This window comes from Priestia sp. P5 (assembly GCF_029522155.1).
In the GTDB taxonomy this organism is placed as follows: Bacteria; Bacillota; Bacilli; order Bacillales; family Bacillaceae_H; genus Priestia; species Priestia megaterium_E.
Genome location: NZ_JAKWFJ010000001.1, coordinates 3,032,019 through 3,089,689, shown reverse-complemented (window position 1 = coordinate 3,089,689; position 57,671 = coordinate 3,032,019). Strand labels below are relative to the sequence as shown.

The following is a 57,671-nucleotide window of genomic DNA, read 5'->3' as shown; positions in this document are numbered from 1 at the left end:
GGTTATTTAAAGGTTAATACGGATGATGCTCAGTCTGAAGAGATGGGGAAAGAATCGCTTGAAATTGAAAGAATTTATATAGGTAACAGCTTTCAAAAACAAGGGCTTGGTAAACATTTATTTAATAAAGCAGTAGAGATAGCAACGACATTTAATAAAAAGAAAATTTGGTTAGGCGTATGGGAAAAGAACAAAAATGCGATTGATTTTTATAGGAAACAAGGGTTTGTTCAAACTGGATCTCACTCTTTTTATATGGGAGACGAAAAACAAACAGATCTCATCATGGTTAAAACACTTTTATAGTTTTTTAAAGGTAAATAAAATACGATAAGGATTATTCGCTCATTTAGCTGACAGAGAATAATCCTTACGACAGAGATTTTATGAATTTTTTAAAGCTGATGCTCGCAGGGTAAGCACTAAGCTAAATAATACGACTACTGTGCCAGCACACAGGAGAATGAAATTAATACTAACGTTCATGCTAAGAAAAATGGAAACTAGCCCGTAAGATAGCGGAATAAGCCCGGTAGAGACCATTGTATTTATACTCCTTACTCTCGTTATAACGTTAGCTTTTTTCTTCTTGAAAATCACATTTGCACCTCAACTTTATTCGAAATGACGACAAACTAATTAGATGTATATCGAATTAGAAAGGTTAAAAAATGAACGTTTTTACGTTCATTTTAAAAAATAACGGGCCACATCTCTTTCGGATTTAACTCATATTCTCCATTTTGTCTATACATAAAATGCTGCATAATTAACTCTCTGCGAATAGTTGCATAATCTTCATGATATTTTTTTATATGTTCATTTAATTCTTTTTCTTGGTACGTTTTTCCGTGCTGTAAATCGCGTATTAAATAGGCTAATATTACGTTCTTTTTCTTTCTTTGACTTGGAATAATTTTTAAAGTACCGTCACTATTTATAAAGTTTTTAACAATCGATAATTTGTCTTTATCCTGTAAATGGTTTTCTTGATTTTCCATCGAATCCTCTCCAATACTTAAAATAGCCTTCGAGTTATATTCAAGTCTTTCAAGGTCTAGATAAAAATAAATAATGTTCCCTTGTCTTCTTTGATAAACAATTCCTACATCTCTTAGCTTTGAAATATGATGAGTAATAGTTGAAGGCTGTAACCCCAGTTTGTAAGCAATTGCTTGCCCGTGAAGAGGTCCTTTTTTTAATAGTGAAATAATTCTAATTCTCGTAGGATCACCAACGGCTTTATGGTAATTCACCAACTTATCTAATTGCATAGCTGAATACCTTCTCTCTTTAATTCGACATACATCTAATTAGATATTAATCGAATTAGATGTATATGTCAAAAAAGTGAAAATATTTAAAGTGATCATTTGTCACACTGCATATAAAAAATCGGCTCCGTCTAATCTTCAAAGTATAAAAAAGAGCCTGCTTTTCCATATAATTTAACCATTATTTTTACCTGTTCTTTTTATTAGTAAGAAAAAGTTACCATGTTTTCATCAAATAATACCGGGGAACATATTCAAAGAGATAAATGAATTATTAAAGATACATGTATGTAAATAATAAATAATAAATGAAAAAGGAATGAGTAAATCATGACAGGAAATTCAAAAATTTTAATGGTTGTTACAAATGGACATACAATGGAAAACGGAGAGCTTGCTGGTATTTGGCTTACTGAATTTTCTGAAGCATATTTAGAATTTAAAAAAGAAGGATACGAAGTAGTCGTAGCAAGTCCAAAAGGCGGAAAATCGCCTGTGGATCCTAACAGCTTAACAGATGATGTAACGGACGAAGACAAAGAAGCAGGAAAACTTTTAGAGAATACAAAATCATTAGCTGATATAAGTTCACAAGAATTTGCAGGTATGTTTGTACCTGGAGGGCACGGAACAATGTTTGACTTTCCAGACGATACGCACTTACATCGTTTGCTAACAGAATTTGCTGAAGACGACAAGCTAATTGCAGCGGTATGCCACGGACCGGCAGCTCTTGTAGGCGGAAAGCTTAAAAACGGTGAGCCGATTGTAAAAGGAAAACGTATTACAGCGTTTACTGATTCAGAAGAGAAAGATACAACGTTAGATAAATACATGCCCTTTCTTCTTGAAACAAAGCTACGTGAGCTAGGCGCTGAATTTATTGCAAAAGATAATTGGAGCGATCATATTGAAGTAGATGGAAAGCTTTTAACAGGACAAAATCCACAGTCTACAATCAGCCTAGCAAAAGAATTTGTGCGTGCTTTAAACGCGTAAAAGTATGTATAACCTTAATGGGGATGTCTCGTGAGTGTTTGAGACATCCCCATTTCTTTAGGATGAAATAAAATGAGAATTAAGGAAAACAAAAAGGGCGGCTATCTAAATAGCTGCCCTTTTATTTATTAGAAGATTTATTTCTGAAAATGTATGTAGTAATTCCTGTCACAATGATAACAGCCACAATACAAATGATCAGACGAACAATCTGTGTCACAAAAATATTATCTGCAATACTCATGTGTTTCGTTAGAATTAACGTTCCATAAGCAGCTAAAACAGATAAAAACATATTGACGATTCGTTGAGCCATGTTGTCGTTACTCCTTTCGTTCCACTACTTTACACTTTAACATATGTATTCACTGTAAAAAATATCGAATTACAAGTATGTCAGAAAATCAGCACTCTCGTAAAAGAATCTACTTGTAAGGAAGTAGCTGATATCATATAGTTATGACGACTAAACGCAGCTTAGAGAAGGAAATGAGCTTTCTTTAGTCGAATTTAACATGCTTATATTCTGTTTTTAGATAGGTGGGAAAAGCTTGTTTGATAAATTGAAAAAGCTATTTATGGATAAACAGGGTCAGGAAGCAGATGACAAATACATTTTAGTCCCTGAGAGTGAAATAAATGAGACTTTAAAAAGAGAGATAGTGAAGTTGGAAGAAGTGGGAGAGGCATACAGCGAAAGTCTTCAGCAAAAATATAGAAATAAATTTGAACATGATGGTAAGCAGAACTTAAAAATATGGGTGTGTCGAGATATTGACGGCGACCAACTGCCAAATCTAAGTTCGGAGCAGTGTCTAGAAAAAGAATATCGTTCCCAAGTTGCGATAAACTTTGAGGGGTTCACAGATGAAGAAGATGCATACATTTATTACATCCAGTTGTGGTATTACTTCGGTGGGTATTTTAAAGGGTCAGGCACTTTGTATGATTTGTCAAAAAATTATTTAGAAGCTGATATTGAAGAGAAAATAGAAGAAATACTGAAACAGCTATAACCTTTTAGCATAGAGATTATGTGTTAGTACACAGGGGGAAAGAAGATGAGGGGACGGCCAGCGCTGGAAATAGAAAGTGAAAAAGTTTATAAAACTAAAAAAATCCTAACGGAACATTTATAGCGCGAATTATTCAAGTGCCTAAGGAAGAAAATATGTTAGATTTTATGCTGAAATCAAACACTTAAGGAAAAAGGAACTTTCTTATAAAAATCTCTTAGTAACGACTGAAAACTGGTATGATTCTTTTCGTCTTGCTAGAGGAGATCTGAAATGGGTATCTTTGCATACAAGTAGCGGTGTGGGACTGGCTAGGACATAAATTAGTTGAGGTAGCGGCTCCAACCGGTAAGGAAAATTATCGTATTTCAGATGACCACTGTTCAGCTTACCGAGAAAAGTAATAATGACGATATAGTAAGGAGAAAACGAATGAAAAAGCATTGCTGCGATTATATGAATTATCATGCGAACTTTACGTGTGATATTCATAGTGATCCATTTGATTGTCCAGATAATCTTATCTTATTTGATAAAACAAATAAGGAATACGGTTTAATTATCCATGATGGTGGTTCATCCATTATTGGAATTTCATTTTGTCCATGGTGTGGTAAGAAGCTTTAACTTAAGTATGAAGGGGGATCCTCTTCATTTCTGGAATGGGGGATGGGGCTTGATTTTTCGTTATCTAGCTATGTTATCAGGATTAGGAATAGCTCTATTAAACCTTTTTGACCCTATACATCAAGGGATTACGCGCTGGTTGATGGTTATCTGCGGTTTATTCATCTTTAGTAGCCATTTAAAATTCATCTTAGATAAGAAATCGAAAACAACGGATAATCAAAAGCAGACCTACTAATAAGAATTTCTTTTGATGTTCTAATGGTGATAAACAGTATTATGTAAATGAAAAACCTATGGAATATGTAGGAGAGAAATAAAAAAGAAAATTATATGTTATAATAATCTTAAATACCCAAATAAAGGAATTTTGTGTTGTTATGAATCATAAATTTAATTCTCTATTTATAGTCTATCCTATCGTTTTCTTTGTAGTCCGTACTGTTTTTTCTTTTGTGAAAAATAGCGCTGCGGAATCTGTCTATGAGACGTTAGCTATACTTGCCATGTATTACTTTGCAGTTAGTGTTTTCTATTAGATTGACTTGTATATACAAAAGAAAAATAGTTAATAGATTAGAAAATGCTCAGAGTCATAGTAAAAACAAACGATATAAAGGAGTCTAACAGTGCGCATTAAGAATTATTTTTTGTTTATTTTTCCATTCGTTTTACTATTATTAGCAAGCTGTGATCCATCTTCCACGCCTAAAGAAAAATACTATTCAAGCACCAAAAGCACAAACCTTCAATTAGAAAACGTTAAATCAGTATCAATAGGAAGTGCTAAATATGACGTAGCAAGTTGTTTGAAGAAGAAACCAAAATTTATAGAGGTTACGGAGCAACCGCCGTATACTACCTACATTTACGGAGAAAGTACAGAAAAGTATGACGTTGAATTTAAAATTGTAGATAATAAAGTCAGCAGATATGACTTGCTTAGCAGCAAGTATGGTACGGAAAAGGGCATACATACTAGTGACAGCAAAAAAGATGTCATTAAGGCGTATGGAGAAAATTATTACGAAAGAGAAGATACCGGAGCAACAATAATAGGGTATTTTGATAAAAATCATAAACTCAATATTGAGTTTTCTTTAGATGACAAGGATAAAGTTGGAGGCATTTTGGTTCAAAAAATAAATAATTAAGATGAGTAATAATCATTTATTTGCAAAATGAAATATATTGACTAGTAAATTTCAAATAATAGTAATAGAGGAGAATATACTGATGCTTGGGGCACCATTTACACTATTAAGGCCTATTTATTACCTGATCGCAGCTTTTTCAGTATGCAATTTTATGTATGTAATTTTCTTGAGAAATAAAGTCAAAGCAAGTAGTTATGTAATCGTCAATTCCTTCTTCTTTTTAATAATTGCAGCAGTCTTATTGTTTCAAGAAGGCATCATTGTAGATGAATTTAATCTTTCAGGTGATTCCGTAACCTTTGATTTAACGATACTGTTAGGCGTTTTATTTGTAGCTAGTTTCATTTTTCAAAAGAAGAAGACAAGGAGTAAGAATTAAAAAAAATACATACAATCATTTACGCTGCACTAGCATCGTGCTTAATTATCGGTTTTACCATATGGCAATTATTTTTTAACCCGCGGCATTTACCTTCCGGTGACTATATCTCGCAGAGTACTTCCCAAAATGGAAAGTACACGGTGAAAGTATATCAGTCAAACGGAGGGGCGACGACGGACTTTGCTATAAGAGGAGAAGTTACATACAATAACGAAACCTTTAATAAAACTAAAAATATTTATTGGAATTATCCTCAGGAAAAAGCGTCGGTAAAGTGGATCAACCGTGATACGGTCAACATTAGTGGCCATGTATTAAATATCAAAAAAGACACATTTGATTTTAGATCGGAGAATGAATAAAAATTGTAAATAACCAAAAAAATACAAAAGTCTTTTTGAAGAGCTTTTATGCTTTTTATTATTGATAATAAAGATTCTGTCAGATCCAATGTATGTATTAGTTTAATAAACTCTAAAAAGGATCTTCCACTGAAGGTTCTTTTTTACTTTTATCTAACATCCCGGATGTTAAATAAAAGGTACCATCATATATAAAAATAGAACTAAGACGACCTTTAAGTTTTAATCCTTTAATTACTATTTTATCCATAATATGTTATAATATTTTAAAAATGGTGGTGTAGCAATGAAGGAAGATAAAGAAACACCTGAAAGAATAAGAGAGAGGTTAAAACAAGAAGAGTTAAAAAGAAACCCCGCAGGGAATATGAACGATGCATTTAACAGAAATGAAGCTGGAAATCTATCTGGTTTAGCAGGCAGCTTAGGATGGAAGGGTCTAGGCGTACTTATTGCTGTAATCATTATAGGTTTTATCGTTGCGTCACTCTTTTTAAAATAATACAGGTTTAAAAATTAAAAATACTGGAGGAGCTATCTTGAAAAATTATGCAGTGTTTATTGGTAGTTTTATAGTGTTACTGTTTGCTTTTCAAATTATTTCTGGGCTATTTCTTACACTTACATATGTACCTGAGACTTTACAGCATTTGAGTAGCTCAACGGTCAGTATTTTTTCTTTTAATTATCCATTTTTAAGTTCGATTATAGCGGCGACTTTTTCATTTATTATTTCAAAGAAAGTATTTAAAGTTAAGAAGAGCACCTATAAATAAGTAGGTGCTTTTTTTGTGCTGAGAACAGTGATTACTATTTTTAATAAATCCTTTTTTCCTTTTTATGGTATTATATATAAATACATATTTAATACTGCCGAAAGAGGGAGATACTTAATGTTGCAATCACTGATTTTTGATATGGATGGAACGCTGTTTCAAACAGATAAAATTTTAGAATTATCACTTGATGATACCTTTAACCATTTGCGTACACTCAATCAGTGGGATACTAGTACTCCTATTGATAAGTATCGTGAAATCATGGGTGTACCTTTACCCAAAGTATGGGAAGCTTTATTACCTAATCAATCAGATGAAATAAGAAAATATACAGATGACTATTTTTTAAAAAGCTTAGTGGAGAATATAAAAAAAGGGAAAGGTGCTTTATATCCCAATGTAAAAGAGGTCTTTAGCTATTTAAAAGAAAATAACTGCTCCATTTACATAGCAAGTAACGGTTTAAAAGAGTATTTAGAAGCAATTGTAGACCATTACGATTTGAATAAGTGGGTGACAGAAACATTTAGTATTCAACAAATCCAAACCCTCAATAAAGGCGATTTAGTCAAAAAGATTATAAAGAAATACGATATCAAACACGCTGCAGTAGTGGGAGACCGTCTATCCGATATCAATGCCGCAAAGGATAATGGTTTAATGGCAGTGGGGTGCAATTTTGATTTTGCTCAAGAAGCTGAGCTTGCACAGGCTGATGTGGTAATAGATGATTTAATAGAGTTAAAAACCATCATGTCTAACAGAAATAGTAGTTTGTCATTTTAAGCAATCCTTAAAATGGTATTTTAAAAAAGAAGATATTTATCGATTTTTAATATTTGGTAAATTAAAAAAAGGAGAATAAACTTATGTTGAACATCCGTATAGCCAATCCAAAAGATGCCGAAAAAATTATTGCCATAAAAAAAGATATCGTTATGACAAATGATGTTCTTCTTCGATTACCTGAGGACAAACAAGAAACAGTAGATGAATATAGAAAAAAGATGCAAAAGAAACAAGATAATGGTGGATTAACACTAATTATAGAACGCAAGGATGAAGTTATTGGGTTCCTTTCTTTTTCCAGATCTTCTTATAAGCGTTTGTATCATACTGGTTCGTTTGGTATTAGTGTGAAACCGGAGTGTTCGAACTTGGGTGCTGGAACTGAGTTACTATCTTATTTAATAAAATGGGCAAAGAAGCAAGAGGGGTTAGAAAAGATAAACTTGGATGTATTCTCAAACAATAAACCAGCTATCCACTTATATCAGAAATTAGGGTTTGAAGAAGAAGGGAAACAAGTAAACCAGATTAAATTAAAAGATGGTTCCTACGCTGATATACTCTTTATGTCGTTGTCTTTATAAATTTCTCGATAAAATTCTTCTTATCAACTGATTTTATACATGATACGCAAAAGGATAGACTTTTACAAAAGCTTTAAAGGTCTATCCTTTTGATTTACGTTACAATATTATTTTTATAATAAGGGTAATCCATTTGTTTTTGAATCTTCGCTGCAGTTTCTGCTCCGTCGATTAACTCACACACGTATAGACCTAAATCTACTGAAGTGGAAACTCCACCGCCCGTAATAATACCATCATCTTGAACAATTCGTTCTTTCTCTACTTTGTTTGTATATTGCTGTAATAAATCAAATGCATTTGGGTGAGTGGTAGCTTTTTTGTTTGTGAGAAAGCCAGCCGCTCCTAGTAAAAGTGAGCCTGTACACACGGATACTTTATACCTCACATCTTTTGCCCCTTGTAACCAATCAATAAATTCTGCATTATATTGTAAAGTCCTAGTCCCCATTCCGCCTGGCACAAAAATTAAATCGTATTCCGATAGGTGAGGTAAAACTTTATTTACTTTAAACGTAATGCCTCTGTCATCATGCACCTCCTCAGTTAGCGCGCATAAATCCCATGTTACATCATCTTTAAACCCCAGCTTTTTTAATCTTGTAATCCCATCGTAAAATCCGATAAAATCTAATGCTGTTAATTGATCAAAAAGAATAAAACCAATTTTCATCTTGCATGACACCTTCCTTGCTATAATCGTCTATGTAATTTATTTCTACATTAATTTTAAATTTTCCTTTTGGTTACAAGTCTTTGTTTGGTGTCAGGTTTTCTATTTAATGGTCTACCTTCAGAAAAATAATATGTTATTTTGAGAATGACTTTTGATGTAGTAATTAAAAATTAGGAACGCTAGAACTCTCTATGCTTTGAAAGCACAGCGGGTTCTTTTTTGTTTTGTAGGGGACACATTTAACGGTTCCCCTGCAATTTAAAATGTTTACATAATCTTTTCTTGTCATTAATAAATGGTTTACAATACTGAGCTATGCTTAGGTTAAGATTTCCAAAATAGTTTTATATTAAAAATAATTCTATGAGAAAGGAGATTTTTGATTATGACTTCGCATATGACTCGTAAATCTGATAGCGCTCACTTATATATTAGAGGATATAAGATAAAATTGACACTCAGCCAGTGGAAGCTTGTAAGCACTCGGAGATAATGGTTAACCCAACTATTAAAAGAGGAAAACCTCCACCTTAATTTAGGTGGGGTTTTTTGCATTTCTTTTATTAACCTTTTAATCGGTTAACTATTTAGACTTTATAATAAAAAAGACTAATAAAAGTTAAAAAATGGAATAAAAAAGAGGAATATTATTTAAGTGAAATTAAAATAAAGCACAACTAAATATGCATTTTTTTAATGTTTTACCACTTTTTATTGACCATAAAAATTTAAAAGAATTAAAATAAACATAAAGTAAGTGTTTACTTACATTTTAAAACTAGTTTGTAGGAGGATGAATATTTTTAATGTATAGTTTAAGTTTTCAAAAGGTGGACGAGGGGAACGAAAAAGTTGGAGCAAAAGCTTTAAACCTTATAAAAATGAAAAAAGAAAATTTACCCATTCCAGATGGATTTGTTATTCAAACAGAAGCTTTAAAGAGATATATCGAATGGAATGGGATTAATCGTCAAACGGATAATATACACGAGAGAATTTTGCACGGGGAAATTCCTATTGAAATTGAATCGGATCTTATAGAGGCATTTCGAAATCTAAAGTGCTCTTATACGTCGGTAGCTGTTCGTTCATCATCTAGCGCTGAAGATTTAGAAGGTGCATCTTTTGCTGGCCAGTATGAAACCTATCTTAATGTGAAAAGTACAGAGGATTTTTTGAGTAAAGTGAAAGCGTGCTGGGCCTCATTTTTCACTGAAAGAGTCGAACAATATACTCAAAATATGTATGCTAATTTTGATGAAGTTTCAATGGCAGTTGTTGTTCAGGGGTTAATTGAGTCCGAAACATCGGGAGTGATATTCAGTCAAAATCCTGTCACTCATAATACAAAAGAAATGATGATTAATGCCAGCTATGGATTAGGAGAAGCAATTGTATCGGGCTTAGTAACACCTGATGTTTACCTAGTTAATAAACAAACTTTTAAAATAGAGAAAGAAAAAGGGCTAAAGGAAGTAAAGATAATTCCACTTGCTGAAGGCGTTGAAGAAATCGAAACAACGGAAGATGAGCAGCAAAGGTTTTGTTTAACAGACGAGAAAATCATTGAATTGGCCGAAATAACAAAAGAAGTAGAAGCTCTTTACCAGCATCCCGTAGACATAGAGTTTGGGGTTCAAGACAATCAAGTATATCTATTACAGGCAAGAGCTATTACCACATTAACAGAGGCCAAAGAATTAACTCCTTTCCAAAAAGATATATCTTTAAGTTTCGACGATATGGAAGAGTTTTGGATTTTAAATGACACAAGTTTTTCTCATGCTGTTAGTCCTTTGTACGCTTCATTTATTATTCCGGCATTTTCTGAAGGAACAGCTGCTAGTTTTAAAAAACTAAAGTTTATGTTTAATAGACTTAATTTAAAACTTTATAAAGGACATATCTATACAAAAATGGAGCCTTTTAAAGGAGATTCTAATAAAAGATTCCAAGAAAATAAAGAATTGATGGAAAGTATTTATCCAATCCTAACAAAACGAATGAATCAAATGATTACGGAACAATTCTTGCCTTACTATAACAAATTAAATAGTTTTACCCATGAAAATCTAACCCTTCAGAGAGGAAAAGAGATTCTTCAAAGTTTAGCTGATTTTTATAAAGTGGCATATGATCTGCACTTTGATATTGTTATGCCTCAAATGTCTTTAAATACTATAGTTGAAGAGTACTATAAAAACCTTACAAATAAAAAATCCGGACATGATGTTTATGAGCTATTGACGGGGAAAATGAACAAATCGTTGGAAACTGATCAGGAGCTTTCTAGACTTGCTTTAGCAGTGAAAAGAGATAGTGAACTTACTGAAATCTTTCAAGAAGAATGTATAGAAACTTTAGTGAAAAAGTTAGAGGAAAGTGAAGCAGGAAAAAGCTTTATGGCTGAATTAAATACTTTTCTAAAACAGTATGGATATCGAAACGTTGTAAGTCACGATTTTGTAGGAGAAACTTGGCTAGAGAATCCTCTTCACGCATTATCAATTATTCAAGGGTATGTTAATGACAATTACAACTTTGATGAGAATTTCAAACAGACGGTCAAGAAACGTGAACAGAACTATAATGAATTTCTGGAACAGATAGCGGATAGCAAACACAAAGAAGAATTTAAAAAATATTATCAGTGGGCATTAGATGCGTCCGTTATAAGAGATGATCATCATTTTTATATCGATGCAATGTTGGATGCAAAAGCTCGTTTATTCCTACTTAAGCTAGGTAATTTACTAGTTAATCATCATGTTTTTCTAGTGAAAGAAGATATTTTCTTCTTATATCTTGATGAACTAGAGTCTCTTTTAGAAAATCCAGTAGACATGACCCAATTAATTGAGAAACGTAAAGAAGAACATGTAGAACATGAGCAAACGTCTAATTTACCTAGATACTTCGGAGTCCCTGAAGCAGCTCAGCTGAAAGAAGCTGAGAAATATATGGGAGCTATTGAGGAAGACGACGCGAACAGCGAACATTCTATTAAAGGATTAGCCTCTTCTTCAGGAATCTATACCGGAAAAGTAAAAGTTATTTCAAACACAAAGGAATTTTACAAGTTAGAAAAAGGGGACGTTTTAGTATGTAAGACCACTACTCCACTTTGGACTACTTTATTTCAAACTGCGGGGGCTGTTATCACCGACGCTGGAGGTATTCTTTCTCATTCCGCAATAATTGCACGTGAATATGAAATTCCTGCAGTAGTTGGTACGAAAATAAGTACGGATAAGCTAAAAGATGGCGATATGGTTATGGTCGATGGTACGAGTGGAATTGTGACGCTTTTAAATGAATAAATAATTCTCTTCGCTTCCATTTGACAACAGCTCTTTTTCCTTTATATACTGCCTAATGGAAAGTAAATACTTACATTCAGGAAGCATAAAGGATGATCAATATGAAAAAAGATGAAACAAAAAAGAAGATCACAAAAGCTACAATAGAGCTGCTTAAAGAAAAAGGCTATAAAGGTACTACCACTAGAGAAATTTCAGAACAAGCTGGCGTTAATGAATTGACGGTTTTTCGCCACTTTGGCAATAAAGAAGGCATTATTCAAGCTATTGTCAAAACAACAAGCTTTTCGCTTGAAATTTTTGATAAATCAATTGAATGGGAGCTTGAAAAAGATTTGACGAATTTCGGTTACCTGTTACTAAAAGACTTTGATAATAACCGAGACATGATTTCAATTGCTTTAAAAGACCCTTTAATTTTCTCACAAGCGCACGAAGAAATTATAAAAAAAATTAATGATACGAAAGAAATATTAAAAGAATACTTTGAAGAAATGCAAAAGAAAGGATATATCAAAGAATTAGATTGCTGTACACAAGCGGAGATTTTCCTAAGTACGTATTGGGGATATTTTATGTATAAACTAAATTTTGGAGACAAAGCCTTACATGCAGATTATCAAGATATGATAAAAAGCAGTATAAAAACGTTTATAAAAGGAATTTCTCTCCACTAAAAGGAGGCAATAATGTTTGGGCAAACATAAAGAGCTTATCTTGATTATTTCATTACTAATTGGGACATTTCTTGTACCAATAAATTCGACAATGATTGCTGTTGCTCTATCGACCATATCAGCTCATTTTAACGAACCACTTGCAAGTATTTCTTGGGTAGTAACTATTTATTTAATTGTAATGGCCGTTACTCAGCCTATCGCTGGAAAACTAGGAGATCTGTACGGAAACAGAAATATCTATTTATGGGGCGTGGTGTTCTTTCTAATAGCATCTTTAGGCTGTATATTTTCAACTAATCTCATTTCCCTTATTATCTTTCGATCACTGCAGGCAGTAGGAGGAGCTTTACTCACTCCAAACACTATAGCAATCATTAGATATGTTGTACCAAAAGAACGTCTCCCTAAAGTTTTGGGTATATTTGGAATGGGTATGGGTTTGGGTGCTGCAATCGGACCATTATTAGGATCTATACTGCTTGAAAACTTCAACTTGGAAGCTATATTCTGGGTGAACGTTCCTTTTCTTTTCTTAGCTTTGATCAGTGGTATAGTTATGATTCCTAAATTTAATGTTAAAAAGCAAACAAGCACTTTAGATATTCAAGGGTCCATTTATTTAGCAATTAGCATTTCTTTATTGATCTTGTTGACACACGGTATGGAATTTACTAAGGCTTTAATAATGGGAATAATATTTATTCTATCTACAATCTTGTTTATCAAAAGAGAAAATACGGCAGAAAACCCAATTATCGATTTTTCTTTATTTAAAAATTCCACCTTTACAAGCGCTAATTTATCTATTATGCTTAGCAACTTTGTTATGTATGTGATTTTATTAATTATGCCTCTGTTAATGAAGTCTCAATTTCATTTATCTACAGCGCAAACAGGGCTTGTTTTATCAGTTTTTTCGATTTCAATGTCTTTAAGCGGCTGGATAGGAGGATTATTAAACAATAAGTTTAGTTCTAAAAAAGTTATTGGATTTTCTTTTGCTATGATCATTTTCTCCAATATTCTTTTTCTATCCTTAGAGAACGTTGGATCTATTCTTTTTCTTATAGCGGCTTTAATTATTGGAGGTTTTTCTACGGGAGTAGGTTTAACAAGCATGCAGGTTGCCTCGCTTGATTCCGTAAGTAAAGAGCAATCTGGTACAGCCTCTGGCATATACTCGACGTTTCGCTATTTTGGGAGTATTATTTCGTCCACGCTTATCGCTCTTGTTACAAGCTATAACTACATCTTTATTATTTTGGGGATATCAGGGATAGTAGGTTTACTAGTAGCTAGGAGCATTAAGTCTAGTAGCCAAGATGTAATAAGCAGCAATAATTCCAGTGCAAAAGCATAGTTGTTTTTTGATAAAGCTTTTATATACACAAATTACTAATTCATCGATAAAAAATAAGTACTGCTTCTAAAATAGGAGCAGTACTTATTTTTTACTTAAAAATCTTAGAAAAAACAACAGATGAATTCATCTGTTCCCTTCAAAAATGACTTGTTTTAAATAAAAAAATTCTAATAATTCAATCTTGTTATTGACGAACTCGCATTTCAGATGTACACTTAAGTCACAAAGCTACTTAGTATACAAGTTACCTAAGTATACTAAATTATATGTTAATGGATATCATTTAGAAAACAGCAAGTCATAAATTAATGAGGTGACTAAAATGAAAGAAATTAGTATTGAAGAATTAAAAGAAAAAGCTATTCAATTAAGAAAAACAGCACTTACAATGATTTATGGAGCACAGTCTGGCCATCCAGGAGGTTCACTTTCTGCAGCTGATATTATGGCAGCGCTTTATTTCAAAGAAATGAATGTTGATCCGCACAACCCTAACTGGGAAGATCGTGATAGATTTGTACTTTCTAAAGGTCACGTTTGTCCCATTCAATATTCGGCTTTAGCTTTACGAGGATTCGTTCCCTATGAAACGATATACACGTTAAGAGAATACGGTTCTCCGTTTCAAGGACATCCAGATATGAAAAAGTGTAACGGTATTGATATTTCAACAGGCTCACTAGGACAAGGACTTTCGTGTGGCGTAGGTATGGCAATCGCAGGGAAACGAGATTTCAAAGACTATAGAGTTTTTTCTTTAGTAGGAGACGGAGAATGTCAAGAAGGACAAATTTGGGAAGCTGCTCAAACAGCAGTTAAGTACCAATTAGATAATTTAATTGTATTTGTAGATAATAACAGACTTCAAATCGATGGATTTTGTGATGAAATTATGCCACTGCAAGATTTAGAGAAAAAATTTGATGCGTTTGGTTTTGAAACAAAGCGAATTAATGGACACTCCATGGAAGAGATTGTAGAAACATTGGATGAAGTAAGAGTAGCGAAGAATGGAAGACCAAAATGTATCATCTGTGACACGGTAAAAGGTAAAGGAGTTTCATTCATGGAGGATGTGGCTGATTGGCACGGGATTGCTCCAAATGAAGAACAATATCATCAAGCAATGGAAGAAGTAGCAGGAGGGTTAAGATAATGAGCATACTAGAAAAAGATCTTACAGTAAAAAAAGCTACGAGAGAAGCCTTTGGAGATGAAATCGTAAAATTAGGGAAAGAAAATAAAAATATTTATGTCATTGATGTAGATATTGCAAAGTCGTGTAAAACAGTAAACTTTATCAAACAATTACCCGACCAGCATATTAATGTCGGTATTGCAGAGCAAAATGCAGCTGGGTTAGCAGCTGGACTTGCTACGACTGGTAAAATTCCTTTTGTAAGCACTTACGCGGTTTTTGGTTCGTTAAGAATGCTTGAACAAATTAGACAAGAAGTCTGCTACCCTAACTTAAATGTAAAGATTGCTTGTTCACACGGCGGTTTAACGCCAGCTAATGATGGCGGAAGTCATCAAGCTATAGAAGATATGGGTGTATTAAGATCGGTTCCAAATATGACCGTCATTATGGGAGCTGACTATTATTCTACTAGAAAGCTAGTAGAACAAGCTGCTAAAGTGTACGGACCTGTATATCTTCGTTTTACTCGCGATACGGTTCCCATGATTTACGATGAAAATGAAGAGTTTACAATTGGAAAAGTGAAAAAAATTAAAAATGGAAGCGATATCGCCATTATTGCCAACGGCGATACAGTACGACTCGCTTTAGAAGCAACGAAAGAATTAGAGAAACAAGGCATATCTGTGAAATTACTAGACATGCATACGATTAAGCCTTTAGATCGAGAAGCAGTGGTTGACTGCTTAAATATTGGAAAAATCATTACGGTTGAAGATCACAATATTCTAAATGGCCTTGGCAGTGCCGTATGTGAAGTAGTTGCGGAAGAAGGAAAAGGTATAGTTCGAAGAATTGGTGTACAGGATCAATTTGGACAATCTGCGCCTTATGAAAAACTATTAGAGTTAAATGGAATTACTGTAGAAAATATTATCAAAACAGCTAAAGAACTGATTTAAGACTAACTATATTAAATAGATAAAGCTAACAAGATGGGGGAAATATAATATGTTTGATTTAAAAGAGAGAGTAGCAATTATTACTGGTAGCGGTTCCAAAAAAGGGATTGGACGTACAATCGCCCTGACACTTGCAGAGCAAGGAGCGGCTGTTGTTATAGCAGATATTAATTTTGATGGTGTACAGGATACAGTCAACGAAATAAAAGAAGCTGGCGGCAAAGCCTTAGGAATAGAGCTAAATGTAACAAGTAAAGATTCTTGCGATGCGATGGTTAAACAAACACTTGAAGAATTCGGCAGAATTGATATTTTAATTAATAATGCAGGGATTTCTCAAAAGGTTACCGTTCAAGATATGACGCTTGAAGACATTACAAAAGTGTTTAACGTCAATATGTTTGGGTTGTTTCTATGTACGCAAGCAGTATTAGAAACAATGAAAGATCAAAAGTATGGTCGAATTATAAGCCTGTCTTCTGTTTCGGCTAAAAGAGGTGGAGGAGTTTTTGGAGGACCGCACTACTCGGCATCTAAGGCCGCAGTACTAGGTTTTTCAAAGAACTTAGCGCGCGAGGTAGCCTTAGATGGTATTACGGTTAACTGTGTAGCTCCTGGACTCGTTAATACAGAAATTTGGAAGTCTCTTCCTGAAGAAGATGCAAAGTCTGTGATTGATAGTATTCCTATGGGTAGACCGGGTGAAGTAAAAGAAATCGCAGCTACAATTGCCTTTTTAGCTTCAAAAGAAGCTTCTTATATTACAGGAGAAGAAATTGATATAAACGGTGGCTCACATATGGATTGATATTCAAGTTTGTTATACAGGCATGCCATTATGGTATGCCTGTAAAGCTGTTTATTGATAAAATTATTAGTAAAATGAGAAACTGACTACATAAGTAAGGATTTTTTTGCTAGAAGATGCTAGGCTTGTTGCCCCTAAAAATAGAACAGTATATAATAATTATGTCTACTTAATTATGAATAAAATGAGCTAATAATTATAGAGAGAAGTGATTTCCATTAGTTTTAATCCAGTTTCCAATAATAAATTATATATTCAAATTTATAATCAAATTCTTTCTGAAATTCAATCTGGAGCGTTCCAAGTAGGAGATAAACTCCCTGCTGAAAGGGAGCTGTGTGAACAATTTGGTGTAAGTCGAGTGCCTGTTAGACAAGCCCTTAGCGCCCTAGAATTGAACGGTTTTATTTATTCTCGTCAAGGAGAAGGTGTATACGTTAAAGAGTTTCAAACAGAAGCTGAAAATTCTCAATCCACATTTTTGATGGAATCTGCCTCCCCTGAAGACATTGTTGAAGCAAGAATGAACATAGAACCTCTTATTGTACGCTTTGCAGCTTTGAGAGCTACAGAAGAAGACATTAAGGACCTGCGTGCAACAATTGATAAGATGGAGGAAGAAACGAACGCAGGCGTGTATGTACCAGAAACAGATGAAGCCCTACATAATGGTATAGCAAAGGCTTCTCATAATGATTTATTTATTAGTATTATGGCAGCTATTAGCAATGCGATGAAACAGCAGGAAATGTGGAAGTTTATAAGAGATCGAACCGTCACGAGACCTGACTACCGAGAAGTTAATTTTAATGAGCATAAATTACTTATTAATGCAATTGAACAACATAACGAAGAAGAAGCTGTGAGAATTATGAATTTCCACATGCGAAACTTGTATGATCGCTATTGGAAAGCTTAATTCCAACTAATTTTTATAAAGACAATACCCAGTATAGAGTCAAAAGACAGCTAAAGTGTAGCTGTCTTTTTGCTGTTGAAAAGACAGCATAAAATGAGTAAGATACAGTGTTTTCTTTCCAAACAAACTATATATTTCTTTTATTCTTTAAGAAAATTAAGAAAATATTTAATCTAACAATTATATTGACAATTAGTAGGTATGTAAGTACACTGTTTATATAAGGTAACTTAGTATACAAGTAGCGAATCTATAAAACGGAGGTAATGTAAATCTTAAAATTCATTATTCTTTACAGCTCGATATTTTTTGAAGAGATTAGCAGAAAGGTTCAAAAATGTAAGCGTTTTTTATCGTTATCGTGCATTACAAATGTTTTGGATTATTAGGATAGAAATTAGAAAGTAGATTTATAGTGCTTTCATATCGTTAGTAAGGTTCTTGTATATAATATTTTCTAATAGTTCTTGCTTTTTTAAATGATAAATAATACAGGGGGATAATTCGCTTTTTCATTTTTATATTTCCATATGAAAGGGATTACAGAAGCAGGGACTAGATTTACTTAGACTTAGAAATAGATCAATCATCTTTTATGTAAACTTTTAATTCTTTCTGTCAATTAGCCTAGAGCAAACACTCAGGTCAAAGACCGAAGAGTATGAAGGATAGAAGGATGGTAACCCAGGGAGGAATTATTTTGGATCCAATTAACTTAGAACGTTCAACTACTAAAAAAGTAACGTTAAGGCTCATTCCATTTCTATTTTTATGTTTTACCATATCGATACTTGATCGAGTAAATATTGGGTTTGCTGCATTACAAATGAATGAAGATTTAGGTTTTTCTAATGCTGTTTTTGGATTAGGGGCAGGGATTTTCTTCCTTGGCTATTTCCTTTTAGAAGTACCTGGAAGTGCTATGATGACGAAAGTCGGAGCTAGAAGATGGATTAGTAGAATCATGATTACATGGGCAGTAATTGCTATTTTAATGGCTTTTATCCAAACGCCATGGCAGTTTTATACCGCAAGATTTCTTTTAGGAATTGCTGAAGCTAGCTTTTATCCTTGTATGGTCTTTTATCTAAGTGGTTTTTATCAAACAAAACATCATGCAAAAGCAATTGCTGGATTTATGATTGCAATCCCTGGTGCTAATGCAATAGGATCTCCTCTTTCTACTTATTTATTAGGTATTGACTGGTTAAACATGGCTGGATGGCAATGGCTTTTCATTTTGGAAGCGATTCCAGCTTTGATCTTAGGTGTGATATGCTTCTTCTATCTTGACGATAAGCTGGAGGACGTAAAATGGTTGACGAACGAGGAGAAGAAATGGTTAATCGACGTTACAACAAAAGAGAAGTTAGAAAAGCAGGAAGCCAAACACTATACATTTGCTCAGGCCTTAAAAGATCGTGACGTATTAACCTTATCTTTAGGATACTTTTTCTGGATGGTTGGCTACTATGGCATCGTCATGTTTTTACCGACAATTTCAGAAGGTTTATCTAAAACGACTTCTCTTAGTACACATGCGATGGGGTGGATTTTAGGGTTAATGTATGTTTGTGCAATGGCAACTATGATGTTGGTTAGTAACCACTCTGACAAGAAAAATGAAAGACGCTTTCACGTCGTTGCTTGTTTAGTAACAAGTGGCGTGGCATTAATTATCAGTAGCTACGTTGCAAATATGAACATTGTTTTATCATTTGTATTCTTAACGATCAGTCTTTGCGGAGCGTTCGGGGCATATTCTCCGTTTTGGGCAATTCCACCGTCTTTCTTAACGGAAGCTGCTGCTGCAGGTGCTATTGCTCTTATCAATAGTATTGGTAATCTAGGTGGTTTCTTCGGACCGTATATTGTGGGATACATTAAAGATCTAACAGGATCTTTTAATGCTAGTATGACATTTTTAGGTATTAGCATGTTCGTAGCGTCCTTTATCGTAGCCTTTTTATTAAAACAATCAGGAAGAGCTATTAAAAAAAATACAGTCGATCAATTAGAAAAAACTAGTTGATTCTTGTTTGAAAAAAATTTGTACTATTAGAAAGAGGCCGGCAATTAGTCTCTAGAAACTGTCGGCCAACTTTCTTACATGCATAAGAATAACAGGGGTGTATGGCAATGATGAAGCTCGGAGTTTTAACAAGTGGCGGAGACGCTCCAGGAATGAATGCTGCTATTAGAGCAGTAGTAAAAACAGCTGACTATCATAACATAGAGGTAATGGGAATCGAGGGTGGTTACCAAGGTTTAATAGAAGGTAAACTTCATAGATTAACCCCTACAGATGTAGATTACATTGCGGATAAAGGAGGAACATTTTTAAAAACCTCCCGATGCGCAGAATTTATGGAAGAGTCAGGGAGAATGAAGGCCTTAAAGATACTAAAGGATGATGGGATTAATCACTTAGTAGTAATCGGTGGTGAAGGATCTTTTAAAGGCGCTCAAAAATTACATGAGTTAGGTGTAAATGTCATTGCTATTCCCGCAACGATAGATAATGACTTATCTTACACAGATTATTCACTTGGATTTGATACTACATTAAATACGATATTAGAATGCCTCAGTAAAATTAAGGATACAGATTTATCTCATGAAAAGACAACAATTGTGGAAGTAATGGGAAGATATTGCGGCGATTTAGCCCTGTACTCTGCTTTAGCAGGCGCAGGAGAAATTATCTCCACACCTGAGAGGAAATTAAGTTTTGAAGAGATATGTTCCAAACTGAGCGAGAAAATGAAAAGGGGCAAAAAAGATAACCTAATTCTAATTACTGAAAAAATGTACGAGATTCAAGACCTGCAAAAATATGTTGAGGATCGCCTAGATATTAGCGTAAGGACAAGTATATTGGGTTTCATTCAAAGAGGAGGACAGCCGTCCGCATTTGATCGCATATTAGCAAGTAAAATGGGGATTACAGCAGTAGAATTATTACTCAAAGGGGATTCTGGCAGGGCCGTAGGAATTAAAGAAAATGACTTAATCAATGTAGATATTGAAAAAGTTCATTCGAAATTATCTAGTAATGATGACAAATACAGCTTACTGGATACCATTCTAGCTTAAGAATATCTTTTCTATCATACAATGATTGATCAAAATAGAGATAAAACGAATTTGTTTCTAAAGAAATGTATTTGAATACAAACGAATTTTTCTAATAAAAAGGAGGAAATAGACATGAATAAGCAGGTTAATGTAAAACAGGGAACTATCGTTTGTCAAGTATGTGGGAAAGTTATTGAGAATGTAGACAACTCTGAAGGGGTTAAAACATGGTACGGGAAGTGTTCTGAGGATTGTTCTAGGAAATAACGTAGGGGTAAAAAGAGACCCCAAAATCATTAGAATTTTAATTAAGACTATAGCTGAACAAGGAGAGTAATCTTATGAAAGTCATAATTGCTTCAGATCATGGTGGGATAAACATTCGTAAAGAGATTATAAATCTACTAGATGAAATGTCCATAATATATGAAGATCTAGGCTGTGAATGCAGTAGCTCAGTCGATTATCCAGACTATGCGATTCCAGCTGCCCAAAGAGTAGCAAATGGAGAAGCGGATTTTGGAATTTTAATCTGCGGTACGGGAATTGGCATGAGTATTGCCGCTAATAAAGTAAAAGGAATTCGTTGCGCACTCGTTCATGATGTTTTTTCAGCTAAAATGACGCGTGAACACAACGATACGAACATTTTAGCCATGGGGGAACGAGTAATTGGACCAGGTTTAGCCCGCGAAATTGCGGAGACTTGGTTAACAACCCAATTTGTTGGGGGCCGTCATGAAAATCGCATCTGTAAAATTACAGAATACGAAAATGTATCAGAACCTTCTCTTGAAAGAAAATAAAGACAAAAAAGGCAAGAATCAATTTGGTTCTTGCCTTTTCCTATTATTTCACTTACTGATATGATGATTATAGATCCTATCAGAATAGCAAAACTAACCACTCCAATTCCCATACCAGTTAACCTTCCGTAAAAGCAGCTTATTATGACAACACTGAGACTGATTATTTACAATTAAAATAGATGTAATAAAATATCCCTGATTTATTATTGGGAGTTAAAGAAGTTTGTTTGCTGATAAAGACATCTGTACGGTTAGTATCTATATATAGGAGGAAGCAAATATGCAGGGTAAAACGATGATAACAAAAGTTATGGCTTACATAACTAGGTTTAATGGTCATCATACAGAGTTACTAGTTTACAAACACAAAGATTATCCAGAAGCAGGAGTTCAAGTTCCAGCAGGTACTGTAGAAGAGGGAGAAACAATTGAAGAAGCTTTATATAGGGAGGTCAAAGAAGAATCTGGATTAATGGAGTTTTTATCGGTAACAAAATTAAAAACATATGTTTATCGTCATGAAGGTAAGAGCCAGTATCATGAACGACATGTTTTTCATTTAGAAGTTAAAGAAAAACATGCAGAACGGTGGGAATATAAGGTTAATTCTAAAGGGGAAGATGCAGGATTAATCTTTTCATACTATTGGGTTCCTATTCAAGCTATTCCCAAACTAGCTGTAAATCAAGATGATTGCATTAATCAGTTATTTTTATAGTTCTAGATTTATTAATAAGGGGAATATGTAGGTATCAAAGAGAATAAAAGTAATTTTTCTATTACATCAAACCGTCTAGATGTACAGCAACGTTTTTATTCATTTTCAATAAATTATTGATGTTGAAAATGGTGTTGCTAAGTCAAATGATCACCAAAATAAATGCAATGTTTTATTAAGTTGCAAAATGAAAATATCTATCTCCTGATATACTTATCTAAAACCCCTACTAAAAGGAGAATAGGAAACATGCTTAATCAATTAAAGCTGTGGGCTAAAAAGTTAAAAAAGCAGCTATTTATCTTATACTTAGCTCATAAAGATGAACGAGTATCTTGGTATATCAAATTATTTACTGCTTGTGTTGTTGCATATGCCTTCAGTCCAATCGATTTAATTCCTGATTTTATACCGGTTTTAGGCTATATTGACGATATAATCATTGTTCCTTTAGGAATTATGCTTGCTTTGAAGATGCTACCTATAAATGTTATAGAGGACTGCACATTAAAAGCAGAAGAGCTCATTCAAAATGAACGACCTAAAAATTGGGTTGTGGGTTCAATTATTATCGTAGTATGGCTACTTATTTTTATGTGGAGCTGTTTTACTGTTTTTAAATTATTAAATTGAATAAACTCTTATCAAGAAAAAATATAGTAGGTTTACTATCGATCGTTATGATACAAAATGGTAAATGATATATATAATTGAAAGGAGTACATTAGAACAAATGCAGCAAATTGATATCCAAGAAAAAAAGATAGACAGAGCTCTCTTTCAATTTGTTTTTCCTTTTTCCTTAAAGCAAGGAACTGAATCTAGTATCTCCCTTTTTTTAAATAAGAGCGGATTTAAGCTTTTTCAGTTAAATCAACTAGAAGACGAATGTGCATATTACGGCGATTTTAAAGTCTCTCATCGTGATATGGAGGCGTATTATTTGTCTTTCACTAATAAGATACTCTTTCCACACTCAGAAAAAGAAAAAGGTCTTCATAGATATTCAAAACCTTTAAATATAAGAGGTAAGTTAATTACGGATAAAGAGTGCATTCCTTTTCAAATACACTCTGTTGATTTAACGACATGTCCTTATGAACTTGGATTTTTAACTATTCGAACTGAGTTGAAACCCTCTACGTCTATGTCATTGTCTCATTCTTTAGAATTCGCAGATCGCTTTCGCGTATTAGAACCACGAACACGAAAAGACAGCAGTACAAAAATTGAATGCGTTGGAAAGATATACAAGGGAGCAGGGGAATTTATATTTAACAATCTCTTTGAGGGGCTCTCCCGCTTTTTTGAAGGTGATTCAAAGGAAAATTCTTATTTTGAAACCTTTTCTTTTTTTGAAGATGAAAGAATGTATGTACAATCTTTAGTGGCACTAGAGAAAAGTGAAAAAATTGATTTAGTTGATGTTTATCGGATGGGAAGCCTCTGCGGCTTAACTGTAGAGGGGGAGCCATATGTTCATGCTAATAACCTTCCTTACATTCAAGATTATTTACAAAAACACGCTTATCAGCGCTGGGCTCCTAGCACTTATTTTCTGATAGAAGAACATATTTTTACTTGTATAACGTTTCAAGATGAACGTACAACTCCTGATTTAGCTAATCAGTTTTATGGAGAATTTTACTACGGGCTTGTATTAAATCTTTTTCACAAGATCGTTTTATTAAAATTAGCTAATACCTATACAGAGCTAAATATTGAAAAAGACGTAAAAGAAATGGAAAAATTAATTTATTCCATTAATTCGTTTACCGCCAATTATTTTTCCCTTGAAATAGTATCTCAGTCCCGGAGCCGTGATATTTTCTATCTTCTTAGGAAAAATTTCAATATTGAGTTGTTATATAAGGAAGCTAAACAATCTCTAGAGAGTTTATTTAGATACCAGGAAAACGTTAATACGAAAAAAGACAGCCTGTTATTGCTGATTTTGACTCTTTATTCCGTGGTAGGTCAAATGCTTGGAATGGGGCTTGTAGTAAATGATTTTATCGGAAGAATCAAATGGAGAAATATACTTGCATACAATCCTGTAGAATATTTTGCATTAATCCTAGGAGCTAGCGGTGTCATAATCTCTCTGATACTAGGTATACAAAGTTTGTACCGATGGATAATTGATCAAAGAAATCGAAAAAAATGGGTGAAACAGACTGTATTATCTTCAACAAAGGAATGAGAGCATTCCTTTATTTCCTCCATATTTATCTTAAAACAGAAACAAAGATCGTACCTTAGCCCATAATTGATAACCATGGGTATCAATTATGGGCTAATTTATCTCTATGCCTTTTCAAAAAATGTTCAGCTATATCGTTTTACAATTAAAAATAAATGTTGAAATTGAGCTAATAATCCGTTTTTTTAGTGTGTTTTTTTACTGTCCATTTCTTATAGATGTAGTGTAAGAGGAAGCCTCTGTACTGATTTATAATATAGTAACTAACAATATAGAGTATACTTCCAAACAAAAAGCTATTAAGAAACATTCCCGTTAAAAAATTCTTTCCTACTTTCGCTCCTAGTTCTAGTCGATTATCCAAATTTTTATCTGCACTTTGAAATAAAGTTTGATCAAGGTCGATTGGAAATATATATCCTCCGACTACTGTATTCAAGTAAAACATCAACGGAAAGGCCCACATGAAAAACATTCCACCAACTAGCCCTGCTATGCTGTTTCCTTTACATAATTTAGCTAAGCCTACGGATATTATAAGGCCCAATCCAAAGGTAGGAACAAAGTTCACAACAGAACCTAGACTAAAACCTAGCGCAACTTTATGTGAATGATCTTTTAATCTTAATAGTTTAATAAGTAAGTATTTAAACCGGCGCTTCAAAAACACTAATTTGCTCACATTATTCCTCCTATCTCTTTGCGCTGGCATCCTATCTTTCCTTTTGGTGACGACCATTACAGAAAGGTGTTTTATTGTATTCAAGATTTAGCGTCACATAAGTAAAAAGAAAAATGAGGTTCAAGAACAACAGATTTAACCATTATAAGTATATTTATACTTTATATGACAAAATAAATAGTTACCTCCTAATAAATCAAGTAATTTTTGAAAATGTCATAAAAAATTCATAAATAGGTTGTTTCTTTTCTCTTTCTCCCTGCTAAAATTTTATAGTCAATAACAAGAAAAATATAACATCGGGGGATATACTTAGTGAAAAAGATAATTTCTTCATTAGCTCTATGCTCGTCATTAATTGTGTTACCAACAATAAGCCATGCAGCTTTAGGGGACAAGCTATTAAAAGAAGGTATGACAGATCCAGACGTAAAAGAATTACAGGATGTTTTAAAACAGAAGGGCATATTTTCAGCTACTTCGACAGGCTATTTTGGTTCAATTACAAAAGATTCAGTTCTAAGCTTTCAGCGTTCTCATAGTTTAACCGCTGATGGAATGGTGGGACCTAATACATATCAAGCGTTAATAGCTAATTCAACAAGTGCGGTTACAAACGGTACACTTTTAAAATATGGAATGACTAGCAATGAAGTTGAAAAAGTACAGCAATTGTTAAAGGAAAAAGGTTACTTTAATGCCACACCAACAGGCTATTTTGGCACAATTACTCAAACTGCCGTTATGAATTTTCAACGGGATCATGGCTTAGCTGTGGATGGAATAGTAGGTCCAGCTACTTTAAATGCCTTAAATAACGCATCTACTAGCACCACTGGTTCTTCAACTGTTAACAGTTCAACGCAAGCGACAGCTAGTGATATTGTTGCTTATTCTAAAAAATTTATAGGGGTGCCATATGTTTGGGGCGGAACTTCTCCAAATGGTTTCGATTGCAGCGGTTTCATTTATTATGTATTTAAAAATGGAGGTGGAGTAACGGTACCGCGAACAGTAGCTACCTTGTATCAGTCAGGAAAAAGTACATCTACTCCAAATGTAGGAGATATTGTGTTCTTTGATACTACTGGAGGTCCTTCACATGCTGGAATTTATATTGGAAACGGACAGTTTATTCATGCTGGAAGTTCAACTGGTGTAACTATTGCATCGTTAAGCAATTCTTACTGGGCACCTCGTTATTTAGGAAGTAAATCTATCCTCTAATAGATTACTAGTAAAGAACACAGCAATTCTAAGCAGCTGCTTGATTATTATTTATGTAAATAAAGTAAAAAGTCCTGATATATAGTCAGGACTTTTTATTATAGCCACCAGTTAGCCATTCAAACGTTAAACATTCCTTATATAAGCTTGTTCCATTGACTGGCTTTGATAGGTTTGAGTGTATGTGGTAAACATCGAAACATTGGTAAGTATTCCTGCAGCAAGCATTAACAATGTAAGGGAAGAACCTCCAAAGCTTATAAAAGGAAGAGTGACACCGGTAATAGGAAGAAGACCCGTGACAGCTCCAAGGTTTACAAATACTTGAACAGCCATCATAACGGAAATACCGATAGCTAACAGTGCTCCAAAAGGATCACGACACTTAATAGCTGTTTTTAATCCTTTAAAAATAATAAAAAACAGTAGCCCTAATACAAGAAGTACACCCCAAAATCCCAGCTCTTCTGCAATAATGGCCATAATAAAATCCGTATGTGATTCAGGCAAGTAGCCCGTTTTTTGAATGCCTTGGCCCAGCCCCATACCCAATATTCCTCCGTTTCCTATAGCTACATAAGAATTAACAAGCTGATATCCATCACCTTGTTGATTTTCAAAAGGATGTAAGAATCCGGTAAAACGAGCCAAACGCCCCGGAGAAAACAAAAGATCCATGTTTCCGGTTACTAATAACACGGCTAACATAATGAGTGTGCCAATGACGCCTAATACACTAATTTTTAAAATAGCTTTTTTTGAAATGCCTGAACATAACACAATAGCTGCAACTGTTCCTAAAATAAGTAAGGCTCCGCCATAATCAGGCTGCAAAATAATTAAAAAACAAATAAAAAGCACAACCAGCATAGGTGGAAGAATCGACCTTTTTAAATCATTGATATACTCTTGTTTGTTTGCAAAAACAGCGGCTAAATAGATAATGAGCGTTAATTTTGTTATTTCTAACGGCTGGATAGCAATAGGCCCAATTTTAAACCAACTTTGTGCATTACCTGCTGTGTGTCCAAAAGCTAAAACTAAAATAAGGAGTGCAACAGCGACACCTAATAAAACTTTTAATACTGCTTTTTCCTGATAAATTTTATAAGGAACAATAGCCGCTAATGTGAAAATGATAAAGCCTGCTATAAGAGCAAGCTTTTGTTTTTTATAAAAATAATCTCCAGATACACCATAACGGCTAATTGCTGTTACCATGCTGGCACTATAAACCATAATTAAACCGATCAGGCTTAGAACAACTAACGCACCAATAAATTTGTAATCGTAACACTTTAGAATTTTTTTGAGCATAAAAACTCCTCCTAAAAAAACCATCTAATAACGGCTATATACAAGAGAGAAAATAAAAAAATACACATATATTTCAATACTTTCATACGAATCTTTAGGTCTGAATTTATCTCTTTAGCTATTTTTTTACAAGTCATTGTATTACCTCACATCCTGATCAAACATATAAGCCTTTGATCGAAAGCTTATATTTAATACTAGTCCCATCAAAAACATCGTACTCATTAACGCACTTCCCCCGTAGCTTATAAACGGCAGTGGTATTCCCGTTATCGGAAGAAGTCCTATACACATGCCCACATTTTCTAAAACATGAAAGAAAACAATTGAAATAACGCCGGTACAAATGTATGTAGAGAATGGATCTTTCGTATGAAATGCGACGGTAATAATTTGGTAAATCAGCACCATAAATAAGAAAAGAATAAGGCTAGTTCCTAAGAAGCCGTAACTTTCTCCAATTGCACTAAAAATAAAGTCTGAATGTTTTTCGGGAACATATACTGAAAATTTTGATGTATCTCTTCCTGAAATGGATCCGGCACCTATTGCTTTTAACACTTGCATATAGTTGTAAGACAAGCTGCCTGCATAAGATTCTGGATCAAACCACGCATAGATACGATCAAACTGATAGGATTGAACGTGCAAATATTTTTCCAATATTTTTGGGTGGTTCAAAACCATATATAAAATACCTGAAGCGATTCCTATAATTGAAGTAAAGGTAGGAAGAATGAGCTTAAAACTTACTCCTGAAACGAATATCATGACAAAGAATAAAAAGATCATTACAAGTGCCGTTCCTAAATCGGGCTGCTGCATAATAAGAAGAATAGGGACCGCTAACGTAGCTCCTAGCTTTCCAACGAGTAAAACGTCGCTTCTTATATCTCTTACGCGAAATTTTTCGTTATGATTTCGTATCACTTTACTAAATGCTAAGATTAAAGAGATTTTTGTGAACTCTGACGGCTGTATCGATCCAATACCAGGAAGGACGAACCAGCTTTTTGCACCATTTTTGACAGGAGCAATACTTTGGGGAGAAACGATGAGTAAAATAAGGATAAAAATATTTAGCCCATAAAAGAACCATGTGAATTGGTCCCACTGATCTTCATCAGGCCTCATGGTGATGAAGATAATCCCAATACCTACTGCGTACCATTCAACTTGTTTAATTACGAAGTTTGTAGAATACTGTCCTGTTTTTTGCGCGCTATAAATAGCTATACAGCTAATAATAAAAAACAGCAGCAGTGTAAAAGCAAGACCATAATTAAAGCTTTCTGACTTCTTGCGTTCCATGTTTAAAACACCTTTTCTTTATTAAATTTCTATTCCAATCACTGAATATAAGATTCTCTAATGCATGTTAGAAAAATATCAATAAAATAGATTTCTTCTCACAATCTATCACAAACCTCCAATCTGTTTTAACTGTGATGTTTTATATAAAAGGTCTACCATACGATAGCCTGTATAATCAAAACGTTTATTAGCCCTAATTTAGTAAACAAGACATTTTTTTGACTTCAGCTTATTTTTTTTATTTAATACTATAAATTTGCCTGAAGGAAACTTTTTGAGCATATGAAACCCTTTAAAAATAAAATTTTGACTTAGAACAGACTGAAGTGCCTATATGCGCTAGCAAATTATATAGATGAATCCTAATTTATTTTTCCTTAGGGAAACAGTTTAATATTAAGGAAAAAATATTTGTCTAATAAAAAACTTAGAATCTTACTAAAGATTAAAGTGCACTGGCTGAATCAATATAGAAAGCTATGATGCAGTTAATTCTCTTTTAACCTAAAAAGCTGACCATAATGGTCAGCTTTTTAGGTTAATAAATAAATTATTTTGTTTGCTTCTTGTGTCATCGTGATTTTATCATAGAAAAATGAAAAATAAGTGAAAAAATAAATATTAATACAAATGAGTAAAAATATTAAGTTTATAGAAATTTAAGTTGATTTATGAAAATATTTAGAAAGAATGTTTGTTAAAGTTTTACTTTCTAACTTTTATATAAAAGCTGTGATTACTTGCAGCGGGCAAAATTTTTTTGAAGATTACCTTTTTATTTTTGTGAATATTGAGCTTTATGATACGATATGAAGTGAACTTTTTAAATGAGGGTCTATATGCAAAAAATTAAAGGTAAAAGGATAAAAATTAGTATATTTATGCTGGGATTAGGGCTTATTATTTTTCTGTTTGCCGGGAAAGAGCTTGTGGTAAACGAAAAGCCGGTAAAATCTGACGTGATTATTGTGTTAAGTGGTGATAATGATCGACTGGAGAAAGGAATTGAATTATATAAAAAAGGCTATGCGGCTCATTTAATCCTTTCGAATGGTCAAGAGAATAATTTTTATCATCAAGCCAAGGAATCGGGGATACCTGAGGATTCAATTATATTAGAAAATCACGCTACAAGTACTACGGAAAACGCTAAATTCACAAAAAGGCTAATGATGAACTATCATTTTCAATCCGCTATCGTTGTTTCTTCCAACTATCATATGAAAAGGGTAGAAAAGAATTTTAATAAAGAATTTAAGGATACCCAAATACAATTAACCTATTGTTCTAGTGGAAGTCGCTATTATAATCCACAGAGATGGTGGAAAACTGCTTTAAATAGAAAAGTTACCTACACAGAATACGTCAAGCTTATTGGCAATTATTTTGGTTTTAGCGGAAAGAAATCTAAAGAATTATTAAGAGAATTCATCTAACAAAATCGTATAAAAAGTCCATAGGGGATGCCTCTATGGACTTTTTGCTATTTAAAATTACGAGTAGTTGAATGTAATCTTGTAAGCTCATATGAAACGGAATGATAATGGATTACTTGTTTAACATAAAGGAAAGCACCGTGCCCCATATAAAGATGACTAAATAGAATAATCTTTGCAGCAGACCGGTAGGCATAGGAACAAAAAATACAAGCATAATGAGTATGAGGATGACTAGTAAGGAGACTAAACAGCCATAAGTCCAACACTTGGCGCTGGTTAAGGAGGATGCATATATCCAAAGACCAGCTAAAACAGTGATCATGCCAAGTTGAGCGAATATTGAATGCCAAAATAAATTTATATCAGCCGGTATAAAGCCTGAAACAATGTTACCTAAAGCTAATATAAGAATAAAAGCTGTTGCCAGCTGGATTATTTTTGTTTTCTTTAGTTTTTGTGAAATGTACAGAACACCAATCGAAAGTGTTAATCCGTTTATAATAAACAATACGTTCATCCAGAAATGGTGAGGAGAGCAAATTTCATGAGGTGCAATTGAATAGGTGTAGGTTCCACAAGAAGTTACGCCAAGATCACTCATTGCGTGATTTAAAAAACTGTAGGGAGCAGTTGAAGTCAAAATAAAGAAAGGTTCAACTAAAAAATACAAGCAAGTAGCAAACCAGCTTAAAATGCCAACCTTTTTTGATATATACAGAATCATCACCTCTTAAAAAGTGTTATATACGAATTATATATCCAAATAATGTTAAATGAAATGGTCTTGAAGCTTATTTTTATGTAGGGCTTGAGGTTGATGTGAGGAAGGAGGACAAAGTGTTTAACTTGGAGGTGTTTAAGAAAGGACCTCTTTATTAATGCTTTGTAGCAGTAGAGAGGTCCAAAAGCAACTCAATTAGAAATAAATAACGGCTGATTATACGGCCTAACTTGCGTGGAGTTTAATGTATCCAAAACGCGGTGACATTCAAGATGTTTTCTCTAGGATTTAATAATCTGCCTTTTTTTGAATATCTACATCATATTCATGTGCAAATCTTTCTAATTCCTTAAAAACATTTGGTGGATTAAATAATGCTATTCGCATATTCCACCCGTTTTCTACTTTTACTACTGCCAATTTTGTTTTCCAATTTAACCGTTTAAATACAATTCTTTTAATGTCCATTGGTTTAACTGTTTTTGCATATACTTTAAACCATAATATATATGTTCTATAGGTTAAAGTATCTTTGTCTATTTGAAATTCATATCTGAGGAACAGGGAAAGAAACGAACAAAGGATAGCCAAAAGAAGTAAAAAGGCAAGTGCTTTATATTGAACTGCTTGAATGCATAATAAAGCATTTAAAGGTAATAGAGTAAAAATAATAGTTTTTTGAGCGGTAGCTTTAAATAACATAGAATCTCCTTTCTTTAGTAAATAAGCCAACTGGTTTTTTCTATGATATTATTTAAGTGTTAATTTAGATTAGATTTATATTAGGAGGTCTTTTACATGTATAATACCATTTCAGATTTTATCAAAGAATGGAACAACGAAGCCATGCTAACTCAAAAAGTTTTGGATAGCTTAACAGATGATTCGTTGAAACAACAAGTTTACCCTGAAGGACGTACGTTAGGAAGAATTGCTTGGCATTTTACAACAAATATTCCAGATTATCTAACTGAGTTTGGGTTAAACATGGAGAGAATTGAAAGTACAGCAAGCGTTCCATCTTCAGCACAGGAAATCGCTATAACCTTTAAAAATGTAAGTTCTCACGCTGCTAAAATCATTGAACAGCAATGGACAGATGAATCTTTAGAACATACGCAAGAAGCATTCGGAAGAACCCAATCAAATGCCACAATCTTAATGGGACTAATCAAGCATATTGTTCATCACCGAGGTCAAATCACAGTCCTTATGCGTCAAGCAGGCCTAAAACCCCCTGGAGTTTATGGACCTCCAAAAGAAGATTGGGTTCATTTAGGTGTGGAAAACCCACCGCTTTAATAATATCAGGTAAATAAAAAAAGAGGCTGCCTATAGAAAATACTATAAAATTATTTTCCAGGCAGCCTTTACGTAAAATCTAATTAATCAGTTAGTGCTTACTCTGAAAAAGCTTTTGAGTAATGTACAACACCTTGCACATTGTTTAGAGATCCTTCTGTTAACTCTATGGCCATAAAAAATTCTTCAGGCACGTCAAATGGAGCACATATCTTCCATGAGCTAGCTGGTTTAAATCCAAACTTAGGATAGTAATCTTTGTGCCCTAAAACAATTACTGAATGATAACCAAGCTCTTTTGCGCGTCTTAACGCAGCGTGTATTAGTTGGCTACCAGCTCCTTGTTTTTGATACTGAGGCGCAACTGAAACTGGAGCAAGTGCTAAAGAAACGGTAGCGTTATCACCATTTATAATTGTTATTTTAGATAGAAGAATATGGCCTATAATATCTGCTGCATTCTGATTTAATGCGACTAGTGAAAGTTCAGGAATAAATTCATCTGACTTCCTAATTCGTTTCACAAGTAAATGTTCTTTCTTATCGCTGTATTCTTCATTTAAAAAGGCGCTTTTCACAACTTTTTCAGTTTTATTATATTCTTCAGTGAGTTCTTGTTTAATTAAGATATCCATTTAGAGTCTCCTATCAACTTGCTAAATTACCGCTTTTTATACTCCATAAATGGGGCTTCCTTTATGCACACATTCATTAAGGAAGCTTACTCACCCAGCTCTAAGCATAAGTTTAACAAACAAAAACCTCCAAAATTAGTATGTATATATTTTACAGTGTTGTATTTTGTGAGTCCACCTTTAATACATAATATTTGTTTGTTGATTATGGTAAAATGTACTACATATGTTAAATTAAAGTATGTAAAGAAGGTGTAATGTCTGGTGTTGAAATTATTATTTATAAGTCTAGTAAGCTGTTTAATCATTTATATTGGGAAACGTGTATGGAAAAAAGGTAGTACTAATTTTATTGCTGGATATGGAAAGATATTTACACCTAAGGATGAAAAGCAGCTCGCTAAAGGAATTGGGCTTATTATTATGCTGTTTGGCTTTGAAACTATAATAATTCCCATTCTTTCTTTATTTTTTGAAGGGCTTGGCTTTTATTATGGATTGCTGGTTGTATTAAACTTCTTCGCTATATTTGGACTTATGATAAAGGATCAGGTGCAAAGAGAAGCCTAAAGGGGGAGAAAACGATTTAAAAAAATATCCGGCTTATGATCGGGTTAATCAGCATTATTATCCTGTGTTTCTATGGAGTAAGAGGTTTATTCGTATATAAAACAATGCCGTTTTCTTCTTACCTCTTTGCGGTAGGTGGAGCTATTTCTACCATTGCTCTTATCTGGGAATTAATAAAGAAAGATGCAGCTTAAATTGAAAGGAGTGATGATGTGAAAAGACGATGGATTTCCTGGTGGATAGCTAATATAATTTGGATCATACTTTTCGTCGTAGGAACAGCTGTTGTCTGGACAAGAGAAGTGGATGGAGCGGGTGTTACCCAAACACCGGAGCTGAAATTGTTCGCATTTATAGTGTTGCTAATCGCATTTATTTTCCCTTTGATTATTCAAGTTATATGGCTAATTATTAATTTTAAAGCGAGTAAGGATGTTATGAAATAGAAAGGGTGATATGTATGCAAAGAAAAAAGTGCTCTAAATGTGATTCAGCTCTAGCCAAAGCCCGTATTCAATCATCACCTGGTACAGTAGGTGTAAATAAAACACCGAGCAGGGTATTAAATAACAATCACCATTACAGTGAATTAATACCTTATGTTTGTTCAAGCTGCGGTTATGTGGATTTTTATATAGAGGAGCCTGGAAATTTTGTTTAATAGAACTTTTAGGATTTTTCATTTTCGAATACATTATGATACGTTACTGAAATTGGTATATCGCCTAATGTCAATTTTAATTAAAGGGTAAGGAAAATGATTTCCGGAGGCTATTATGAAGAGAACACTTAGTTTTCTGTCAGTAGTTTATTTAACCGTTCTAACTGCATGTAATCAAGAAAGTACAGGAACGAATACAGAAAGTTCTTCTGCTATCATTGTTGTAGTTGAAAACAAGGAATATAACGGAACAGAAGATAAATTAGATCAAACACAAGAAATAGGAGACCAAATAGGAACCATAGAAAAGAAAACTAAAGCAACTACGATGTCCGAAGGTAATAATCAATCAAACTATTTTACAGTTGGTTCAGAAATCTATTCAGTAAAAGGAACAGAGGATTATATTATAGTTAAAGATAAAGATCATAAAAGTCAGTTAATGAAAAAGGTAGCCCAAAAAAGGTGAGTGTGATCTAATACTACCAAACAATATTTTAAGTCTCTTGACGAATATAAGTATTATCTTGACACATTCCGCTTTCCCACCAGGAGTATTTGTCTTACCCTTCAATCAACTGCTAGAAAGACCTAAACAAATGAAGTCTGCGTTTACCTTAATAAAAAAACAAACTACTAATCGAAAATCTTGATCAATAGTTCGTTTTTCACTTCATCTAAAATACTTTTGTCTCAACCTCTTTTTTCACCAGAATCTCTACTTCCGACTTTCTTATTCTCGAAAAAGAACTTTCCTGACACTGTTTTTCTGACCCCGAAATAAGTTCAACTAGATAAAAAAATTGTTGATATGTGTAAATTTTTGATGATAAATCAGTTGAACTGAAGGATTGAAAATCCACCTTTTCTTTTGTATAATAAGTTCAACAGAAGTTCAACTAAAAAAAGAGGTGTATAGAGATGAAAATTTCACGTTTTAATAAAGACTGTGGGAACTCAGTCGATATGAATATCATAGATGGATATCTATTTGATTTCCAAACCAACGTAGTAGAACTCCAAAAAGAAGCTGCTGATTCATTCTTTACAGATGCTGTTACAGCACCAGAGGAATTTAAAAAGCGTATCTTACTATCTACAACCATTGGAGAGGAAGAAAAAGAACGTTATTTCTTAGTAGGTGACAGTGCCGCCAGCCAACAATTAGCAAACAATCACATCAATCGTTTACATAATAAAATTACAAGTCATATTCCATACGTAACATTTTTAGCTGCCGTTGCATATTACCACGCGTTACATACAAAAGATCAAAAGGAAAACAACATCGAGATCGACTATTTCTCTACAATGTTACCAATCTGGTTACTAAAAAAAGAAAGTACTTTCGGAGAAGCGCAAAAGGCTATGGCAGATCGCTTTGTAGGTGATCACACTTTTTATATCCATACCCCAGGATTTGAAAAAGAATTAAAAGTATCTGTGAAAGAAAGTGTTTGTTTAAAAGAAGGTGAAATCGCACGTTTTGCGTTAAAGAAAGACCTAACCCTTCAAAACCGTGAAGATGCTAATGAATATGTGGAATGTGAAACCGTAATGATCGATATCGGTGGAGGATCCATTGATGTTGTAATCTTACCTGAAGGGTTGAAGGCTGCGAACAGTCGTGAATCGTTCCAAAGTATCGAGGGTATTCCCTATTTAGCACATATCGATAAGTTACGAAAAGAGAAATTCCCAGAGTTGTTTACCGATTTACGCGCTTTTGATCAATTTATTTTAGATAACTACAGTAAACAAAAGTTTGAACTGAAAAATGAAAACACAGGCGAATCCATTGATTTAACAGCTCAAATCAAATCTTCTCTAAGAGATTATGTAGAGATCTTACTAGCTAAGTTAAATGATGTCGCCCCACCGCCAGCAAATAAAATCCGAAAATATGTATATAGTGGCGGTGTCGCTCCTACACTAGAAGTAGCTATTATGAATAGCATGCGTGAAAAAATTGGCGAAGAACGCACAGAGAAATATCATAAAGTGCCTGAGGATAGCCGTCACTTGAATTTATTCGGCTTAGAAATCCGAAGCATGGGGTACCTTCAAAAGAAACAAGCCGAGAAGAAAGCCGTTAAATCCTAACAGCGTAGGTGATAACCATGTCAGAGCGTCAAAACGCCTTTACTATTAAAACTAATCAGTTGAGTGATGAAGTCTATGATATACTTGCAAAATATGCAAAGTCTCGAAAATTAGGGGACTATATTTCATCTTTAATTGTTCGTGACCTTCATAGTTCATCTTCCAATCAAGTAGAACTAGGACACAGAACAGAAGAACTTCTTGAACATATCAATTCCGAACTACGGGAATTAAAGAAGTTAGCTCAGTCCAACGGTTTTGTGAGTAAACAAGAGGAGATAGAAGAGAAGCCTTCAGAAAGCCACCAAACCTTCAAAGAAGGTAAGATTGCAGATCTAGAGCAATTATCTGGGTCACTAGATGATGATGATTTAGAGGAATATAGCGATTTTTAATTAAAAAACTACTAGTATGTGGGACGAGACTGTCCCACATACTAGTAGTTTTTTTTGTTTTCAATATGTCTATTAGTTTTTGATGCATTATCATATGTACAAAAAACGTGTTCAAACTAAAAAAATAATGGGAAGGAACAGTTTATTTATGGACAATAAATCAGTACAAGTACTTTTATTTATTCTAAATCTTCTTTGTCTCAAGAACGTTAAGAATTAGGTATTCTAAATACTATATTGAAGCTCAATCACACCATGAAGTGATAGATAGAAGGAATTAGCACAGTCATGGGATACTAATAACAAACATGACGTGGGAATAGGTATGGGGATATTGTTTGAGCTAAGGCATAGTTATGAACATAAAAACACCAAGCGAGCGTAAAACATCTTGGTGTTTTTATTTGTACCCTAAATAAAAGTTTATAAATACAAAATATAAAAAATTAGTTAACATATGTTTATTGTTGTGGGATAAAAAATGTTTGGAGGAGAAATATGAAAAAGTTCTATCTTGGTTTGTTTGTTATTTGTTCGGTGTTTATCATTTCTGCTTGTTCAAAAACGGAATATGTAAACAATGTTGAGTACTTAAAATTACAAAAAGCAGAGGTAACGTTAACAGATGATAAAAAAATCGTTGGAGAAATGATAGTACCTGATAAAAAGAATAAAAGTAAAAGTATCGTTCCAACGGAGTTACACTATACATTCACGATGGAAAATAAGTCTAATAATATTATGGCTCTCTCTGATTTTTCTAAAACAAACATTCGCATAGAACCAGATAAGGAGTTAGTATCAGCTGTAAAAGAAGCAATTGGTTCAAATATTTATAATATGGATAACAATAAGTTAGGTATTGGTATGAGTATAGGAGAAATTCCATTTAAAGGAACAAGTAAATTTACTCTTAGTTATACCTTAGGAGCAAAGGAAAAAAATAATGAATTACCTCTTTTACCAACTGAAGAAAAACTAAAAAAGCTACAAGCTAATGCGTTAAAGGGTACACTCATTATCTCCCAAGATGAAAAGGATATTGCAAAGTTTAGGTTAGATTCAAGGCAATAAACATAATTATAAGTTTAAATAGGTTAATAGCTCGCTAACTCTGTATATCGTCAGCGTTAGCGAGCTATTGTTTTTATATTTATACGCTTGTATGTGGATTTACTTTTCCAGAAAATAAAATTGATTAGCCTTACTTATTTGGTTACGATAAGCGCTCGAATAATTTCATTCCAATAGTATTTGAAGTTTTTGTCACTTGTATTTTTTTGCATTAGAACGGTTGGTTCCTCTGTATCCTCTTTTTTTATAGACATTATGATTTCCCCTTATCTCTTTATATTTAGTATGTTGTGGTTTGATTTACCATATTTTATAATGAAATTAGCAATCATTACAGATGAACATTACGATTGAATCAATCGAAATATCCGATTATACAGAGGTGAGGAAAATCGAAATAAAACAACTGATTACATTTAAAACAGCTGCAGAAAATTTAAATTTTACATATACAGCTAAAATTTTGAACTTTGCTCAATCAAGCGTTACCGCTCAAATAAAAGCTCTTGAGAATGAACTTGAAACTCCTTTATTTGAACGTCTCGGAAAGCGTTTGGTTTTAACAGAGGCAGGTCGAGAATTTAAAAGGTACGCCGATAAAATGATTCAATTGACTAAGGAAGCAAAAAACGCTGTAAGTGGAGTGGAAGAGCCTGCGGGTACACTTATTATTGGATCTTCTGAAAGCCAGTGTACGTATAGGTTACCTCCAATATTAAAAGAGTTTAAGGATCAATTCCCAAAGGTGAAAATGATTTTTAAGCCCACTTACTCTCAAGCACAAACAAGAGCGCAGCTACTAGACGGCACTCTTGATATCGCCTTTACAATGGAGCCTATCCAGCATCATGATGCAAATCTACATACACAATGTCTTGTTGCAGAAGACTTGAAAATTATTGCTGCTCCTCAGCATCCTTTAGCTGATAAAACGGATATCTACTTAGAAGAGCTTGAAAATGAGACTCTTTTGTATACTGAGTCGGGGTGTTCATATCGGGTAGTATTGGAAAACTTGTTTCGCGAAGCGGGTATTTGTACATCCACTAAATTTGAATTCGCAAGCGTGGAAGCTATTAAGCAATGTGTGATGTTGGATTTAGGTATTGCCATATTGCCCGAAGTAGTAGTAAAAGGAGAGCTTGAGAAAGGCATATTAAAAGAATTGGCTTGTACTAAAGTTGATACGACCCTTTATACACAAATGTTTTGGCATAAAGATAAATTTATGTCCCTTCCTTTACAATCTTTTATTCAATTGGCTTGCAGTACTTTTGGTTTAAATTATATAGGTATAGAAAGTGAAAAACTTTAGGTACATTATGCTGACTAAAGAATTCCACAGGATACATAAAATAATCTGATATATTTCCCAATAAGATAAGAGATGAAGGAAATCTTCATTATTTCACTAATATATAGAGGAACCTTAATAAACTAGATTTTAATTGGTGAAATCTAAATTAGGAGTTGATCTGATTTGAAAGTACAAGTGAATCGAATTGAGCTAAACGGTTTGAGTTTTCAATATCGAGAGGCTGGAGAAAGCTCAGCACCTGCTATTGTTGCACTTCACGCTTTAGGAATGAGTGCGGAATCGTGGGACGAAGTAGCGGCTGTATTAGGGAAGGAATATCGGTTTCTAGCTTTAGACCAGCGAGGACACGGTGGAAGTGAGAGAACCGGCACCTATACGTTTGAACTTATGTGCGATGACTTACTTCAGTTTGTAAATGCGATGAATTTGGAGAGCTTTACGTTGATTGGGCATTCTATGGGTGGTACGGTGTCCTATCTTTTTTCTGAAACATTTCCAGAAAGGGTAGATCAATTGATTGTTGAAGACACTCCTCCACCTTTTACAGGAGAAAAGTTTGAAACTCCTGCTAAACCGCCTGGTTCTTTACCGTTTGACTGGGAGGTTGTACCTTCAATTCTTCAACAGTTAAATAACCCCAACCCTAAATGGTGGGGAAGTCTTACAGAGATAATTGCACCTACTCTCATCATCGGAGGAGGATCCAGCCATATTCCTCAAGATAAATTGCAGGAAGTTTCTAAGCGCATTCCAAATTGTAAATTCGTAACGATAGATGGGGCTGGACATGAGGTGCATGCAGGAAACTTATCCGCTTTTTTAAATGCTGTGAAAAGCTTCCTTGATTCGTGACTTTGTGGGGCTTTTATTCAATTTGAAAGATTGGTTAAGTAAATAACATGGTAACAGTTATTAAACTTTTATAGAAAGGGAGACTATACGTTAGTCTCCTTTTTAATCTGTGAATATGTTAATATATAGATTATATGTAATAAAATTCATAATAAAATATTATTTATGAAAGATAAATAAATGCCTTTTAATAGTAGCAGGGAATGCTATAACTTGTTAAATGAGCATTTGTGAAAGGAGGAGAGTTTCTTGTTGAGATTTATAGAAAAAGGTTTTCTCTATGGGCTTATCTTAGGAGGAACATTAGGTTTCTTTGTGATTCCATATAAAGAAGTCCAATCAGTCGGTGATGCTGTAACAGAAACAACCTATTTAAAACTTATTGATTTTATTATTCATCTAATTCGTTTTAGTGTAGTTATAGCTGTACTGGGAGCGGTAATAGGTTTCTTTCTTTATAGAAAAAAGAGTTTGGAGTGATTCACCCAAGCTTTTTTCTACTGGTGATTAAGTACATTATGGTAGCTGCTAGTTAAATGGTGCCATATAAACATATATCTAGTTTGCGGAGGACTAAATTGAAAAAACGTTTTAGTCAATATTCACTGTGGTTATCGTTGCTTGGGATGGTTGTTGGTGTTGGACAGTATTTTACACCCATACACAGCTCGAAAATTTTGTATGTATGTATTACTGTTTATTTGATAGGATTCTCATGTGGAATAATAGCTTTTGGAAAACAAGAAAAAGGGCTGATAAAATATTTTAGTTTAATCTCTTTTGTAGTAATTCCGATATTTATGATGGCGGGCTTTTTATTTTTTGCAATGAATTTTGGCGAAAAATAAAAGAAGGTATTTATATCAAATATGTTTATGTTAAAATTTGTATATGAGATGTAAAAACACAGTTCGGTTGGTAGTCCGGATGCATTAATATGTATTAATGTCAGTAACCTTCCCCTCCTCGGGATGTCCATCATTTCATAGTATGTTTAGAGGAGGGAATCGTTATGTCACTAACGATTTACCATGATGGTCAGTTTTGGGTAGGAATTATTGAAGTTGTAGAAGGCGGTAAGTTAAAAGCATTTCGTTATGTATTTGGAACAGAACCAAAAGACACAGAAATATTAGACTTTATTTATGACAGATTGCTAGAGGTGATCAATCAATCAGTTCATGCAGGTATTAATGTAAAAATAAAATCTAATAAAAAGGTAAATTCAAAACGCTTACAACGCCAAGTAGCAAAAGAAAGAAATAAAGTTGGTATTTCGACTAAAGCTCAAAAAGCGATGAAGCAAGCTTACGAAGAAAAGAAAAAAAGTAGAAAAAAGAAAGCTAAACGATATCGTGAAGAGCTGAAGGAACAAAAGTATTCCATAAAGAAACAAAAGGCAAAAGCCAAGCACAAAGGCAAATAGAAAACAAATAAAGAGCCTTCAATAAGGCTCTTTATTTGTTCTTGTTCTTTTACGATAGGAACATTCTTAAAAAATTGTTCTCGAATAGTTGCCGATTTAACTGCTTTATTAATCTTCTCTTTATTATTATCTATAAATTGCTGTGCTTTTTCTTTATCAAATAACTCATTGCTAGTTGGTAAAGTTTGAATGTTTTTGGAAATGAATTGTTTCATTTCTTCTCTAGACGCTGAAAATTTTTGATTGTCTACTCTAAAGCTGTAACCTTGAGCATTAGGTACTAATATTGTTAAATAAATAGCATTGTAAAGAAAATTTTTCTCTAATGTATTCTTACCGTCAAACCAATATTTTAACATTTCATCTTCCGATAAAGAGCTCTCTTTAGCACCATAAATTATTTTTGGTGTTTTATTATGTAAATCAATTTCTTTAAACGTTTCTCCTCCGGGCAATGCTCTTACGATAGCTACTACGTTAGAATTATCTCCAACATAAGTTCCACTGTGGTCTTTAAGCTCTTTTACATCAACAGTGTTAATGCTCGTGACTTCTTCTTTTGAAGAACAGCCGGTTATACCTACAAGGATTAATAAAATTAAACAAAAAAGCACCTTAAAACATTTCATAAAAACCTCCATTTTATTACTTAAATACCCTTATGTGGATATTATGCGGAATATCAGTGTATCGTAAATGTGATGTTTTGAAAAGGTGTAGGTACTTTTGTACAAAATACCCTTTGCTGTAGGGGGGTGTCTACTGTCAGTAGAAGAACATTTGAAACATAAAAAGACCCCAAAGCTTTCTTAAAAAAGAGCTTTGAAGTCTTCATATCTCATGTTTTGCTTTTAGGAGCTAATCTCTACAATTGATTGGATGATTTGTTCCCAGTCCTCCCTATGGACTTCATGTCCTGTACCATCAAGAGCTATTAATTTAGCATGAGAAATAGCTTTTGCAAGAGCAAGCCCATGTTCGTATGGCAGCGCCGGATCTTCTGTTCCATGAATAATCAGTGTAGGTATAGTAATTTCACTCGATCTGTCATAATATTGGCCTCCTCCTTGAAGCAAAGCATGGTTAAATCTACTCGGCAGCTGTTTGGCGCGGGCAGCTTCTCTTTCTGCTAGCTTATACATTCTTTTCTCTTCATAAGGTTTTGTGCCACTTAAAATTTTCCATCCACCTGCAAGGTAGGGAACAGTCTCCTCTTGATTTGACCAGTCTATGGAAGCGCTCTTCGTGTGGTAATCAAGTATCCGCTGATCCATTGGTGGCAATTTTTCCGCCTCCTTTCCAAATACGCTTGATGCAATTAAAGTAAGGGAGTCTAAGCGATCCGGATATCTAAGAGCAAGGATTTGTCCTATCATCCCGCCCAAAGACATTCCAACAATATGAGCTTTGTCTATAGAGTAAGCATCTAAAACACCAATTGCATCGTCAGCCATATCCGTTATTGTATAGTTAGACGTACCGGGTGGATAAGTGGTAGATCGCCCTAAATCACGATGGTCGTAACGAATAACAAATCTCTCATGTTCAGCGAGGCGAAGACAGAAGTCTTCATCCCACCAATCTAACGAAGACATTGCTCCCATTATTAAAAGTACAGCAGAATTCTTGGGGGTTCCAAAACTTTCCGTACAAATCTCAACGTTATCAATTTTTATTATCTCTTCATTCATTCGTGTACCTCCTTTTAAGTGTTAGAGAAATGAAAAGCAGTCCTTTATTCAGTTCTCTAACATAGGGATATTTCCTTTTGGAATTTTATTTAGGAAATCCATTATTCTACCTATCTCTTTACCTTTTTACTAAAAAGTAAAATATAACGTTCTTGAAAATGTAAGTCTAAACTTGTTGGAGACTAGGGGGATTCAGCTTTTGCTGTCTGCAACGTGTTGATAAGGCAGGAAAGTTGAATGCATGTATGGAAAAATACTTATGTGAGGTGAAATAAGAATGAATGATTACTATGGACAGCTCTGCACAAGGGTGTACGAGAGTGATAAATCTTTTGCAAATAGAAAAGAGCTGGAGTTTTATCTTTCTTTTGTAAAAGACCAAAATATGAAAGTATTAGAACCGATGTGCGGGAGCGGTAGAATGCTTATTCCATTTATGCAAAACGGAATTAAGATTGAAGGATTTGATATTTCTAAAGAAATGCTTAAAACGTGTATAGAAAAAGCTGAAACACTAAGTCTTAAACCGAATGTATGGTATCAAGATGTCGAAAGTTTTAAAAGTAGTAAAAAGTATGATCTTATTATGATACCCTTTGGCTCTTTTTCACTGTTAGCTGATGATATTGCTGTTAAGAGTCTTCAAAATATGAGAGCAGTTTTAAAAGAAGACGGGAAAATACTTTTAACGATTATGAAGAAAAAAAGCGAAATTGAAGAACTAGTAGGTTGGACTGAAACGGATAGAGTTTCTTTTGATAAGGAAATCATCGTCGTTTACAAAAAAAGCTGCTACGATAAAAGAACAAGCTCTTTGAATACTAAGATAAGATATGAGCTACTTCAAGGAAATAAGACAAAAAAGGTGGAGATAATGGATTTTCCTCTTCGACTTTATGGCTCAGAAGAATTTGAAAGTATCCTTAATTCTAACGGGTTTAACAATCTCACTGTTCATGAAGTAAAAGATGGCTACGGAGAAGGCATCTCATTTTTTGTCTATGAGTGCCGAATATAGACATTGTAATACCTTTTAAACTTTAATCAGATTTTTATGCAGTACGACTTTATAAAATACATAGATAGGATTGCTGAAAGCATGTGCTACTAGTAAGTATACATCTCTAATAGTACTTTGTTCAGCATTTCCATGAGGAGATGCTTTATGAAACGATTAATGAATAAGATTGCCATTGTTACTGGTGCTAGCCGAGTGCAGGGTATCGGTACTGAAATATGTCGGGAGCTAGCTAGAGAAGGGGCAGATATCTTTTTCACTCACTGGTCAAAGTATGATCGTTCGATGACTTATTTTAATGAAGATGATTCTAATTGGTCGAAATATCTTATGGAAGAGATTCGCAGTCTGGGAGTGCGGTGTGAATCAATGGAATTGGATTTATCGCAACCCGATGCACCAAGAAAGCTGCTTGATGAAGTTCAAAACAAACTAGGTTCTCCATCAATCCTTGTAAATAATGCAACACATTCTGTGGACGTAGATTTTCGTTCTATAGATGCTAATATGCTTGATGCTCATTATAACGTGAATGTTAGAGGGACGTGTCTTTTGACTGTTGAGTTTGCACGTCTAATCGAAGGTAAGCATGGCGGTCGAATTATTAATATGGTTTCAGGTCAAGATAAGTCACCTGAGCCTGGGAATTTGGCTTATGTTGCAACGAAAGGGGCTGTTTCTACGTTCACTAAATCAGTTGCTATTGAATTAGCACCTCTTAAAATTACTGTTAATGCTGTAGATCCTGGACCAACTAACACTGGCTGGATGAGCAGTGAGTTAAAGGAAGAGCTACTGCCAAAGTTCCCAATGGGCCGACTTGGTGAGCCCCGGGATGCCGCAAAATTAGTTATCTTTTTAGCAAGTGAAGAATCAGAATGGATTACCGGACAAATTATTCACTCAGATGGAGGCTTTGGTTGATTTAACATAGTAGCGGTCTTCCACTTTTTAGCGGATTTTTGTATGAAACAAGCAGTTAAAAGGATCTTCGAATGAAGATTCTTTTTTTATAATGTAACGTGACATGACGATAACCGAGTTTCTACACTTTATCAGTCAGTTCCAAAGAGGCTACAAAAGAAAAAGTACGGGCTTTTCTAAATCAGTAGTAAAATGAGATATTTCATTTATGACGAATACTTTAACATTTTTATTTATTGCCGACAAATAGGATATATTCAGGGGAGATGTTTATATGTCAAGCTTTGAGGACGAAGAAGTGCTAACAGGAGGGAATGTCTCTAACGTTTATCGCTCGGGAGATACTGTACGACGAGAATTAAAATCAGATAGTCATAAATTTCATAAGCTATTAAAGCATTTAGAGAACAAAGGTTTTAGTTATGCGCCAAAATTTTTAGGCATTGATGAAAAAGGAAGAGAGGTCTTATCATTTATTGAAGGTGAAGCTGGTAATTATCCCTTGAAGAAATATATGTGGTCTGATGATGTTTTAATAGAAATAGGGAAAATGCTCCGTCTTTATCATGATTCAGTGAGTGATTTTTCATTTGATGACAGCTGGAAATCAATAGATAACACTCCTAAACCATTTGAGATACTATGTCATAATGATTTTGTCATATACAACATCATTTTCAAACACGAAAGACCAGTAGGCATCATTGATTTTGATGTTGCTGGGCCCGGTCCAAGAATTTGGGACATTGCTTATACTCTTTATACGTGCGTCCCCTTAAGTAGATTTTATCTTTCTGAAACAGGTGAGAAGATTTATTATAATTCACTGCAGCATGCTCAACATATAAACCAAAGAGTGAAATTATTTTTTGAATCATACGGCGAAGAATTACAAGAAGGTTATTTGGAAGTGGTATTGCTGCGATTAGAGGGGTTATGTGAAACAATTACAAGAAAAGCCAGTGAAGGCGACAGTGCGTTCCAAAAAATGATAGACGAAGGGCATCTTGAACATTATCAAAATGACATTAAATTTATTCGTGAACATAGGAAAGAATGGGTTTAAGGATACGTTTTAATTGAAGAAGCAACACACTTTTATTAAAACGCATGTCTATAACACCCTTTATGTAAATGATGGTTGTTATTCTTTGTAGAGGAGCACTTGTTATGCGAATTATTAATATTAGAGAACAGGTAGAGTACAAAGATAAAGCTATTGAATATATTCAGAGATTGTATTTAATAGATTAACGATTAATTTTTATTTAAAATGTTTTTAACTGTTTGAATCAGTGGATAGCGGGTATAAGTTGATTATACAAGCGTAGTGCCCCCCAGGAACATGCATGTATATTTCTTTTTCTTACTTACCCTGTTTGAATCCTCTTTTTATGGAGGGTTCTTTTTTTGTGTCTAAAAGATATAACTTTTCAAATTATATCTATCAAACACTTTAATCATATATATATGTATTTTATACTCACTGAATCTAGGTCACGTTACAAGATAAAAGGGATTCGTTCTGTTTTTAAATTACAGTAACCAAAACGATCGCTGTTAGAGGAGGCTCCTGTGTTTCAAAGGAGCTTTTGCAAACGATATAGAAAAGTTAAAAATATAAAGACAGATAAAAGGAAAGAGATGAAAAAATGAAAGTACTTGAAACAGAAAGAATGCTTTTAAGGTTGATGACAGAAGAGGACTCAGATAATCTATTACAAATTTTCTCTGATTCAGAAGCTATGCGATATTATCCTTCCACTAAGGATCTAGAAGAAACACGTAGTTGGATTAGATGGACAAGCAAAAATTACAGAGAGCATGGTATTGGTCTATGGATTGCAGAGTTAAGAGAAACTAACGAGTTCGTAGGTCAATGTGGATTGATTCCCCAAGAGATTGAAGGCGAATTAGAAGTGGAGATTGGATATCTATTTGTACGTAAACACTGGGGAAAAGGTTTAGCGACAGAGGCAGCAGCTGCCTGTAAAGAGTATGGGTTTAATCAACTAGGTTATAATCGATTAATTTCTACAATAGACAAAAATAATGAAGCATCAAAAAGAGTCGCCACGAGGGTTGGGCTACATTTTGAGAAAGAGATTTTTAAGTGGGATAAACCTATTGAAGTTTATTCTGTAAATAATAAAGAATAGAAGCGGGTCTTCTTTAATGCACAGGGTTGCTACGGCAGCTCTTTTTTTATGATATTAAAGGCCAGATTTGAACATGTGCCCTTGAAAGAGCATCATATTGACTAGGAGCGAATGTAAGAAGTATTGCAGAAATACTAAGGACGGATATGTCCAAATTTTAATTTGTAAAATATTTTTTGTGTTTTTACGCGTTTTGCTTATACCAATTTTTGCTTTCTTCACAGTATGTACTATAAGTGTACAGGGAGGTGAAGTTATGCCAGGACGTCGTAGTGGAGATCGTCGTACATCTCAATCTCGTTCTATAGTAGATAATTTTCGAAGAGGAGATAAAATTCAAGTTTTTTCTGCTGGAAGACAGCTTGATGGAAATGGCACGTTTATTCGAGCAGAAGGCGGATTTTTAGTATGGGAAGATAATTCAGGTAATAGAAATACGACTAGTTTAGAAAGTATCAGCGTTCGCAGATTAAGAAAACGTAGTTGCTAACCTTTTGGACAGGCTCTGATTTTATATAAATAAAAGAACACCTTCAAGCTGAAAACCGGGTATGGGGTACCGAGCAATCACTTGGAGGTGTTTTTTCTCATGAAAAACTGGTGATTTCGTTTTGAATGTATCCAGTAGGTAGCATTTTTAGAAATTAAATATTGATAGTTGCTGCCTCACTAGGGGTACATGAGCTAATTTATATAAAAGCGACTTACTCAATTTGTAAGGGGAAAAGTAACTTTAATCTCTGTTCCAGCATGTTCTTTGCTTTGTATATCAATTTTTCCTTTATGGAGGTTCACAATATTTTTAGCAATAGCTAATCCGAGTCCACTTCCTCCCGAATCCCGTTTGCGGGCTTTGTCTACTCGATAAAACCTTTCAAAAACGTGAGATTGTTCTTCTTCTGGTATGCCAATGCCATAATCTTTTATTCGGAGAATCCCTTTATGTTGATCACTTTCCAAAAAGACCTCAATTACATCGGTACTATACTTTATGGCATTATCTAAAAAGATAATGATCACTTGTTTGAGCTTCAATTCATCTCCTTTGATGAAAATGGAGTGGGAATTTTTATGCAGGATAATAGGTCGGTCATAAACTTGCATGAACTGAGTTACAAGGGCTGTACTGAGAGAAACAAGGTCAACTGATTTTATGTCAACAGGTTCCGAGTCCTCTAGTTCAGCTAAACTTAATAGTGTTTTAGTCAAATTTTTCATTCTATTTGTTTCTAAATAAATAGCCTCAATTGCTTCTTTTGCTATTGTTTCATCTTGTGTTCCATGCCTTCTAAGAATCGTAATAAAACTGCTAATAACAGTCACAGGTGTTTTTAACTCATGAGAGGCATCGGAAATAAACTGCCTTTGTTTATCTGAGTTTTCCTTCAGTTTACTAATCATACGGTTAAATGTAGCTGCCATTTTGTACACTTCATCTTTTGTTTCAGTTTGTATACCAATCTTTTTCAGCGTTCCACTTTGTTCAATATCTTCCATTGTAGAGATCATTGATACAATAGGCTGCATAATGATAGCCGATAACCATCTGCCAGCTAGAAAAGAGAGAAGAACAGAAACAATGGTAACAGTCCCCATTATGGACAAAATAATATCTTTGCGGCTTTCTAGTCCTGATAACCGCTCACTTATTTCTAACGTGCCTATTACTTTGTGATTCTGATGAATCGGTACGTGAACTACTAAATTTTGATGTTCTTGAAAAGGTCTAAGTTCAAAGTTCTTTTCTGTTGAAAAAGTAGGGGAGATTTTCTGAACAAGGACTTTGTCGTTAGTGACTTGATTAATAGTTGTAGAGTTCGGCCCAACGATTCGAATAAAAGAGTGACTAGGCATGTAAGAGTTTAAAAGGTTTTTGTCGAGTGTTAAGGATTTGGAAATGTGGTATTTTTTCAACATTTCATTCGCATTTTTGAAGGCTAAATGCGCTTCCATATTAACGGTTGTTTTCATAAATAAGAAAAATACAATCGTATTTACAATGAGCAAGCTGACTAACAGAGAAACTGTAATAAACAAGTTAACCTTGGTAGTAATTTTCATATGGTTCCTTTCTTATCACATATCCTACTCCTCTGACGGTGCGAATCAAGGGAGAGTTAATCTCTTCTTCTATTTTCTTTCTCAAATGTCCAATATACACATCTACTACGTTTGTTTCTCCTTCATAATCGTAGCCCCAAACGGTCAAAACGATATTTTCTCTGCTCAGTACGATATTTTGATTTTTTAGTAAATAAACAAGCAAATCATATTCTTTCGGCGTTAATATAATCGTTTTGTTTTTTCTTATCACTTCTCTGGTCTCTAAATTTACAGATAAATCTTCTATTGATAAATGAACATCTTTTTTTTCAGTAACTTCTTGAATGATAGCTCTATGACGAAGACTATTGCGCACCCTAGCTAATACTTCTTCTATTTCGAAGGGCTTGGTGATGTAATCATTTGCTCCATGATCTAGTCCCATCACTTTATCTAACGTAGTGTCACGGGCTGTCAAAAGAATAACAGGGAGGTAGGCGTTCTTTTTTCTAATTCTTCGAAGGACTTCGATACCGCTAAGTTCTGGAAGCATAACGTCTAATAAAACTAGATCAATGCTGTTATGTAAAGCAGCTTCAAGGCCGCTTTTTCCTTCATGCTCTACGAGTACTTGGTATCCTTCATGCTCAAGCTCAATTTGAAGAGCTCGTGCAATCATTTCTTCATCTTCAACGATTAAAATACGGTTTTGCATGCAGGTTCTCCTTTCGCACCGTTCAAAATGTAATAAACTCCATTTGGACAAGATAAGTTCCTGTTTAGTTAGACCTTTCTTTTTAGTGAACCACTATAGATTAATACCTTTCATAAGACGGAAGGTTTCAAGAAGCAAAACGTTTAACCCTAGCCATACTCCTCCAAATACATATCCTGCTGCAATGTCACTGGGATATTGTATGCTCAAGTACAAACGACTAATCGCAATAAGCAATAAAATAAGAATGGCTGCTATTGGTGCTAATGTAGGAACCCATAATCTTTTAGAGTGTCGAACCATCATAAACACAGCAAACCCATAAATAACAAAAGCCATTAAAGACTGCTCGCTTGGAAAGGTGTATGAAAGGTGTTCTATCAACGACTTTCTAATAGGGGAGAAATGATGAAAAATTCGTCTCAGGCTTTCTTCGTACAGCTCTCCGCCGCCTGTAACAACTACCAGAGATAGTAATTCAATTTTTTTATCCCTGCCTTTCCATAAAATCCATAAAAGTGTAAAGAAAATTAATACCACCAGCACTTGCCTGGATCCCAGCATGAAAAGTATCCGCATTGGTACATTCCAATCTTTATTAAAAAGGGCTGTTATTAATAGACTCGTTATTTTGTTAAAATCTCCAAACTCGTTTGCGATAAAGTCTTGCGTCATTCCAATCATAAGCAGAATAAACCCTAATGTAACTAATGCTGTAAATATAAAAACAAGACCTGCCCGTTTCCGCGTATGAAACACATTTACTATCCACTTGAGGAAATTAATTGCTATCTTTTTAATCGTTACTTTGAACTTTTTATAAATGTAAATAGCAACGAACAAACTTACAGCTGCAATCATCCCAATGACAAAATACTTCTTAATAGAATGATGAAACTGTTCCCACTGAGGTCCTAATAACTTTCCTAGAGTAATAAATGTGGTGACCCAAAGAAATGATCCGCTATAGGCGTACAGTGCATACGTACGAAAGGGAAGCCGAGTAATTCCTGAAAAATATCCTGTAATATGTCTAATAACTGGGAGGAAATAAGCAATAATCAACAGCTTGTTTCCATGTACACCAAACCATTTTGACATTCTTTCAATTCGCTCTGGTCCCATATGAAGGGTTTTGCCATATTTATCAAAAAAGGGAGTCCCTAACTTATAGCCTACCCCGTAAGCTATGGTCATTCCAACCATACTCCCCATACCAGCCACCAGGATACTTCCGACCCAACTTAAATGTCCTTGAAAAGCAAGAACCCCAGCGTAGCCCATGAGAAGCTCCCCTGGAAGAGGAAGTGCAAGAAGTTCCAGCATCAATGCTAGAAACAGCACGATATATCCGTATTGATTTATATAAGATGTGATAAAATCCATGGTTTGTCCTTCTTTCATAGTATGTATTTACCTAAAGCACAGTTAGTAACTTAAATTTTATTGAAAATAGGAGAAGTGAAAAGGTTAATTTCACCTTTGCTTTTTTTAAATGTAGCACTATTTATAAAAAAAACTGGCTTTTTCATTGATTTTTAATGTTATTTTTAGCCTATTTTTAATTACAAAACGTAGACTGAAAATGTGCTATTTGAAAGCGCAACTTAAGACTGTATATTATTTCTAATAAATAGTGTAAGAAATTCCTAAACAATCTATGTAACGAAAAAGAAGAAAAGATACACCACACAAATTGATTAAAAAGGCTAAATACCCGGTATTAATTTTTTATTATGTTTACTCTTTTATCAGTAGAGTAATTCTTTACACGCATAAACAAAAGAACAAAAAGACGTGGTGAATAGTTCAAATTTCATCATATGACAAAAGAATAAAAACTATAAGGAGGGAAAAGTCATGAACAATCCTGAAAAAGATAAATACCTCATTCTTTCCGCTACATTTGGAGAGGGGCATAAACAAGTGGCAAATGCGATAAGCGAGGCAGTAAATGAGATGGTTGCTGATGCTGAGCCTATTACCATGGATATCATGGAGTGGATTCATCCCAACCTCTATCCAATCAGCCACTATATTTATAAAAAAAGCATTAAGAAGTTTCCTCAAGTGTATAGCTTTTTGTATAAAAAAACTCGTGTGAAAAATTCGTTTTCCGTTAAGCTAAATTCGATCTTTTTATCGGGTATGCAAACTGTGCTTAAAATCATACAGGAAATAAAACCGAAAGTAGTGGTTAGTACCTATCCATTTGCCGCCGGGATTATATCGAGATTAAAAGAGCAAGGGTTAATTGATATTCCAGCGGTAACCATCATCACAGATTATACGGATCATTCTTATTGGATTCATCCCTCTACAGATCAATATGTGGTAGGGTCTGCTCGATTGCGTGATCAATTAATTGCGTTAGGGATAGAGGCAGACAAAATTAAAAACACTGGAATACCTGTACGGAAAAGATTTATGGATGTTCTTCCAACAGACCTTCTCTTAGATAAATATATGATCAATCCAAATATGTTCACCCTACTCATCATGGGAGGGGGCGACGGATTTTTTGGAAAAGGACTTTCAACCTTTAAGGCATTAGAATCCATTTCCACACCGATTCAACTTTTTATAGTATGTGGTAAAAATAAGAAATTAAAAACACAATTAGAGTGGGAATTAAAAGATTCGAAGCATGACGTGAGAATTTTTGGATACTGTGAAAAGGTTGAAGAGTTAATGGCCATTTCAGATTTAATGATCAGCAAGCCGGGAGGAGTAACAACCTCTGAGGCAATGGCGATAGGTTTGCCAATACTGCTTTATCATTCGTTACCAGGACAAGAAGAAGACAATGCAGAGTATTTATGTCGTTCGGGATTCGCACTGTTTGCACAGTCAGAAAAAGAGCTAATTGCGCAAATTGAAAATCTTGTCCGCGATTCAGCACCTTTAAGATGGATGAAACAAAGGATGAAAAAATATCAAACCAAAACATCATCCATGGAAGCTCTCCATGTCATTGTCGAAGCAGCAAGGTGCGTTCCATTACGTAACGTAACAGATAGTAGAACGATACAAAAGCAAAAGGAGATAGAGGTGAGTATATAATATGGAGTTCATGATTTCTGCTATTATTTTTTTAATTTTATTATACACCGTTATTCCGTATTTCCTATCACGTAGTCTAGGAGTGAACGTAGTTAAAAGAGGAAGGGATTTATCTAAAATTGCTTTTACCTTTGATGATGGTCCGAATCCTATTTATACGCCGATACTTCTTGATTTACTGAAGAAAAATGAGGTGAAGGCAACCTTTTTTGTGGTCGGTACTAAAGCAGAAAAGTACCCTGAACTCATTCAGCGTATGCATAATGAAGGCCACTTAATCGGAATTCATAACTACGTGCATCACTCCAACTGGTTTATGTCGCCTTGGAAAGTTAGAAATGGACTTAAGAATACAGCCAAGGTGATTAAATCTATCACTGGAGTCACACCTATTTATTATCGACCGCCTTGGGGAATGCTCAACCTTTTCGATTTTATTAGAAGAGGTAAATATAAGATTATTCTATGGTCAATCATGGCGGAAGATTGGCGAACCTCTGGCGGAAGCGAAAAGATTAAACAACGCCTAGCCAACATAAAAGGCGGGGACGTCATTTTGCTGCACGACTGCGGAGATACGCTCGGGGCGGAATCTGAAGCTCCAAGAAACACAATTAATGCGTTAAGAGATGTATTAAAAACAGTGCAAACAAAAGGATTCACTTGTGTCCGTGTTGATGAATTGGTAGAGAAGCTATAGGTAGTAAGAGGATTATCTTTATTAAAGCTTGCGAATGAAATTTTAATTCTTGTTATTACAGTAACTAAATATCTTGTCTGTTATAAAAAAAGAACCTCTGTTTTAAAGAGGTTCTTTTTTATAGCCAGTAAAAATATATGGTAATATAATCATATATTGGTTATATTTATAATTTCGTGATTTTTAAAATCTATGTTGAATCAGCAGTCAATTTAAGCGAAATCTATGAAAGTAGGGTAGTTCTTGAAAAAAGTTATTTTGAAATTCTTTGTATATTTTTTAATCTTCTTTGGAGGAAACTTAATGATTAATATTCTGTTTACTTCTAATTTCGATCTTTTAACAGCATTTTCAACCGCTTTTGGAGTTTCCTTTGGGATTGCTATCTTTAGGTATTATACATATAAAAAAGGCAAGGAAGCGTAAAGTGCTGTGTTTTTGAGTCAATACATAAAAGATTTTATTAGAAACTTAAATGTCATAGTATTAAATTATAAAAATTTTGAGGTTTAAGATGGGAAATTTGTTGAATTACATTTATTTTTTTATTGCCATTTTAGTTGGCTTGTACTTTTTTATCACCAATAAACACTCTAGAAAGCCACTATTCATGTTGTTACTATCGATGCTTTTATTTTATAGCAGCGCGTATTCTTTTTACTATAAAACTTACCCAATTAACTTACTCAGTACATTATCCATACTTGTGTTTTGGTGGATCATTCTTTTATTACTAAGAGAGATTTATTCTAGAGAAGAAAATATTTTCTGGTATCTTTGTTTAATCTATGTAGCGCTATACCACTCTTTGCATTATGTTTTTGATTCATTGGCTCAAAAGAACTTTTTGTATGGATTTATCTTTTATGTTTATACAAATGTAGGATTACTTCTGCTTGGCTTGTACTATTTCTTAAGAGTCTATAAAAATAGAACCGTGCATTAGATTGAACAAAGCTCCTTGGAGATCATTGTCCACAATTCTTGTTGCGTTAAATTTTTATAACAGATTACTTTGCAGAAAATCAATTATTTTTCATCATTTAATAAATATTATTAAATCTCATGGACGCCTTGTATATTTTTATATTATTTACCGCAATTTAAAAGAAAAAGGTGAGGCTGATATAATGACTAAAATAATTCCATCCTTATGCATTTTGCTGGGGGCTTATGTTCTTATTGTATTCATCGACGTTTTTCAGGGAAACTATATGTTTCAATCGCTTTATAACATAAAACAGTATTTTACAACTGCTCGGGGGGAGGATTATTTTCTCACCATTTTATTCATTTTAATGTTCCTATTTTCTAGTATCTTTACTCTTTTAAACAAACAATAGCCTCCCTTGTCATGAAAGGGAAGGCTTTATTTTTTGTTTTATAAACGCTGTAATCAGCAATAAAAGGGGAATTCCTATATGTAAGGGGATATGAAGCAAATAAGGAACAACTTTAAGGCCCTCATTTATATGAGCTTGGTAGCTAGGAGCAATCATCAGTGATGAGAAAAAAATAACACCGCCAATTAAATAAATGTATGTAACAGAAGGCTTTATTCGAAATAAATCAGTTGCACCAATCACAGCGCAAAAGAAATAGATGGTTATTTTAACGAAACCTAAAATGACCATTAGAATAAGAATTAAAGTATCCAGCCTTTGAATAAAACCACCTATATTGATGTAACTCACAGCTGTAAGAGCTGGGAAAGAAGATCTTAGTACCACATCTGGCCCCAGTACACACAAAAGAACAATTGAATTAATAGTTAAGAAAATCCCTCCTATTATGATGGCAGATAGGCCAACTTTTGTAGCCTGACTCTTTTTATTTAAATAAGGAAGGATCATAGTAAAAGTAATCAATTCTCCAAAAGGGACAGTAATACCAAGAGGATATAACTCTTTTCCTATGTTTCCCCATCCATTTGCTAATACAGGTTGAAGATTTTCCAACTTTATATAGCCTCCTAATATATACAAAACATTCAGGATCAAAAGAGTTAGCAAAATAATAACAAAACATAAACATACAACTCGTGCGAACGCCTCTACCCCTAAGTAAACGCTATAAATTAAAACAAGGGTCATGCATATACCCAGTGTAATAATGGATGTCCCATAGTAAGAGGAGCTAATTAATAATTCTTCAAAGTCTCGTAATACCCTGGAAGCAATATAAACAAAATAAATAATATAGGAAAAACTGATGATACCGCCTATGTATTTTCCGAAAATTTCAAGGATGTAACCAGTCAACGGCATATCAGGATATCTTTTATATAAGGAGATATAGACTAAATATAACACGCATCCAAAAACAGTGGCCAAAAGAGGCACCATCCATGCATCTTGCTTAGCACCCTTTCCTATATCTAAAAGTAATGTACTTCCTAATGTAAATATAAACATCATACAAAATAATTGAATTCCATCAATTTTTATTTTACTCAATGCCTTTTCACCTCCTTATTTATTTTATCTCATAAGTATTTGTTCGCATTCCGCTATTTACTATGTTGGCGTTGACCTTTATCGATATCTTAGCATCTGAAAATAGGTCATCCCAATTCTGTTTATGGTGACGCCAATAACTTGGGTTGGTTCGAGATAAGCTATCACCAAAACCGAAAATGTCTGTCTTTTCTTTTTGCGCGATGCAAATAGTCTCTGTAATTTGTTTTTTTAGTTCACTTTGTATTTTTTTTTCAAATTCTTTTAATACCTTAGGGTTGCTTAAATCTATACCATATGAAGTTTCCGTTATTTCTCCCATTACATTCAAATTTGTATGAACGATAGGCTGGTCATGACGTATTTCTGTTTTTATTTGGCTTTTTACTCCAGTCATCGTGACGGTGGCATTCTCCTTTTCACCAAGAGGTAACACAAGAGCTGTATTTTTCACTTCAGATGTAACAAATTGAACAGATCGAGCCTTTTCTTCATCCAGCCATCTCACTAATTTTCCTTTTCTAAACATAGCTAGTCCCTTTACCTGCATAGCACTCGGGTTCGTCCTTTCTAAATTACCTGCTTGCTTCTCGTTCTTCGAACCCTTATTAATACTAATTCCAGGAAGAGATAGGTCCTTACCTTCACTTGAAAGCGCGGAAATGACTTCATATGCCTGTACATTACTAACTATTCCGTACATTTTTTGGTTATTTTGGCTTGTACTAAGAATACTTTTGACCGGGGTAACCTCAAAAGGTTCAATCACACCAAGCAAATTCTCAGCAGTTCCACCACGTGCAATAAAAATTGGAATACTAGTACGTGCTTGTTTGCCTCTATCTAAAGCATCAAGTGATAGGGCAAGGCCATTTCTTGCTAACTTTTCACCGAAAATAATAAGGGAAAGGTGTGAAGTAACGTGTTCTCTCGGAATGACAACCGAGGCTTTTTTTAATGCCTCAACTAGCGTTTGGGCAGTTACCGTGTAGTTGATAACAGGGAGACCCTGCCCCCCTGAAGAACTGCCTTGTGATAGACCACTTGGATTAATGACTTGATATGTTACTTTATAAGGTTGTTCCGAGCTGTCATTTTGATCAATTCCCATTCCTATAATAACGCCTATTTGGTTTAATTCTCGATAGTTTGAACAACCAGAAAACAATAAACAAATGGCTGTGATCCATAAAAGTGAAAGGTTAGTGTTCATTTTTTTA

General features: G+C 34.1%; 63 protein-coding genes and 1 pseudogene (1 of these 64 only partly in view). 48 read left to right on the top strand and 16 right to left on the bottom strand.

What is annotated here, in order from left to right; genetic code table 11:
• Window positions 1–306 carry the 3' portion of a spermidine/spermine N(1)-acetyltransferase gene (gene paiA, locus MMB69_RS16380; RefSeq protein WP_260507069.1) on the top strand. 210 nt of this gene lie to the left of the window's left edge, so only the last 306 of its 516 coding nucleotides appear in the window; its start codon lies beyond the left edge, outside the window; the stop codon is at window positions 304–306.
• 386 nt (window positions 307–692) lie between these two features.
• On the opposite strand, the gene MMB69_RS16375 is transcribed toward paiA, so the two are convergent.
• The gene (locus tag MMB69_RS16375; protein WP_221785983.1) at window positions 693–1,274 is read right to left on the bottom strand and encodes a DUF2087 domain-containing protein; all 582 of its coding nucleotides are present in this window, start codon (window positions 1,272–1,274) and stop codon (window positions 693–695) included.
• 330 nt (window positions 1,275–1,604) lie between these two features.
• Here MMB69_RS16375 and MMB69_RS16370 point away from each other — a divergent pair, with 330 nt between their 5' ends.
• Window positions 1,605–2,273, top strand: a complete 669-nt coding sequence (locus tag MMB69_RS16370; RefSeq protein WP_140450581.1) for a type 1 glutamine amidotransferase domain-containing protein — start codon at window positions 1,605–1,607, stop codon at window positions 2,271–2,273.
• 121 nt (window positions 2,274–2,394) lie between these two features.
• Here the strand turns inward: MMB69_RS16370 and MMB69_RS16365 are convergent, their stop codons facing one another.
• Window positions 2,395–2,589, bottom strand: a complete 195-nt coding sequence (locus tag MMB69_RS16365; protein WP_013056341.1) for a hypothetical protein — start codon at window positions 2,587–2,589, stop codon at window positions 2,395–2,397.
• 235 nt (window positions 2,590–2,824) lie between these two features.
• On the opposite strand from MMB69_RS16365, the gene MMB69_RS16360 reads away from it, so the two are divergent.
• From MMB69_RS16360 to MMB69_RS16320, 9 genes and pseudogenes are all read left to right on the top strand, one after another.
• A complete protein-coding gene (locus tag MMB69_RS16360) occupies window positions 2,825–3,289 on the top strand; it encodes a hypothetical protein (RefSeq protein ID WP_264409063.1) in 465 nt (154 codons plus the stop codon).
• A 45-nt stretch (window positions 3,290–3,334) separates the two neighbouring features.
• A pseudogene (locus MMB69_RS16355) lies at window positions 3,335–3,693 on the top strand (hypothetical protein).
• A gap of 28 nt (window positions 3,694–3,721) precedes the next feature.
• Window positions 3,722–3,916, top strand: coding sequence for a DUF6980 family protein (locus tag MMB69_RS16350; RefSeq protein WP_016763636.1), 195 nt, complete (start codon window positions 3,722–3,724; stop codon window positions 3,914–3,916).
• A 629-nt stretch (window positions 3,917–4,545) separates the two neighbouring features.
• Window positions 4,546–5,070 carry a hypothetical protein gene (locus MMB69_RS16345; RefSeq protein WP_221785978.1) on the top strand — a complete coding sequence of 175 codons (525 nt, stop codon included), beginning with the start codon at window positions 4,546–4,548 and terminating at the stop codon, window positions 5,068–5,070.
• A gap of 82 nt (window positions 5,071–5,152) precedes the next feature.
• On the top strand, window positions 5,153–5,452 hold the full coding sequence (locus MMB69_RS16340; RefSeq protein WP_264409064.1) for a hypothetical protein: 300 nt from the start codon (window positions 5,153–5,155) through the stop codon (window positions 5,450–5,452).
• 5 nt (window positions 5,453–5,457) lie between these two features.
• Window positions 5,458–5,817 carry a DUF5412 family protein gene (locus tag MMB69_RS16335; protein WP_308123142.1) on the top strand — a complete coding sequence of 120 codons (360 nt, stop codon included), beginning with the start codon at window positions 5,458–5,460 and terminating at the stop codon, window positions 5,815–5,817.
• A 286-nt stretch (window positions 5,818–6,103) separates the two neighbouring features.
• A complete protein-coding gene (locus MMB69_RS16330) occupies window positions 6,104–6,319 on the top strand; it encodes a DUF6366 family protein (protein WP_277447997.1) in 216 nt (71 codons plus the stop codon).
• A gap of 391 nt (window positions 6,320–6,710) precedes the next feature.
• Window positions 6,711–7,382 (top strand): HAD family hydrolase, encoded by a 672-nt coding sequence (locus MMB69_RS16325; protein ID WP_221785975.1) that lies wholly within the window; start codon window positions 6,711–6,713, stop codon window positions 7,380–7,382.
• 83 nt (window positions 7,383–7,465) lie between these two features.
• A complete protein-coding gene (locus tag MMB69_RS16320) occupies window positions 7,466–7,969 on the top strand; it encodes a GNAT family N-acetyltransferase (RefSeq protein ID WP_221785974.1) in 504 nt (167 codons plus the stop codon).
• 94 nt (window positions 7,970–8,063) lie between these two features.
• Here MMB69_RS16320 and MMB69_RS16315 read toward each other — a convergent pair whose 3' ends face one another.
• The gene (locus MMB69_RS16315; protein WP_221785973.1) at window positions 8,064–8,642 is read right to left on the bottom strand and encodes a DJ-1/PfpI family protein; all 579 of its coding nucleotides are present in this window, start codon (window positions 8,640–8,642) and stop codon (window positions 8,064–8,066) included.
• 809 nt (window positions 8,643–9,451) lie between these two features.
• Between MMB69_RS16315 and MMB69_RS16310 the strand changes: the two genes are divergently transcribed.
• From MMB69_RS16310 to MMB69_RS16245, 14 genes are all read left to right on the top strand, one after another.
• Window positions 9,452–11,965, top strand: a complete 2,514-nt coding sequence (locus MMB69_RS16310; RefSeq protein ID WP_264409066.1) for a PEP/pyruvate-binding domain-containing protein — start codon at window positions 9,452–9,454, stop codon at window positions 11,963–11,965.
• A 92-nt stretch (window positions 11,966–12,057) separates the two neighbouring features.
• Entirely contained in the window at window positions 12,058–12,642 is a 585-nt protein-coding gene (locus MMB69_RS16305; protein ID WP_277447995.1) for a TetR/AcrR family transcriptional regulator, read from the top strand.
• Between the two features lie 16 nt (window positions 12,643–12,658).
• Window positions 12,659–14,005 carry an MFS transporter gene (locus MMB69_RS16300; protein WP_264409068.1) on the top strand — a complete coding sequence of 449 codons (1,347 nt, stop codon included), beginning with the start codon at window positions 12,659–12,661 and terminating at the stop codon, window positions 14,003–14,005.
• A gap of 307 nt (window positions 14,006–14,312) precedes the next feature.
• Window positions 14,313–15,164: a transketolase gene (locus tag MMB69_RS16295; protein ID WP_319641382.1), complete on the top strand. Its 852-nt coding sequence runs from the start codon at window positions 14,313–14,315 to the stop codon at window positions 15,162–15,164.
• A complete protein-coding gene (locus tag MMB69_RS16290) occupies window positions 15,164–16,111 on the top strand; it encodes a transketolase family protein (RefSeq protein ID WP_277447991.1) in 948 nt (315 codons plus the stop codon). The genes MMB69_RS16295 and MMB69_RS16290 overlap by 1 nt, the downstream gene beginning before the upstream one ends.
• 49 nt (window positions 16,112–16,160) lie before the next feature.
• A complete protein-coding gene (locus tag MMB69_RS16285) occupies window positions 16,161–16,919 on the top strand; it encodes an SDR family NAD(P)-dependent oxidoreductase (RefSeq protein WP_043980703.1) in 759 nt (252 codons plus the stop codon).
• 208 nt (window positions 16,920–17,127) lie between these two features.
• Window positions 17,128–17,838 (top strand): FadR/GntR family transcriptional regulator, encoded by a 711-nt coding sequence (locus tag MMB69_RS16280; protein WP_264409071.1) that lies wholly within the window; start codon window positions 17,128–17,130, stop codon window positions 17,836–17,838.
• A gap of 700 nt (window positions 17,839–18,538) precedes the next feature.
• The gene (locus MMB69_RS16275) at window positions 18,539–19,870 is read left to right on the top strand and encodes an MFS transporter (protein ID WP_221785967.1); all 1,332 of its coding nucleotides are present in this window, start codon (window positions 18,539–18,541) and stop codon (window positions 19,868–19,870) included.
• A gap of 107 nt (window positions 19,871–19,977) precedes the next feature.
• Entirely contained in the window at window positions 19,978–20,934 is a 957-nt protein-coding gene (pfkA, locus tag MMB69_RS16270) for a 6-phosphofructokinase (RefSeq protein WP_221785966.1), read from the top strand.
• A gap of 114 nt (window positions 20,935–21,048) precedes the next feature.
• Window positions 21,049–21,183, top strand: coding sequence for a GapA-binding peptide SR1P (locus MMB69_RS16265; RefSeq protein ID WP_107917869.1), 135 nt, complete (start codon window positions 21,049–21,051; stop codon window positions 21,181–21,183).
• Between the two features lie 74 nt (window positions 21,184–21,257).
• A complete protein-coding gene (rpiB, locus tag MMB69_RS16260; RefSeq protein ID WP_221785965.1) occupies window positions 21,258–21,722 on the top strand; it encodes a ribose 5-phosphate isomerase B in 465 nt (154 codons plus the stop codon).
• A 283-nt stretch (window positions 21,723–22,005) separates the two neighbouring features.
• A complete protein-coding gene (locus tag MMB69_RS16255) occupies window positions 22,006–22,443 on the top strand; it encodes an NUDIX hydrolase (RefSeq protein WP_153255042.1) in 438 nt (145 codons plus the stop codon).
• Window positions 22,444–22,692: 249 nt separating this feature from the next.
• Window positions 22,693–23,076, top strand: a complete 384-nt coding sequence (locus MMB69_RS16250) for a YkvA family protein (RefSeq protein ID WP_221785964.1) — start codon at window positions 22,693–22,695, stop codon at window positions 23,074–23,076.
• Between the two features lie 100 nt (window positions 23,077–23,176).
• Complete coding sequence (locus MMB69_RS16245) at window positions 23,177–24,646, top strand: hypothetical protein (RefSeq protein ID WP_221785963.1); 1,470 nt, start codon at window positions 23,177–23,179, stop codon at window positions 24,644–24,646.
• 169 nt (window positions 24,647–24,815) lie between these two features.
• Here the strand turns inward: MMB69_RS16245 and MMB69_RS16240 are convergent, their stop codons facing one another.
• Entirely contained in the window at window positions 24,816–25,328 is a 513-nt protein-coding gene (locus MMB69_RS16240) for a DUF2062 domain-containing protein (RefSeq protein ID WP_221785962.1), read from the bottom strand.
• A 315-nt stretch (window positions 25,329–25,643) separates the two neighbouring features.
• On the opposite strand from MMB69_RS16240, the gene MMB69_RS16235 reads away from it, so the two are divergent.
• Window positions 25,644–26,555 carry a C40 family peptidase gene (locus MMB69_RS16235; protein WP_277447988.1) on the top strand — a complete coding sequence of 304 codons (912 nt, stop codon included), beginning with the start codon at window positions 25,644–25,646 and terminating at the stop codon, window positions 26,553–26,555.
• A 126-nt stretch (window positions 26,556–26,681) separates the two neighbouring features.
• Here the strand turns inward: MMB69_RS16235 and MMB69_RS16230 are convergent, their stop codons facing one another.
• Both MMB69_RS16230 and MMB69_RS16225 read right to left on the bottom strand, forming a co-directional pair.
• Window positions 26,682–27,872 (bottom strand): FtsW/RodA/SpoVE family cell cycle protein, encoded by a 1,191-nt coding sequence (locus MMB69_RS16230; protein WP_221785960.1) that lies wholly within the window; start codon window positions 27,870–27,872, stop codon window positions 26,682–26,684.
• 141 nt (window positions 27,873–28,013) lie between these two features.
• Window positions 28,014–29,183, bottom strand: a complete 1,170-nt coding sequence (locus MMB69_RS16225; RefSeq protein WP_221785959.1) for an FtsW/RodA/SpoVE family cell cycle protein — start codon at window positions 29,181–29,183, stop codon at window positions 28,014–28,016.
• Between the two features lie 842 nt (window positions 29,184–30,025).
• Here MMB69_RS16225 and MMB69_RS16220 point away from each other — a divergent pair.
• Window positions 30,026–30,622, top strand: coding sequence for a YdcF family protein (locus MMB69_RS16220; protein WP_221785958.1), 597 nt, complete (start codon window positions 30,026–30,028; stop codon window positions 30,620–30,622).
• A gap of 112 nt (window positions 30,623–30,734) precedes the next feature.
• Here MMB69_RS16220 and MMB69_RS16215 read toward each other — a convergent pair whose 3' ends face one another.
• Window positions 30,735–31,349, bottom strand: coding sequence for a DUF998 domain-containing protein (locus MMB69_RS16215; protein ID WP_221785957.1), 615 nt, complete (start codon window positions 31,347–31,349; stop codon window positions 30,735–30,737).
• 285 nt (window positions 31,350–31,634) lie between these two features.
• Window positions 31,635–32,048 carry a diguanylate cyclase gene (locus MMB69_RS16210; RefSeq protein ID WP_221785956.1) on the bottom strand — a complete coding sequence of 138 codons (414 nt, stop codon included), beginning with the start codon at window positions 32,046–32,048 and terminating at the stop codon, window positions 31,635–31,637.
• Between the two features lie 96 nt (window positions 32,049–32,144).
• Here MMB69_RS16210 and MMB69_RS16205 point away from each other — a divergent pair, with 96 nt between their 5' ends.
• On the top strand, window positions 32,145–32,648 hold the full coding sequence (locus MMB69_RS16205) for a DinB family protein (RefSeq protein ID WP_221785955.1): 504 nt from the start codon (window positions 32,145–32,147) through the stop codon (window positions 32,646–32,648).
• A 98-nt stretch (window positions 32,649–32,746) separates the two neighbouring features.
• Here the strand turns inward: MMB69_RS16205 and MMB69_RS16200 are convergent, their stop codons facing one another.
• Window positions 32,747–33,283 (bottom strand): GNAT family N-acetyltransferase, encoded by a 537-nt coding sequence (locus tag MMB69_RS16200; protein WP_221785954.1) that lies wholly within the window; start codon window positions 33,281–33,283, stop codon window positions 32,747–32,749.
• Between the two features lie 264 nt (window positions 33,284–33,547).
• Here MMB69_RS16200 and MMB69_RS16195 point away from each other — a divergent pair, with 264 nt between their 5' ends.
• From MMB69_RS16195 to MMB69_RS16145, 11 genes are all read left to right on the top strand, one after another.
• Window positions 33,548–33,853, top strand: coding sequence for a hypothetical protein (locus tag MMB69_RS16195; protein ID WP_221785953.1), 306 nt, complete (start codon window positions 33,548–33,550; stop codon window positions 33,851–33,853).
• Window positions 33,854–34,065: 212 nt separating this feature from the next.
• Window positions 34,066–34,299 (top strand): DUF3923 family protein, encoded by a 234-nt coding sequence (locus tag MMB69_RS16190; RefSeq protein ID WP_221785952.1) that lies wholly within the window; start codon window positions 34,066–34,068, stop codon window positions 34,297–34,299.
• Between the two features lie 330 nt (window positions 34,300–34,629).
• Window positions 34,630–34,983: a hypothetical protein gene (locus MMB69_RS16185; protein ID WP_221785951.1), complete on the top strand. Its 354-nt coding sequence runs from the start codon at window positions 34,630–34,632 to the stop codon at window positions 34,981–34,983.
• 452 nt (window positions 34,984–35,435) lie between these two features.
• Window positions 35,436–36,617, top strand: coding sequence for an Alp7A family actin-like protein (locus tag MMB69_RS16180; RefSeq protein ID WP_221785950.1), 1,182 nt, complete (start codon window positions 35,436–35,438; stop codon window positions 36,615–36,617).
• A 17-nt stretch (window positions 36,618–36,634) separates the two neighbouring features.
• Entirely contained in the window at window positions 36,635–37,012 is a 378-nt protein-coding gene (locus MMB69_RS16175; RefSeq protein WP_153254030.1) for a hypothetical protein, read from the top strand.
• 498 nt (window positions 37,013–37,510) lie between these two features.
• A complete protein-coding gene (locus MMB69_RS16170; RefSeq protein ID WP_221782396.1) occupies window positions 37,511–38,086 on the top strand; it encodes a hypothetical protein in 576 nt (191 codons plus the stop codon).
• 391 nt (window positions 38,087–38,477) lie between these two features.
• A complete protein-coding gene (locus MMB69_RS16165; protein ID WP_221783402.1) occupies window positions 38,478–39,401 on the top strand; it encodes a LysR family transcriptional regulator in 924 nt (307 codons plus the stop codon).
• A 165-nt stretch (window positions 39,402–39,566) separates the two neighbouring features.
• The gene (locus tag MMB69_RS16160; RefSeq protein ID WP_221782398.1) at window positions 39,567–40,256 is read left to right on the top strand and encodes an alpha/beta fold hydrolase; all 690 of its coding nucleotides are present in this window, start codon (window positions 39,567–39,569) and stop codon (window positions 40,254–40,256) included.
• A gap of 249 nt (window positions 40,257–40,505) precedes the next feature.
• Entirely contained in the window at window positions 40,506–40,736 is a 231-nt protein-coding gene (locus tag MMB69_RS16155) for a hypothetical protein (RefSeq protein WP_013082550.1), read from the top strand.
• Window positions 40,737–40,834: 98 nt separating this feature from the next.
• Entirely contained in the window at window positions 40,835–41,104 is a 270-nt protein-coding gene (locus MMB69_RS16150; RefSeq protein ID WP_221782400.1) for a hypothetical protein, read from the top strand.
• A gap of 164 nt (window positions 41,105–41,268) precedes the next feature.
• A complete protein-coding gene (locus tag MMB69_RS16145; RefSeq protein ID WP_221782402.1) occupies window positions 41,269–41,682 on the top strand; it encodes a YjdF family protein in 414 nt (137 codons plus the stop codon).
• Here the strand turns inward: MMB69_RS16145 and MMB69_RS16140 are convergent.
• Entirely contained in the window at window positions 41,565–42,311 is a 747-nt protein-coding gene (locus tag MMB69_RS16140) for a DUF4825 domain-containing protein (protein WP_277447986.1), read from the bottom strand. The two genes, MMB69_RS16145 and MMB69_RS16140, sit on opposite strands and share 118 nt — an antisense overlap.
• Before the next feature lie 222 nt (window positions 42,312–42,533).
• The gene (mle, locus tag MMB69_RS16135) at window positions 42,534–43,373 is read right to left on the bottom strand and encodes an alpha/beta fold macrolide esterase (protein WP_221782406.1); all 840 of its coding nucleotides are present in this window, start codon (window positions 43,371–43,373) and stop codon (window positions 42,534–42,536) included.
• A gap of 277 nt (window positions 43,374–43,650) precedes the next feature.
• Here mle and MMB69_RS16130 point away from each other — a divergent pair, with 277 nt between their 5' ends.
• The 5 genes from MMB69_RS16130 to MMB69_RS16110 all read left to right on the top strand — a co-directional run bounded on the left by MMB69_RS16130 (window position 43,651) and on the right by MMB69_RS16110 (window position 47,964).
• Window positions 43,651–44,391 carry a class I SAM-dependent methyltransferase gene (locus tag MMB69_RS16130; RefSeq protein ID WP_221782408.1) on the top strand — a complete coding sequence of 247 codons (741 nt, stop codon included), beginning with the start codon at window positions 43,651–43,653 and terminating at the stop codon, window positions 44,389–44,391.
• A 147-nt stretch (window positions 44,392–44,538) separates the two neighbouring features.
• Window positions 44,539–45,315, top strand: a complete 777-nt coding sequence (locus tag MMB69_RS16125) for an SDR family oxidoreductase (RefSeq protein ID WP_221783403.1) — start codon at window positions 44,539–44,541, stop codon at window positions 45,313–45,315.
• Between the two features lie 274 nt (window positions 45,316–45,589).
• Window positions 45,590–46,381, top strand: coding sequence for a phosphotransferase (locus MMB69_RS16120; RefSeq protein ID WP_221782410.1), 792 nt, complete (start codon window positions 45,590–45,592; stop codon window positions 46,379–46,381).
• A 586-nt stretch (window positions 46,382–46,967) separates the two neighbouring features.
• Complete coding sequence (locus MMB69_RS16115) at window positions 46,968–47,474, top strand: GNAT family N-acetyltransferase (RefSeq protein WP_221782412.1); 507 nt, start codon at window positions 46,968–46,970, stop codon at window positions 47,472–47,474.
• Window positions 47,475–47,730: 256 nt separating this feature from the next.
• Entirely contained in the window at window positions 47,731–47,964 is a 234-nt protein-coding gene (locus MMB69_RS16110; RefSeq protein WP_051421143.1) for a hypothetical protein, read from the top strand.
• A gap of 218 nt (window positions 47,965–48,182) precedes the next feature.
• On the opposite strand, the gene MMB69_RS16105 is transcribed toward MMB69_RS16110, so the two are convergent.
• The 3 genes from MMB69_RS16105 to MMB69_RS16095 all read right to left on the bottom strand — a co-directional run bounded on the left by MMB69_RS16105 (window position 48,183) and on the right by MMB69_RS16095 (window position 51,618).
• On the bottom strand, window positions 48,183–49,535 hold the full coding sequence (locus MMB69_RS16105; RefSeq protein ID WP_264409076.1) for a sensor histidine kinase: 1,353 nt from the start codon (window positions 49,533–49,535) through the stop codon (window positions 48,183–48,185).
• Window positions 49,513–50,232, bottom strand: coding sequence for a response regulator transcription factor (locus MMB69_RS16100; RefSeq protein ID WP_221782416.1), 720 nt, complete (start codon window positions 50,230–50,232; stop codon window positions 49,513–49,515). Before MMB69_RS16100 ends, MMB69_RS16105 begins: the two co-directional genes overlap by 23 nt.
• 93 nt (window positions 50,233–50,325) lie before the next feature.
• Window positions 50,326–51,618, bottom strand: coding sequence for a VTT domain-containing protein (locus MMB69_RS16095; RefSeq protein ID WP_264409077.1), 1,293 nt, complete (start codon window positions 51,616–51,618; stop codon window positions 50,326–50,328).
• A gap of 474 nt (window positions 51,619–52,092) precedes the next feature.
• On the opposite strand from MMB69_RS16095, the gene MMB69_RS16090 reads away from it, so the two are divergent.
• From MMB69_RS16090 to MMB69_RS27315, 4 genes are all read left to right on the top strand, one after another.
• Window positions 52,093–53,295, top strand: a complete 1,203-nt coding sequence (locus MMB69_RS16090; protein ID WP_221782419.1) for an MGDG synthase family glycosyltransferase — start codon at window positions 52,093–52,095, stop codon at window positions 53,293–53,295.
• A 1-nt stretch (window position 53,296) separates the two neighbouring features.
• A complete protein-coding gene (locus MMB69_RS16085) occupies window positions 53,297–53,995 on the top strand; it encodes a polysaccharide deacetylase family protein (RefSeq protein ID WP_221782421.1) in 699 nt (232 codons plus the stop codon).
• 303 nt (window positions 53,996–54,298) lie between these two features.
• Window positions 54,299–54,421, top strand: coding sequence for a hypothetical protein (locus tag MMB69_RS16080; RefSeq protein ID WP_260506589.1), 123 nt, complete (start codon window positions 54,299–54,301; stop codon window positions 54,419–54,421).
• A 704-nt stretch (window positions 54,422–55,125) separates the two neighbouring features.
• Window positions 55,126–55,338, top strand: coding sequence for a YczF family membrane protein (locus MMB69_RS27315; protein WP_481861876.1), 213 nt, complete (start codon window positions 55,126–55,128; stop codon window positions 55,336–55,338).
• Window positions 55,339–55,347: 9 nt separating this feature from the next.
• Here MMB69_RS27315 and MMB69_RS16075 read toward each other — a convergent pair whose 3' ends face one another.
• Together MMB69_RS16075 and MMB69_RS16070 are read right to left on the bottom strand one after the other, a co-directional pair.
• The gene (locus tag MMB69_RS16075; protein ID WP_221782423.1) at window positions 55,348–56,451 is read right to left on the bottom strand and encodes a GerAB/ArcD/ProY family transporter; all 1,104 of its coding nucleotides are present in this window, start codon (window positions 56,449–56,451) and stop codon (window positions 55,348–55,350) included.
• 19 nt (window positions 56,452–56,470) lie between these two features.
• The gene (locus MMB69_RS16070; protein ID WP_221782425.1) at window positions 56,471–57,664 is read right to left on the bottom strand and encodes a Ger(x)C family spore germination protein; all 1,194 of its coding nucleotides are present in this window, start codon (window positions 57,662–57,664) and stop codon (window positions 56,471–56,473) included.
• Window positions 57,665–57,671: the final 7 nt, after the last annotated feature.

Bases quoted from the DNA above. Each gene is read 5' to 3' on its own strand.
- MMB69_RS16125 (WP_221783403.1), top strand. From the start codon at position 44,539: ATGAAACGATTAATGAATAAGATTGCCATTGTTACTGGTGCTAGCCGA.
- MMB69_RS16145 (WP_221782402.1), top strand. From the start codon at position 41,269: ATGTCACTAACGATTTACCATGATGGTCAGTTTTGGGTAGGAATTATT.
- MMB69_RS16110 (WP_051421143.1), top strand. From the start codon at position 47,731: ATGCCAGGACGTCGTAGTGGAGATCGTCGTACATCTCAATCTCGTTCT.
- MMB69_RS16220 (WP_221785958.1), top strand. From the start codon at position 30,026: ATGCAAAAAATTAAAGGTAAAAGGATAAAAATTAGTATATTTATGCTG.
- MMB69_RS16130 (WP_221782408.1), top strand. From the start codon at position 43,651: ATGAATGATTACTATGGACAGCTCTGCACAAGGGTGTACGAGAGTGAT.
- MMB69_RS16310 (WP_264409066.1), top strand. From the start codon at position 9,452: ATGTATAGTTTAAGTTTTCAAAAGGTGGACGAGGGGAACGAAAAAGTT.
- rpiB (WP_221785965.1), top strand. From the start codon at position 21,258: ATGAAAGTCATAATTGCTTCAGATCATGGTGGGATAAACATTCGTAAA.
- MMB69_RS16365 (WP_013056341.1), bottom strand. From the start codon at position 2,589: ATGGCTCAACGAATCGTCAATATGTTTTTATCTGTTTTAGCTGCTTAT.
- mle (WP_221782406.1), bottom strand. From the start codon at position 43,373: ATGAATGAAGAGATAATAAAAATTGATAACGTTGAGATTTGTACGGAA.
- MMB69_RS16230 (WP_221785960.1), bottom strand. From the start codon at position 27,872: ATGCTCAAAAAAATTCTAAAGTGTTACGATTACAAATTTATTGGTGCG.
- pfkA (WP_221785966.1), top strand. From the start codon at position 19,978: ATGATGAAGCTCGGAGTTTTAACAAGTGGCGGAGACGCTCCAGGAATG.
- MMB69_RS16205 (WP_221785955.1), top strand. From the start codon at position 32,145: ATGTATAATACCATTTCAGATTTTATCAAAGAATGGAACAACGAAGCC.
- MMB69_RS16090 (WP_221782419.1), top strand. From the start codon at position 52,093: ATGAACAATCCTGAAAAAGATAAATACCTCATTCTTTCCGCTACATTT.
- MMB69_RS16245 (WP_221785963.1), top strand. From the start codon at position 23,177: ATGCAGCAAATTGATATCCAAGAAAAAAAGATAGACAGAGCTCTCTTT.
- MMB69_RS16185 (WP_221785951.1), top strand. From the start codon at position 34,630: ATGAAGAGAACACTTAGTTTTCTGTCAGTAGTTTATTTAACCGTTCTA.
- MMB69_RS16095 (WP_264409077.1), bottom strand. From the start codon at position 51,618: ATGGATTTTATCACATCTTATATAAATCAATACGGATATATCGTGCTG.
- MMB69_RS16370 (WP_140450581.1), top strand. From the start codon at position 1,605: ATGACAGGAAATTCAAAAATTTTAATGGTTGTTACAAATGGACATACA.
- MMB69_RS16215 (WP_221785957.1), bottom strand. From the start codon at position 31,349: ATGATTCTGTATATATCAAAAAAGGTTGGCATTTTAAGCTGGTTTGCT.
- MMB69_RS16250 (WP_221785964.1), top strand. From the start codon at position 22,693: ATGCTTAATCAATTAAAGCTGTGGGCTAAAAAGTTAAAAAAGCAGCTA.
- MMB69_RS16340 (WP_264409064.1), top strand. From the start codon at position 5,153: ATGCTTGGGGCACCATTTACACTATTAAGGCCTATTTATTACCTGATC.
- MMB69_RS16120 (WP_221782410.1), top strand. From the start codon at position 45,590: ATGTCAAGCTTTGAGGACGAAGAAGTGCTAACAGGAGGGAATGTCTCT.
- MMB69_RS16085 (WP_221782421.1), top strand. From the start codon at position 53,297: ATGGAGTTCATGATTTCTGCTATTATTTTTTTAATTTTATTATACACC.
- MMB69_RS16375 (WP_221785983.1), bottom strand. From the start codon at position 1,274: ATGCAATTAGATAAGTTGGTGAATTACCATAAAGCCGTTGGTGATCCT.
- MMB69_RS16140 (WP_277447986.1), bottom strand. From the start codon at position 42,311: ATGAAATGTTTTAAGGTGCTTTTTTGTTTAATTTTATTAATCCTTGTA.
- MMB69_RS16080 (WP_260506589.1), top strand. From the start codon at position 54,299: ATGATTAATATTCTGTTTACTTCTAATTTCGATCTTTTAACAGCATTT.
- MMB69_RS16100 (WP_221782416.1), bottom strand. From the start codon at position 50,232: ATGCAAAACCGTATTTTAATCGTTGAAGATGAAGAAATGATTGCACGA.
- MMB69_RS16315 (WP_221785973.1), bottom strand. From the start codon at position 8,642: ATGAAAATTGGTTTTATTCTTTTTGATCAATTAACAGCATTAGATTTT.
- MMB69_RS16225 (WP_221785959.1), bottom strand. From the start codon at position 29,183: ATGGAACGCAAGAAGTCAGAAAGCTTTAATTATGGTCTTGCTTTTACA.
- MMB69_RS16180 (WP_221785950.1), top strand. From the start codon at position 35,436: ATGAAAATTTCACGTTTTAATAAAGACTGTGGGAACTCAGTCGATATG.
- MMB69_RS16285 (WP_043980703.1), top strand. From the start codon at position 16,161: ATGTTTGATTTAAAAGAGAGAGTAGCAATTATTACTGGTAGCGGTTCC.
- MMB69_RS16290 (WP_277447991.1), top strand. From the start codon at position 15,164: ATGAGCATACTAGAAAAAGATCTTACAGTAAAAAAAGCTACGAGAGAA.
- MMB69_RS16305 (WP_277447995.1), top strand. From the start codon at position 12,058: ATGATCAATATGAAAAAAGATGAAACAAAAAAGAAGATCACAAAAGCT.
- MMB69_RS16070 (WP_221782425.1), bottom strand. From the start codon at position 57,664: ATGAACACTAACCTTTCACTTTTATGGATCACAGCCATTTGTTTATTG.
- MMB69_RS16105 (WP_264409076.1), bottom strand. From the start codon at position 49,535: ATGAAAATTACTACCAAGGTTAACTTGTTTATTACAGTTTCTCTGTTA.
- MMB69_RS16210 (WP_221785956.1), bottom strand. From the start codon at position 32,048: ATGTTATTTAAAGCTACCGCTCAAAAAACTATTATTTTTACTCTATTA.
- MMB69_RS16350 (WP_016763636.1), top strand. From the start codon at position 3,722: ATGAAAAAGCATTGCTGCGATTATATGAATTATCATGCGAACTTTACG.
- MMB69_RS16325 (WP_221785975.1), top strand. From the start codon at position 6,711: ATGTTGCAATCACTGATTTTTGATATGGATGGAACGCTGTTTCAAACA.
- MMB69_RS16170 (WP_221782396.1), top strand. From the start codon at position 37,511: ATGAAAAAGTTCTATCTTGGTTTGTTTGTTATTTGTTCGGTGTTTATC.
- MMB69_RS27315 (WP_481861876.1), top strand. From the start codon at position 55,126: ATGACTAAAATAATTCCATCCTTATGCATTTTGCTGGGGGCTTATGTT.
- MMB69_RS16175 (WP_153254030.1), top strand. From the start codon at position 36,635: ATGTCAGAGCGTCAAAACGCCTTTACTATTAAAACTAATCAGTTGAGT.
- MMB69_RS16265 (WP_107917869.1), top strand. From the start codon at position 21,049: ATGAATAAGCAGGTTAATGTAAAACAGGGAACTATCGTTTGTCAAGTA.
- MMB69_RS16320 (WP_221785974.1), top strand. From the start codon at position 7,466: ATGTTGAACATCCGTATAGCCAATCCAAAAGATGCCGAAAAAATTATT.
- MMB69_RS16200 (WP_221785954.1), bottom strand. From the start codon at position 33,283: ATGGATATCTTAATTAAACAAGAACTCACTGAAGAATATAATAAAACT.
- MMB69_RS16115 (WP_221782412.1), top strand. From the start codon at position 46,968: ATGAAAGTACTTGAAACAGAAAGAATGCTTTTAAGGTTGATGACAGAA.
- MMB69_RS16255 (WP_153255042.1), top strand. From the start codon at position 22,006: ATGCAGGGTAAAACGATGATAACAAAAGTTATGGCTTACATAACTAGG.
- MMB69_RS16330 (WP_277447997.1), top strand. From the start codon at position 6,104: ATGAAGGAAGATAAAGAAACACCTGAAAGAATAAGAGAGAGGTTAAAA.